Annotated in this window: 49 protein-coding genes and 2 pseudogenes (1 of these 51 running past the window's edge); 37 read left to right on the top strand and 14 right to left on the bottom strand. The window is 61.9% G+C overall.

Annotation, left to right across the window (positions count from 1 at the left end; translation table 11 throughout):
* Positions 1 to 84, bottom strand: the 5' end (the start) of a protein-coding gene (locus tag NKH71_RS25745; RefSeq protein ID WP_352494617.1) for a carbamoyltransferase family protein. It extends 1,755 nt beyond the left edge of the window; the window shows 84 of its 1,839 coding nt (coding positions 1-84); its start codon is at positions 82 to 84; its stop codon lies off the left edge, out of view.
* 523 nt (positions 85 to 607) lie between these two features.
* Between NKH71_RS25745 and NKH71_RS25740 the strand changes: the two genes are divergently transcribed.
* The 8 genes from NKH71_RS25740 to NKH71_RS25705 all read left to right on the top strand — a co-directional run bounded on the left by NKH71_RS25740 (position 608) and on the right by NKH71_RS25705 (position 10,884).
* On the top strand, positions 608 to 2,413 hold the full coding sequence (locus NKH71_RS25740) for an ABC transporter ATP-binding protein (RefSeq protein WP_051409617.1): 1,806 nt from the start codon (positions 608 to 610) through the stop codon (positions 2,411 to 2,413).
* A 209-nt stretch (positions 2,414 to 2,622) separates the two neighbouring features.
* Positions 2,623 to 3,591, top strand: coding sequence for a glycosyltransferase family 9 protein (locus NKH71_RS25735; protein WP_352790188.1), 969 nt, complete (start codon positions 2,623 to 2,625; stop codon positions 3,589 to 3,591).
* A gap of 161 nt (positions 3,592 to 3,752) precedes the next feature.
* Positions 3,753 to 4,787: a glycosyltransferase family 9 protein gene (locus NKH71_RS25730; RefSeq protein ID WP_352790191.1), complete on the top strand. Its 1,035-nt coding sequence runs from the start codon at positions 3,753 to 3,755 to the stop codon at positions 4,785 to 4,787.
* Positions 4,777 to 5,949: a glycosyltransferase family 9 protein gene (locus tag NKH71_RS25725; RefSeq protein ID WP_352494620.1), complete on the top strand. Its 1,173-nt coding sequence runs from the start codon at positions 4,777 to 4,779 to the stop codon at positions 5,947 to 5,949. The genes NKH71_RS25730 and NKH71_RS25725 overlap by 11 nt, the downstream gene beginning before the upstream one ends.
* 201 nt (positions 5,950 to 6,150) lie before the next feature.
* Positions 6,151 to 7,167 carry a glycosyltransferase family 28 protein gene (locus NKH71_RS25720; RefSeq protein ID WP_156948027.1) on the top strand — a complete coding sequence of 339 codons (1,017 nt, stop codon included), beginning with the start codon at positions 6,151 to 6,153 and terminating at the stop codon, positions 7,165 to 7,167.
* 2 nt (positions 7,168 to 7,169) lie between these two features.
* Positions 7,170 to 8,024 (top strand): sulfotransferase domain-containing protein, encoded by an 855-nt coding sequence (locus tag NKH71_RS25715; RefSeq protein WP_353040565.1) that lies wholly within the window; start codon positions 7,170 to 7,172, stop codon positions 8,022 to 8,024.
* A 349-nt stretch (positions 8,025 to 8,373) separates the two neighbouring features.
* Positions 8,374 to 10,116: an asparagine synthase (glutamine-hydrolyzing) gene (asnB, locus tag NKH71_RS25710; protein WP_352895406.1), complete on the top strand. Its 1,743-nt coding sequence runs from the start codon at positions 8,374 to 8,376 to the stop codon at positions 10,114 to 10,116.
* Between the two features lie 72 nt (positions 10,117 to 10,188).
* The gene (locus tag NKH71_RS25705) at positions 10,189 to 10,884 is read left to right on the top strand and encodes a sulfotransferase family protein (protein ID WP_023717684.1); all 696 of its coding nucleotides are present in this window, start codon (positions 10,189 to 10,191) and stop codon (positions 10,882 to 10,884) included.
* 18 nt (positions 10,885 to 10,902) lie between these two features.
* Here the strand turns inward: NKH71_RS25705 and NKH71_RS25700 are convergent, their stop codons facing one another.
* Positions 10,903 to 11,817 (bottom strand): sulfotransferase family protein, encoded by a 915-nt coding sequence (locus NKH71_RS25700; protein ID WP_023717683.1) that lies wholly within the window; start codon positions 11,815 to 11,817, stop codon positions 10,903 to 10,905.
* A 509-nt stretch (positions 11,818 to 12,326) separates the two neighbouring features.
* On the opposite strand from NKH71_RS25700, the gene NKH71_RS25695 reads away from it, so the two are divergent.
* The 5 genes from NKH71_RS25695 to NKH71_RS25675 all read left to right on the top strand — a co-directional run bounded on the left by NKH71_RS25695 (position 12,327) and on the right by NKH71_RS25675 (position 17,255).
* Positions 12,327 to 12,968 (top strand): sulfotransferase family protein, encoded by a 642-nt coding sequence (locus tag NKH71_RS25695; RefSeq protein ID WP_023717682.1) that lies wholly within the window; start codon positions 12,327 to 12,329, stop codon positions 12,966 to 12,968.
* Between the two features lie 98 nt (positions 12,969 to 13,066).
* Positions 13,067 to 14,236, top strand: a complete 1,170-nt coding sequence (locus tag NKH71_RS25690; RefSeq protein WP_352790196.1) for a glycosyltransferase family 4 protein — start codon at positions 13,067 to 13,069, stop codon at positions 14,234 to 14,236.
* Between the two features lie 113 nt (positions 14,237 to 14,349).
* On the top strand, positions 14,350 to 15,141 hold the full coding sequence (locus tag NKH71_RS25685; protein ID WP_352790199.1) for a glycosyltransferase family 2 protein: 792 nt from the start codon (positions 14,350 to 14,352) through the stop codon (positions 15,139 to 15,141).
* Positions 15,142 to 15,230: 89 nt separating this feature from the next.
* On the top strand, positions 15,231 to 15,953 hold the full coding sequence (locus NKH71_RS25680; RefSeq protein ID WP_352494621.1) for a glycosyltransferase: 723 nt from the start codon (positions 15,231 to 15,233) through the stop codon (positions 15,951 to 15,953).
* A gap of 264 nt (positions 15,954 to 16,217) precedes the next feature.
* A complete protein-coding gene (locus NKH71_RS25675) occupies positions 16,218 to 17,255 on the top strand; it encodes a phosphatidylglycerol lysyltransferase domain-containing protein (protein WP_352790202.1) in 1,038 nt (345 codons plus the stop codon).
* A 597-nt stretch (positions 17,256 to 17,852) separates the two neighbouring features.
* Here NKH71_RS25675 and NKH71_RS25670 read toward each other — a convergent pair.
* Genes NKH71_RS25670 through NKH71_RS25655 form a run of 4 tightly spaced genes read right to left on the bottom strand, consistent with a single transcriptional unit; the run spans position 17,853 to position 22,060 of the window.
* The gene (locus tag NKH71_RS25670) at positions 17,853 to 19,118 is read right to left on the bottom strand and encodes an ABC transporter substrate-binding protein (RefSeq protein ID WP_023717677.1); all 1,266 of its coding nucleotides are present in this window, start codon (positions 19,116 to 19,118) and stop codon (positions 17,853 to 17,855) included.
* Positions 19,119 to 19,137: 19 nt separating this feature from the next.
* A complete protein-coding gene (locus tag NKH71_RS25665) occupies positions 19,138 to 20,241 on the bottom strand; it encodes an ABC transporter ATP-binding protein (protein ID WP_352482627.1) in 1,104 nt (367 codons plus the stop codon).
* Between the two features lie 2 nt (positions 20,242 to 20,243).
* Positions 20,244 to 21,167 carry a carbohydrate ABC transporter permease gene (locus NKH71_RS25660; protein WP_352790205.1) on the bottom strand — a complete coding sequence of 308 codons (924 nt, stop codon included), beginning with the start codon at positions 21,165 to 21,167 and terminating at the stop codon, positions 20,244 to 20,246.
* Positions 21,164 to 22,060 (bottom strand): carbohydrate ABC transporter permease, encoded by an 897-nt coding sequence (locus tag NKH71_RS25655; RefSeq protein WP_352790208.1) that lies wholly within the window; start codon positions 22,058 to 22,060, stop codon positions 21,164 to 21,166. Before NKH71_RS25655 ends, NKH71_RS25660 begins: the two co-directional genes overlap by 4 nt.
* A gap of 266 nt (positions 22,061 to 22,326) precedes the next feature.
* Between NKH71_RS25655 and NKH71_RS25650 the strand changes: the two genes are divergently transcribed.
* From NKH71_RS25650 to NKH71_RS25600, 11 genes and pseudogenes are all read left to right on the top strand, one after another.
* Positions 22,327 to 22,776: a VOC family protein gene (locus NKH71_RS25650; RefSeq protein WP_023717674.1), complete on the top strand. Its 450-nt coding sequence runs from the start codon at positions 22,327 to 22,329 to the stop codon at positions 22,774 to 22,776.
* 35 nt (positions 22,777 to 22,811) lie between these two features.
* Positions 22,812 to 23,813, top strand: a complete 1,002-nt coding sequence (locus NKH71_RS25645) for a LacI family DNA-binding transcriptional regulator (RefSeq protein ID WP_352482624.1) — start codon at positions 22,812 to 22,814, stop codon at positions 23,811 to 23,813.
* Between the two features lie 756 nt (positions 23,814 to 24,569).
* A complete protein-coding gene (locus tag NKH71_RS25640; protein ID WP_352790211.1) occupies positions 24,570 to 26,009 on the top strand; it encodes an NAD(P)-binding domain-containing protein in 1,440 nt (479 codons plus the stop codon).
* A 24-nt stretch (positions 26,010 to 26,033) separates the two neighbouring features.
* Positions 26,034 to 27,209 (top strand): acyl-CoA dehydrogenase family protein, encoded by a 1,176-nt coding sequence (locus NKH71_RS25635; protein WP_352482620.1) that lies wholly within the window; start codon positions 26,034 to 26,036, stop codon positions 27,207 to 27,209.
* Positions 27,210 to 27,222: 13 nt separating this feature from the next.
* Positions 27,223 to 28,577 (top strand): annotated as a pseudogene (locus NKH71_RS25630) (LLM class flavin-dependent oxidoreductase).
* 7 nt (positions 28,578 to 28,584) lie between these two features.
* On the top strand, positions 28,585 to 28,926 hold the full coding sequence (locus NKH71_RS25625; RefSeq protein ID WP_023717671.1) for a DUF3088 domain-containing protein: 342 nt from the start codon (positions 28,585 to 28,587) through the stop codon (positions 28,924 to 28,926).
* Between the two features lie 4 nt (positions 28,927 to 28,930).
* A complete protein-coding gene (locus tag NKH71_RS25620; protein WP_352790214.1) occupies positions 28,931 to 30,112 on the top strand; it encodes an acyl-CoA dehydrogenase family protein in 1,182 nt (393 codons plus the stop codon).
* Positions 30,109 to 31,464 (top strand): LLM class flavin-dependent oxidoreductase, encoded by a 1,356-nt coding sequence (locus NKH71_RS25615; protein WP_352790216.1) that lies wholly within the window; start codon positions 30,109 to 30,111, stop codon positions 31,462 to 31,464. Before NKH71_RS25620 ends, NKH71_RS25615 begins: the two co-directional genes overlap by 4 nt.
* A gap of 74 nt (positions 31,465 to 31,538) precedes the next feature.
* The gene (locus tag NKH71_RS25610) at positions 31,539 to 32,651 is read left to right on the top strand and encodes an LLM class flavin-dependent oxidoreductase (RefSeq protein ID WP_023717668.1); all 1,113 of its coding nucleotides are present in this window, start codon (positions 31,539 to 31,541) and stop codon (positions 32,649 to 32,651) included.
* Between the two features lie 23 nt (positions 32,652 to 32,674).
* Positions 32,675 to 33,718, top strand: coding sequence for an aldo/keto reductase (locus NKH71_RS25605; protein WP_023717667.1), 1,044 nt, complete (start codon positions 32,675 to 32,677; stop codon positions 33,716 to 33,718).
* 80 nt (positions 33,719 to 33,798) lie between these two features.
* Positions 33,799 to 34,659 carry an NADPH-dependent oxidoreductase gene (locus NKH71_RS25600; RefSeq protein WP_352895405.1) on the top strand — a complete coding sequence of 287 codons (861 nt, stop codon included), beginning with the start codon at positions 33,799 to 33,801 and terminating at the stop codon, positions 34,657 to 34,659.
* 33 nt (positions 34,660 to 34,692) lie between these two features.
* On the opposite strand, the gene gcvA is transcribed toward NKH71_RS25600, so the two are convergent.
* Positions 34,693 to 35,703 (bottom strand): transcriptional regulator GcvA, encoded by a 1,011-nt coding sequence (gene gcvA, locus NKH71_RS25595; protein WP_352482616.1) that lies wholly within the window; start codon positions 35,701 to 35,703, stop codon positions 34,693 to 34,695.
* 348 nt (positions 35,704 to 36,051) lie between these two features.
* Between gcvA and NKH71_RS25590 the strand changes: the two genes are divergently transcribed.
* On the top strand, positions 36,052 to 37,647 hold the full coding sequence (locus NKH71_RS25590; RefSeq protein WP_023717665.1) for an ABC transporter substrate-binding protein: 1,596 nt from the start codon (positions 36,052 to 36,054) through the stop codon (positions 37,645 to 37,647).
* A gap of 95 nt (positions 37,648 to 37,742) precedes the next feature.
* Complete coding sequence (locus NKH71_RS25585) at positions 37,743 to 39,338, top strand: ABC transporter substrate-binding protein (protein WP_352790222.1); 1,596 nt, start codon at positions 37,743 to 37,745, stop codon at positions 39,336 to 39,338.
* Between the two features lie 79 nt (positions 39,339 to 39,417).
* Here NKH71_RS25585 and NKH71_RS25580 read toward each other — a convergent pair whose 3' ends face one another.
* Positions 39,418 to 40,854: an FAD/NAD(P)-binding protein gene (locus NKH71_RS25580; protein ID WP_352790225.1), complete on the bottom strand. Its 1,437-nt coding sequence runs from the start codon at positions 40,852 to 40,854 to the stop codon at positions 39,418 to 39,420.
* Positions 40,855 to 41,052: 198 nt separating this feature from the next.
* Here NKH71_RS25580 and NKH71_RS25575 point away from each other — a divergent pair, with 198 nt between their 5' ends.
* The 3 genes from NKH71_RS25575 to NKH71_RS25565 are packed head-to-tail and all read left to right on the top strand — an operon-like array spanning position 41,053 to position 43,497.
* Positions 41,053 to 42,609 carry an LLM class flavin-dependent oxidoreductase gene (locus tag NKH71_RS25575; protein ID WP_352895404.1) on the top strand — a complete coding sequence of 519 codons (1,557 nt, stop codon included), beginning with the start codon at positions 41,053 to 41,055 and terminating at the stop codon, positions 42,607 to 42,609.
* Positions 42,587 to 43,015, top strand: coding sequence for a rhodanese-like domain-containing protein (locus NKH71_RS25570; protein WP_352895411.1), 429 nt, complete (start codon positions 42,587 to 42,589; stop codon positions 43,013 to 43,015). Before NKH71_RS25575 ends, NKH71_RS25570 begins: the two co-directional genes overlap by 23 nt.
* A gap of 11 nt (positions 43,016 to 43,026) precedes the next feature.
* Positions 43,027 to 43,497: a rhodanese-like domain-containing protein gene (locus tag NKH71_RS25565; RefSeq protein ID WP_352895403.1), complete on the top strand. Its 471-nt coding sequence runs from the start codon at positions 43,027 to 43,029 to the stop codon at positions 43,495 to 43,497.
* Between the two features lie 32 nt (positions 43,498 to 43,529).
* On the opposite strand, the gene NKH71_RS25560 is transcribed toward NKH71_RS25565, so the two are convergent.
* From NKH71_RS25560 to NKH71_RS25535, 6 genes and pseudogenes are all read right to left on the bottom strand, one after another.
* Positions 43,530 to 44,345, bottom strand: coding sequence for an FAD-dependent oxidoreductase (locus NKH71_RS25560; RefSeq protein ID WP_352790233.1), 816 nt, complete (start codon positions 44,343 to 44,345; stop codon positions 43,530 to 43,532).
* A 364-nt stretch (positions 44,346 to 44,709) separates the two neighbouring features.
* Positions 44,710 to 44,790, bottom strand: a pseudogene (locus NKH71_RS25555) (hypothetical protein); the annotation flags it as partial.
* Between the two features lie 8 nt (positions 44,791 to 44,798).
* Entirely contained in the window at positions 44,799 to 46,019 is a 1,221-nt protein-coding gene (locus tag NKH71_RS25550; protein ID WP_352790236.1) for an acyl-CoA dehydrogenase family protein, read from the bottom strand.
* A gap of 14 nt (positions 46,020 to 46,033) precedes the next feature.
* A complete protein-coding gene (locus tag NKH71_RS25545) occupies positions 46,034 to 47,071 on the bottom strand; it encodes an ABC transporter substrate-binding protein (RefSeq protein WP_352482609.1) in 1,038 nt (345 codons plus the stop codon).
* Positions 47,072 to 47,080: 9 nt separating this feature from the next.
* The gene (locus tag NKH71_RS25540) at positions 47,081 to 48,265 is read right to left on the bottom strand and encodes an LLM class flavin-dependent oxidoreductase (protein ID WP_023717658.1); all 1,185 of its coding nucleotides are present in this window, start codon (positions 48,263 to 48,265) and stop codon (positions 47,081 to 47,083) included.
* Between the two features lie 65 nt (positions 48,266 to 48,330).
* Positions 48,331 to 49,941, bottom strand: coding sequence for an ABC transporter substrate-binding protein (locus NKH71_RS25535; protein ID WP_023717657.1), 1,611 nt, complete (start codon positions 49,939 to 49,941; stop codon positions 48,331 to 48,333).
* 313 nt (positions 49,942 to 50,254) lie between these two features.
* Here NKH71_RS25535 and NKH71_RS25530 point away from each other — a divergent pair, with 313 nt between their 5' ends.
* From NKH71_RS25530 to NKH71_RS33505, 8 genes are all read left to right on the top strand, one after another.
* Complete coding sequence (locus tag NKH71_RS25530) at positions 50,255 to 51,241, top strand: ABC transporter permease (protein ID WP_352895402.1); 987 nt, start codon at positions 50,255 to 50,257, stop codon at positions 51,239 to 51,241.
* Entirely contained in the window at positions 51,241 to 52,239 is a 999-nt protein-coding gene (locus tag NKH71_RS25525) for an ABC transporter permease (protein WP_352790239.1), read from the top strand. Before NKH71_RS25530 ends, NKH71_RS25525 begins: the two co-directional genes overlap by 1 nt.
* Positions 52,240 to 52,241: 2 nt before the next feature.
* Complete coding sequence (locus tag NKH71_RS25520; RefSeq protein ID WP_352482607.1) at positions 52,242 to 53,240, top strand: ABC transporter ATP-binding protein; 999 nt, start codon at positions 52,242 to 52,244, stop codon at positions 53,238 to 53,240.
* Entirely contained in the window at positions 53,218 to 54,165 is a 948-nt protein-coding gene (locus tag NKH71_RS25515; protein WP_352482606.1) for an ABC transporter ATP-binding protein, read from the top strand. The genes NKH71_RS25520 and NKH71_RS25515 overlap by 23 nt, the downstream gene beginning before the upstream one ends.
* Before the next feature lie 20 nt (positions 54,166 to 54,185).
* Entirely contained in the window at positions 54,186 to 55,241 is a 1,056-nt protein-coding gene (locus NKH71_RS25510; protein ID WP_352895401.1) for an aldo/keto reductase, read from the top strand.
* A 72-nt stretch (positions 55,242 to 55,313) separates the two neighbouring features.
* Entirely contained in the window at positions 55,314 to 55,904 is a 591-nt protein-coding gene (msuE, locus tag NKH71_RS25505) for an FMN reductase (RefSeq protein WP_031193577.1), read from the top strand.
* Positions 55,905 to 56,973: 1,069 nt separating this feature from the next.
* Entirely contained in the window at positions 56,974 to 57,270 is a 297-nt protein-coding gene (locus NKH71_RS25500; RefSeq protein WP_352895400.1) for a hypothetical protein, read from the top strand.
* 100 nt (positions 57,271 to 57,370) lie between these two features.
* A complete protein-coding gene (locus NKH71_RS33505) occupies positions 57,371 to 57,601 on the top strand; it encodes a YMGG-like glycine zipper-containing protein (protein WP_502900416.1) in 231 nt (76 codons plus the stop codon).
* Positions 57,602 to 57,671 lie beyond the last annotated feature (70 nt).

Below are 57,671 nucleotides of genomic sequence, written 5' to 3'. Positions count from 1 at the left end.
GGCCGCCGAAATGATGGCGCCGTCGACGACGAGGGAGGCCGCGCTGTCGTGGTAGAAAGCCGATATGCCCAATATATTGGTCATAATTGTCTTCAAAACTGATTGGTCATCGAGTTCAAATCGTTCTTGGTTCTTCGTTCAATCCAAAATGTATCATTGGAATGCGTTCTTTGGAGCCGTCGGCAGATCACTCTGACCAACCGGCGTGCAAATCCGACGGGAAATACCACCCCAAAGAACGTCGATGCACACACCAAGTCGGAAAACCAACCATTGGTCGCAGCCCTCTTGGAGGGCACGTTGTGAATGTCAGACACTATTTTCGCCCACCACGAGAATGCACCCAAGCTATTGGCAAACGATTGAGCCGAAGGAACAAAGCTTGTCAAGGACGCGGCGTATCACCGAGCCGATTGAGCCCGTGCGGCAGCCTTGACGGTCGCCATTCAATGAGTCGGGTTCGGCATTGACTGCGGCTCCGAACGAAGCCACAGACATGGAATAGGATATGAACTATCGCGGATGCTCAAGCGGCGTCCCGAAATCGTGCGGGTCGGCAGAGAGCAGAGGCCCTCCGGTACCAACGCACATCGCATCGGGAAATGGAATGAGCGCAAAGAGACGAATTTCGGCGGTGCTGGCATACCCGCTGGTTAAGCGTCTGATCATCGAGAACCTGCCGCCGCACAAAACGCTGTATCTCGCCGGTTTGCTGTGTTCGATCGCCGTTGCGGCGACGACCGCCGCGTCGGCTTGGATCATGAGCACCATGGTCAATAGCATCTATGTGGAACGCAACGCTGCCGCCGCATGGGGTATCAGCGCCGTAATCATCGGCATTTTCCTGGTTAAGGGCATAGCCGCCTATTGCCAGACCATCACGACGGGAAAGATTCGCCGGGCTATCGTCTCGGACCTGCAAAACCGCCAGTTTTCTCGAATGGTGCGTTTCGACATCGGTCGTTTCGCCAATCAGCATCCGGCGAAATTCGTCTCCAAGATCATGTTCAACGCGCGCGCCGGGTCATCCGTTATTCTGACGCTCACGAGCAGCACCGTCTCCGATGTGCTGACGCTGATTGGCCTGGCAAGCGTCATGGTCAAGCAGGATCCGATGATGTCGCTGATATCCGTGGCGGTTCTGCCGCTGCTGTTCCTGTCGGTGGGCGCCATAACCAGGAAGCTCAAGGCGCTGGCAAGGGGCGAGACGGAGTTGGCTGCACTGGTCCAGTCGATCGGCACGGAAGCCGTCGAAGGTATCCGGACCATCAAGTCCTTTCAGCTCGAAGACAAGGCGGTCGCCAGCTTCGCAAAGGCCGTCGGCAAGATGGAAAGGCGCGGCATCCAGATAAACCGGACGTCAGCGTTGATGAGTCCGTTGATGGAGACCGGCGGCGGCGTGATCATCGGGCTGTTCGTCATTTATGCCAGTTGGCAGACCCTCGGCAACGGCAAGACCCCGGGCGAGTTCATGGCCTTCATAACCGCCTTTCTGCTTGCCTATGAGCCCGCCAAGCGGCTGGCCCGCGTCAATGTCGATATCCAGAAGCAGATGGTGGCGGTTGAGCAGATGTATGATTTGATCGATACGCCCGAGCAGCGACAACTCGCAACCGCCGGCGAGCGCCTCACCGATGTCGAGGGCGGTATCCGTTTTGAAGATGTGGCCTTCTCCTACGAAGGCAACAGCCCGGCGCTGCACGGCGTTTCCTTCGAGGTACGGCCCCGTGAGAAGCTGGCGATCGTCGGCCGCTCCGGCGCCGGCAAGACCACCATCGTCAATCTGATCCTGCGCCTCATTGAGCCGGACAAGGGCCGGATCCTCATCGACGGAAAGGACATTTCCAAGATCGGCCTCGCCGACGTTCGCGACAATATCGCACTGGTGTCACAGGATGTCTTCCTGTTCGAAGGCTCGATCCGCGACAACATCCGCGACGGACGCCCGGGCGCCACCGATCAGGAAATCGAGTCCGCGGCGGACCTCGCCCGGGTCACCAGCTTTTCCTCCAGCCTTGAAAACGGGCTCGACACTCTTGTCGGGCCGAGTGGCACCAACCTGTCGGGCGGGCAGAAACAACGCGTCGCCATCGCGCGCGCGCTGCTCAAGAATGCTCCGGTAATCGTCTATGATGAAGCAACGTCCGCGCTTGACGGCGAAAACGAACGGGCGGTCATGGAGGCTGCTTTCGACGATGCATTCGAGCGCACGGTGATCTGCATTGCGCACAGGCTTTCAACCATCAAGGCAGCCGATCGCATCCTGGTGTTTGACGCTGGCATTCTGGCGGACGCCGGGACTCATGACGAGCTTGCCAGGCGCAGCGAAATTTATCGCTCGATCTTTCACCTGGAGGCGTCCGGCCCGATCGTCGAGGGCAGCAAGCAGCTGCGGCAAAGCGTTTTGCGCTGACGGCGATGACCAGTTTTTATCACGGTTCCTATGTCAGGTATGTGATTGCTGGGATAGGCCTGCGATTGCGCCGATACACAAAGGCCGCGCGGACATTGTTTGCCGGCTCCAAGCCTCATTCCGTTCTTGAGCTGCAGGCCAAGGCCGACGCGCTGATCGCGTGCAGGGACTGGACAGGCCTTGAAGCAAGTATCAATGAAATGGCCATCATGGCTGACCGTTCCCGCAACGCCGAGCTGATGCAGAAGGCAGGACAGGCCTTCGAACGGCTGGGCAACTTCGCCCGGGCGGCCGAGCTACGGCTTACCGCTCGCCGGCTGCGGAAGGGGAAAAATGCCAACGAGTGGACCGGGGAGAACCTCGGTTCGGATACACTGCTGATCGATCTTGTGGAGGATGACCCGCGCAGCCTTGGCCGGGTTATCCGCCACGCGCGACTGGCCGGCGCCGCCGCTGCCTATGCGCAAAGTGCAACAATTCGGGCAGAGCCGCGGCTCATATCAATTCTGCAGCGAACGTTCCCGAAGGCGACCGTGGTCCCGGCGCAGCAGGATGTGATCGGCGACAAACATGCGACCTTCGAAGATCTCGCCTGGGTGTTCGGACGCGATGCCGAGAAACTTGCCGCCGACTTCGTGCCGCTGCGAGCAGATCCTGGGCTCGTCGAGACATTCCGCAAGCATTATCGCTCGATCACGGATCTGCCGCTGGTCGGCCTCTCCTGGGGTAGCAAATCCCACACCAAGGACGTGCCTGACTTCCCCGAATGGGCACGGTTCATCGCCCAGACACAAGCGACATTCGTTTCGCTTCAGTACGGACAGATCAAGCCGGCGCTGCGGCGCCTGCGCAATGGCAATGACGCGCGTCTTATCTATGACGACAGCGTTGACCAGATGGTCGATATGGACCGGTTCGCTGCACAGGTCGCAGCGCTCGATGCCGTCGTGACGATCAGCAACACGGCGGCTCATCTATCCGGAGCACTTGGTATTCCGACTATTTTCCTGATCGACGACAATTTTCAGACGGCGTGGCCAGTCATCGGCGATCGAACGCCTTGGTATCCGAAGGGCGTCGTCATTCGTAAGGAAGGGCGCGCGTGGTCGGTGGTGCTCGACGAGGTTGGTCAAAGACTCTCGTCGATCTTGACGACGCATTCCGACGCTGCCTGTTGAGGATCGCCGTGCCGAACAGACGATCCGTCCTTCAAAAAGCAAAAGCTGCGGACCTGCGCCCGCAAGCAGGCGCGGGCAAGCGGCTACAGACGCTTTTTGATCGAGCAAAGGAACTTCTTAAACGGCCCTCGCGTCATGCCGACGAAAGCGTCGAACGGCATATGAGGCTGATGGCGGAGAGCGTCGAGCGAAGCGACTGGAAGGCGGCCCGGGACCATGCGCTGGCACTCGGCCTGCTCGGTGAGCAGCTTGGCGATCGCGGGCTTGTCAAGAAAGCCGGGCGTGGGCTCAGACGTCTCGGCGGCGGAAACCGTGCCTGGCAGTTGATTGCGTCGAGCAAGCAAATGCCAGGCAGGCCCGAATGGGATGGCAGTGATCTTGCGGGTCGCAGGCTTGCCGTCGAGCGCCGCGAAGGCGACCTTGCGATTTTCCTTCAGTTCGCGTCGTTGCTTGGCCCGGTGGTCGCGGCTGCCGAGCGATGCATCGTCTCGGTCGAGCCGCGACTGGTGCCACTCTATCGCCGAACATATCCTGCGCTCGATCTCAGGCTGGAGGAACAGGGGGAGGTGGCGGCGGTGGACGCCGATGTCTTCGCCTGCTTCGAGACACTGGCGAAGCACTTCTGGCCGGATGAACCGGCAGCACGCGCGCCCTTCGTCCCGTTGGACCCGGACCGCCGATTGGTCGCCGAGTTGCGCAGCACCTACCTCGATCGCGGCCCCGGTCCTCTGATCGGCTTTGCCTGGGGAAGCCTGAACAAGGCCAAGGACCTGCCGGCCCTGGACGATTGGCGGGCGTTGCTCGGCAGCCTGCCGGGACGTTTCGTCAGCCTGCAATATGGCGATGTCGGGCCGGCGCTCTCCGAGTTCGAGCACTGGGTGCCGGGACGCATCATCCATGACGCTTCCGTCGACCAGTTGTCGGATATGGACCGCTTTGCCGCGCAAATCGCTGCGCTCGATGCCGTGGTGACGATCAGCAATACCGGCGCCAATCTGGCGGGGGCGCTTGGCGTCCCAACGGTCGTCATGCTCGACGACGGGTTTCGGCTGTCGTGGCCCGCCTTCGGCGAGACCGTGGCCACATATCCAAGCGTTCGACTGGTCAGAAAAGGCGGCCAGGCATGGGCGTCCGCAATGCAGGAAGCAGGTGGACGGATCAGGCAAATCATCAGTGGAGTTGCTGATGGCCGATAGCCGATTTCTTCTCCGGTTCCGCCGCGCTATCGCGCTTGCCGGCTACAAATACAAGGTTTGGTTCCGCAGTCATCGGCGGCAGCTTTTCCTTCGCTGGCGTGACGGCGATATTGCCGATCAGATGGCGGATTATCGGCGAAGCATCGAGGCGCGCGATTGGTCGGCCGCGCTGCCGAAAGCCCTGGCGCTAGCATCGATCGCGAAGTCGAGGGGCGAGGTACATCTGCTCGACGAGCTCGGCAAGGCGCTGATGCGGATGGGCGCTTACGGCCCGGCGGCCGAACTCAAGATCGCCCGGCGCCATATCGTTGAAGGCCGTGTCGAGCGTGAGTGGCTCGGCCAGGATGTCTCGGGCCAGGTACTGCTCGTCGACCTGATGGAGACCGAGAAGCAGGGGCTGGCCACCGCGATCCATCATGCGAGTTCCGTCGGCCGCGCGCTCGCCCGCGCCGCACGATTGATCGTGCTCGTCGAGCATCGGTTGGTGCCGTTGTTTCAGCGGACATTTCCCATTGCCGATGTGCGGGCTGTCGGTCCCGGGAACAAGGCCGCCTACGCCGAGGCGCAGGCCTTTGCCGGCGTCCAGCATCTGACTGCTGTGTTCGAAACCAATGAGGCGACGATCCGGGAGCATTTCGTCCCGCTTAAACCGGATCCGGCGCGGGTCGCTGAACTTCGCGCCCGCTACAGCGAGGACGGCCGGCCGCTGGTCGGCGTCGCATGGGGCAGCTCCAATCCCGGCAAGGACCTGCCGCCGCTGGCGGCGTGGCGTCCCCTGCTTGGCCGACAGGACCTTCGGTTCGTTTCGCTGCAATATGGCCGGACCGAGTCAGACCTGAAAATCTTGACCGATGGCGACCCGACACGTGTGTTGCACGACCCTACCGTGGATCAGCTTGTCGACATGGACATGTTCGCGGCGCAGGTTGCAGCGATGGACGCCGTCGTAACCATCAGCAACACCGGGGCCCACCTGGCGGGCGCCCTCGGCGTCCCGTCGGTCTTCATCCTTGGTGACGGCTTCAAACGTTCGTGGCCAGTGGAGGGCGACCGCACGCCCTACTATCCTTCGGCCGTGCTGGTCTCAAAGCGCGAACGGCCCTGGGCCGACGTGATGGACGAGGCGCGACACCACATGTGCTCACTCATCGCCTCTAGTTGACTCCGCCACGCCTGGCATCGCGAACGCACTAGGAAGGCCACAGCAGCCAAGTGGTCAAGGGCCTTTTTTTACGGCGAGAACGCTGTAAACTGCCGGCTGGCGGCTGGTTCAAGACTTGGAGGGCGATGCATATCTTTGGGTAGGTCGGGGAACAAGTCGGCTTCTCTTATCAGCGAAGACTTTGTGCAGCGGCTCCTCGCGGTGTACAGGCTTGTGCATCCAGGAAACCTGTTCAGGCGGGGGCGTATCTACGCTCGCGGCAGGGCAGAGACGAGGACGGTCTACTTCGTCCCACACAATCGCAACAATGTTCGTCTGCTGGCTGATGCGGCTCAACTTCTGGTCGACGGCGGCATTCAATGCGTATTCGCGCATATTGACGGATTGAAACGCGGCGGCGTCGCACGCCCTGAACTAAACGCCCGGGGAATGTCGCATATCAGCTTTGCTGAGCTCAAGCGGACGATCAGACCCTGCGACATGCTGGTGACTGGAAATGACTATGCACCGCAATTTTTTAGGCGGTTCATAGATTCTATCAACTTCGGAATGGTCCGTGTGGTCGGCCTCATCGGAGGTGCGAGACTGCTGCAGCCGCATCGATTTGTGAGAGCTGACTACATCCTGTCGATGGGACCGGCAGCGCTGCAGCAACGACGACAACCGACCTACATTGTCGGCTCCCCGGTAATTGAGCGTGCTGTCGAAAACGCGGGCGCCAGGCACGATGAAGGGCTTTTCGTGCTGGTGAACTTCAAGGGGGATATCGAAGACCTCGCAGACCGCCAATCGATTGAAGCGGTGGCAGCCGCATGTGCGAAACTCGGCCTTGCCCATGTCGTTAGTGTCCATCCTACGATGTTCGCAAAAGTCGACATGCCGAACAAATCGCCCGTAGACTTCGCACAACTGCTCCCGGACGCCCTGGCGCTAGTAACTCGCCCAAGCACCACGGTTTACGAAGCGATCGCCTGCGGCATTCCGGTGGTGCTCTTTCCGCTGGTTTCGCCGATGGTCGAGTTCGACAGTCCTATGGGCGCTTTCAAACCAACATGGTCGGAGCATCAACTCGTCGACGATATCCTTGCTGCGGTCAGGTCAAGACCGACCTATTTTGAGCAAAGCCGGGACTTCCTCAATGCCAATCTGTCGATTGATCCGAAGATGCCAGCTTCGCAACGGATCGCCAATGCTTTGATCGATATTTACAACCGCTGATTTTGCGCAATCAAAGTGCTCGCAATCGGAGGCCTAAGTTGAGATTGTTGTCCAACTTCTTTGCAAAAAGGCCGCCACTCCTTGTCGTCTCGTTTCCCAAGTCCGGGCGGACGTGGCTGCGCGTAATGCTTGACGATCTGGGCGTCAATGCGGCTTACACGCATGATGGTTCCGACCACAAGGAGCTGCGTGACATTGCACAGATCAGCACCGACAAATCACGCTACAAACGGCAGCGGATCCTATTTCTGACGCGAGACCCCCGCGACACTGTGGTGTCTGGATATTTTCAGGTTTGCAAACGCCATCAGCTGGGAGCAGGTCCGATAGGCGAATGTGTAAGGAGCCCCAAACACGGCGTCGAGAAGATTGCCCTTTTCAATCTGCAGTGGTTCGCAGCCGCAAGTTACATGCGAAAAATTGCGCTTCTGCGCTATGAAGATATGCAGCGGGATACAAACGACGCTTTGCGCAGTGTCGGAAACTTTGTGGGAAAGTCCTTCGACGAGTCCAACCTTGCTGATGTGGTCGTCAGTAGGTCGTTCAAACGAATGCAGCAATCTGAAATCTCAGGAGAACTGGGTGCGCGCTATGGCGGAAAATTGCGACCACGCAATCCTGACGACCCGGAAAGTTTCAAGGTTCGAAAAGGTAAGGTCGGTGGTTATTTGGACTACCTCAGCGTAGATGATGTAGCCTTCTGCGACAATGTACTTGCGCGGCTCGATTACTGGAAGCGGCTCGATGAGGCCTTCCTGCGGCATGGCATATCTTATATCGGCGACAGGGGCAGGTGTGAATTGATCCGATGCATCGGTTTGTCTGCGGATGCGGACATAGCGGCACGACGCCGATAGCTACGATTTTGCCTCATATGCCGATGGCTTTTTTGCCATCTAGGTTCTGCTCTCCGGTTCGAGAAGGCCGAGAAGCAGGTCTGGCTGGCCATAGCGATCCATCATGCGAGTTCTATCGGCCCGCGCGCTCGGCCCGGGCCGATCCCCAGATCACGGCCGCCTACGGCCCTGGGCCGAGGTGATGGACGAGGCGGAGAAGAACATGAGGCGCCTGCTCGAGGCCGCTCGAGCCTGACCGTACAAATCAGCAGGGCGGTTGAGCATCCAGGCAGTTTCCTATACTGGTCTGGCCCGGCTGGCGGAGCCGGCAAAAAGCTTTCGAACCGAAGATCTTCCTGCGGAGCCAATGATGTGCGGATTGTTCGGCGTCTATCGTGCCGAGGGCTTTTCGCCCGACGATATCCATCGTGCCGACCAGGCCCGCGACACGCTTGTGCACCGCGGCCCGAATTATGGCGGCGCACGTGTCACCAGCGATCTCTATCACGGGTTTCGGCGCCTCAGCATTATCGACCTCTCGGCGGCAGGCAATCAGCCCATGGTCAGCGCCGACGGGAAGTTCGCGATCACGGTCAATGGTGAGATCTACAACTATCGCGAGCTCCGCGCCGATCTGATTGCCAAAGGCTGCGTATTCACCTCGCAGTCCGATTCCGAAGTTGTGCTGCATGGCTATCGGGTGTGGGGGCTCGAAGGGCTCTGCGAGAAGCTGGACGGCATGTATGCGGCCGTGATCCATGACGGGGAACGCCGCAAGCTGCATGCGATCCGCGACCGGCCGGGCATGAAGCCGTTCTTCTACTTCCATTCGGGACGCCGATTTGCCTGGGCGTCGGAACTGAAAGCGCTGCAGACCTGGCTCGGCGACGATCTGCCGCCGATCGACGAGACGGCTGTCCTGGACTATCTCGCATGCCGCTATATTCCAGCGCCCAAAAGCCTTTACCGCAATATCTTCAAACTTCCGGCCGCAAGTCGGCTGACATTCGATCTGGAAACCGGCCGCGTCCATGTCGGGCGTTACTGGACCATGCCTACCGAACTCCGCTCGGACAATGACGACCGCCTGGCCGACGGGCTGCGGGACCGCATGCAGGCGAGCGTTGCCGCTCACATGGTGAGCGATGTGCCGGTCGGCTATTTTCTCAGTGGCGGCATAGACTCGGCGGTTGTCCTGTCGCATGCCGTTGCGGTGAACCCCACGGCAAAGGCGTTTTCGATCGGCTTCGAAGATCCGAGATTTGACGAGAGCGCGCAGGCGGCCAAGGTCGCGGCGCTGTTCGGCGCCGAACACGCGATCCGGATCCTGCAGCCGACAGAGCTCGATGACGTCTTCGACCGCACGCGGGAATGGTATGACGAGCCGCTTTCCGACAAGGCCGCCATCCCGGCGTTTCGTGTCTGCGAATTTGCCAGCCGCGACAGGACCGTCGTGCTGACGGGCGATGGCGGGGACGAGCTTTTCGGCGGCTATCGCTCATACAAGCGGTTTAGCGGCATTCGCAGGAAGCAACGTTTCGTCCCGTTCGGTTCACAGAGCGGGTGGCGCCTGAAGGACCGCAATTTGCGCCTGATCACCACGCGTGACCCGGTCGAGCTCTCCATCGCCATTGGCTCCGGCAGAACGAGATGGCAGCGCGACGTCTATCGCGAACGCCTTGCCATCGCTGCTGACTATGATGAACTCGCCCATCTCAGGGCGTGGTGGAAGCCGGAACTCGGACCGTTGCGCAGCCTGCAATATCTCGATTTTCATACCAGTCTGCCCAACAATATCCTGACCAAGGTCGATCGGTTGAGCATGTCGGTTTCGCTCGAAGCGCGTATCCCGTTCCTGTCGCGAACGATGATCGAATATGCGTTCAGCCTGCCGGAGTCGTTTCTTTACAAGGATGGCCAGCTTAAGGGCGGGCTTAAATACGCATATCGCAATGTTTTGCCGGCAAGCACGCTCAAACGTAAGAAGCAGGGATTTGGTCTTCCACAAAGCTGGAAGCGAACGGCCGTGGCTTCGCAATCCGAGGAAAGCTATCAGGAGGCGGTATTGTCCGGTTTCCTGAAAGGCGCCAAGTTTTCGAATGCCTCCGCATAGCCACCCTCAAGGCTGCCAGCATTTCTTTTTTGCCGTGACGGAGCGGGGTCGGGCCATGGGAGCACTGCCGACATGGTGATGCGGACCGGATTCATATGCGGCTGCGGTCATAGCGGCACGACGTTGATCGCGACGATCCTCGCAGCCCATCCCGACGTCTACCTGCCGTTCCAGGAAACCAATGTCTTCTTCAAATGGACGCCGCTGGCGATGTTTCGCTATTGGAAGCTGAAGCGCGCGGCGCGCGGTGCCGGAAAGACCTTGCTGCTTGAAAAAACGCCGCGGCATATCCGTCGCGTCGGCCGTATTCGCCGCCTCGTGCCCGGGGCGCGTTTCGTGATGCCGGTGCGGGACGGGCGCGACGTCGTGGCGTCATTGGCCAAGCGTCTTGGCGATCCAAGGGAGGCGCTCGACCGCTGGATCGGCGACAATGCGCTCGTTCTCGCCGAACAAGGACAGCCGGATGTACTGATCTATCGCTACGAGGATTTGGTCGAGGATCCGGCCAAGATCGTCGAGCGCATCTGCGGCTTTCTCAACCTGCCCTTCAGCCCGGACCTGCTCGACTATCACAGGAAGCCGCAGCAATGGTTCAAGCCGGCCGAAGTCGAACTTGAGAAGCAACATACTGCACTCCGCAACCAGCAGGTCAATCAGCCGATCTATGACGGGCGCGGACGATGGAAGACCGACCTTGGTCAGCAGGAATTGGCGGAGCTTACCGAGGGCCGTGGGAAGCCCCTGATGCAGGCTTTCGGGTACCTTTGAGCGATACGCCCGATATTTTCACTCTGGAAGCGCGCGCGGATAGCCAAACTGATCGAAGTCGCGCTCATATGCGCGATAGATGGAATCCGCCAGTTCTGGCGTGAAGTAGTCGGCAAGCCTGCGACGCGAGGAGGTGTGCAGGGGCGGCATCGCCGCGCGCCGCATATCGTCGCCTGCACCGACATGATCGAGAACCCGTTCGAAATCCTTTGCGAAAGTCTCGGTCTTGCCGATGAGGTCGAACGCAACTCCTGGAACTTCGACAATGTCGCTTTGCCTCTGCCAATGTTTGTCGATGCGCCATGTGGACGTCTTGCAGGCAAAGGCGACGAAATCTGCAAAGGACAGGCTCTTGTCAGCGCCGACAGGCAGCGCCGGATCGGCCCGTTCGCGGTGGGCCAGATAGACCTCGACCCTGCCATAGCCAGGCACAAGGGGACGGTCGCGATATTGGTCGGCCCAGCACGACAACAGCCTGGTGTAGGGATTGCGAACGAAGGTAAATCGCAAGGCTTCAGCACTTGTCGCCATGTGGTGGAACTGCACGATGCCATGGCGAGGCGCCTGCAACCGTGACGCCTTTCGGTTGTGGACCTTCCAGTTCTGGTCGCTGCGCCACCCCGACACGGTGTCGTTGCCGATCATGGCTGCAAGGTTGCTTCGAATGCGGCTGCTGGCCGCCTTCGGCGTTGCCAGGTACAGGATCTTGAGTTGCGGGACCACGTCGATCAAGTCGTCCGGCAGGTATGCGGTTGCCACGGCCCTGCGGTAGAAGGCGAGGGCTTCCGGATGCGCCCAGGCAAGAAACGGCTCCCTGACTACGTCGCGAAGGCTTTGCAGCCGTGGCCGCAACGAGCGCTCGAGGCGACGGAATGCGCCGAGCTGGGGTTTGCCCGGCACGACATTATCGGGCGAAACATGGCTGGTCGTCATCGGCAAAAACCCTCGCCTTGAAATCAGTCTACCTGTCGTGGCATAGGCCTGTAAGCAGGCAGACTGTCTTTACCGCATTGCCCTATCCAAGGCTGGCTTACGGCGCTTAATAGACTGCGAAGAAACTCCCGCCAAGTTCGAAAGCTCAATTGAGGTGGATAGAGGCATCGCGCGTCGCACGGGCTTGTCACAGCACGACCAACGCTTCCGGCCCTGGTGCAGGACAATGATCGCCTTTTGTGCTGCGATGTTTTTCCGGGGGTGGGAAGGCGTTAGACAACGCAAATGTTCCGCCAAATTTTTTACATTCAATCTCTAACTTGGCAGCGTCGACAGACTTACGCTATACGCCGCGGTGGGCACGGTAAACGGGGGACGAAACCACTCACGGATCGAGCTCGAATGTGCTGAAACGATTTCGGAAAATCAAAACAAAGGTTGGCCGAACGGTCGCCAAAAGGACCATACCGGCTTCTCCGTTTTACAAGCGATACCCGTATGGCGGCAAATTGACGATACTGACCGCCGATCGGCAAGGATTGTTTGATCCCGATCACGGATTTTTCTACAATCGCATTGCGAAGTCGGCCAACTCTACGGTCACAATAAACTTGGCCCAGCTTAAATTTCGCGAAAAGTTCCAGCTCGCCGGCGCGAAGAAACAATTGCTGCAGAGCGACACCCTGTTGCGTCCGTCGCAATTGACCGTCGATCAGGTTGATTCGATTTCGAACGTGTTCGCGTTCACGTTTGTGCGGAATCCCTACAGCCGCGTGCTGTCGGCCTATTTGGATAAGGTCGCGACGGGAAAGAAAAACATCGGTAAGCGCGGCAATATCCCGACTTTCTGTGAATTTTGTGATCTCCTGGAAGATGGCTGGCTGTACGCGGACCTCCATTGGGCTCCGCAGACATCGTCGCTTGTCATGCCCACGTCCGAGTTTGATTTTATCGGTCGTGTCGAAAATTTCGCCGAGGACTTCCAAAAGGTGTGGGATCGGATCAGTGGCGGCAGGCAAATCAGCAACACCATCCACCGCAGCCAAAGCCGAACGGATGCGACGAGCAAGGCCGACGATTACTATGATAAGAGATCGCGCGGGATCGTCTCTAGCCTCTATGCCGAGGATTTTGAGGCTTTCGGCTACTGACGGCAATGCGCGGCTTCTGCTCGGCGGCGCACAGTCTACCTCAGGAAAACGACACTCCAGTCGATCATGTGCAAATCTTCACGGCGTAGCGAGGTCAAATGGCTCTGTCTCAGCATGATCGGCAGGTCCAAGCCGAACCGACAGTGCCGATCCTGTTCGTGCGCCAGCGTTATGCGCCTTTCGGTGGAGGCGAGATCATGCTGGAAAACATCATGGCCGCGTTCGCGGCGCGTCAGCGGCCGGTGGCCGTGCTCTCCGGCGACTGGCCGCGTAATGAAGGGATAGAGTTCATCCATTGCGCCGGCCGCCGCTTTCCGCGTTCGCTGCGGGCGACGTCCTTTGCTCAAGCCGCCTGCCGCAAGATCGCCGAGATGCCACGGGCGCTGGTGCAGAGCAACGATCGCCTCCCGTGCTGCGATGTCTTCCGGGCCGGGGAGGGCGTTCATGCCGCCTATCTTGCCGAGCGGCGGCGTTTCCAGACGCGGCTTGGCAGGGCGGCAATGGCGCTGAGCCCTTTTCACCGCCAGACGCTGCGCCTCGAGCGCGCAACCTATGCCAGCCCACGGCTCAAAGCTGTCATTGCGATTTCGAAAATGGTCGCAGACGACATTGTCCGTCACTACGATTATCCGGCGGAAAATGTGCACCATATCCCCAACGGCGTGGACCTCGACCGCTTCAATCCGCAACTGCGCCAACAGCATCGGACCGCGGTCCGCGCGCGGCTCGACGTCGACGATAACAGGTCGGTCGTCCTGTTTGTCGGCTCGGGCTTTGCGCGAAAGGGGCTTCTTGCACTGATGAGGGCTGTCGCCAGGCTCGATGGCGAGCCGGAATTGTGGGTCGTCGGCCACGATTCGCGCGCCAACGCCTTCAGGCAGACTGGTGACAGGCTGGGTCTCGGCGCAAGGCTCAAGATGCTGGGGCCGCAAAAGGACATGTTGCCGTGGTACGGCGCGGCCGATATTGCCGTGCTGCCTTCCATCTATGATCCTTTCGGCACGGTGGTGATCGAGGCCATGGCCAGCGGCTTGCCCGCTGTGGTAAGCACCGGCTGCGGAGCGCGCGAGCTTGTCGAGCGGTTCGAGCCGACGCTTGTTTGCGACGCGGCCAGCGAAAGCGACCTCGCTGCAGGGCTCGCGCACGCGCTGCAGTTGTCGTTACGATTTGAGACCGCGACCCGGGTGAGAGCGGCGGCCGAGGATTATGATTTCAACCTCATGATAACGCGAATGATGGCGCTGTATGAAAGCCTTGATCTGAAATGATTTTCGACTTTGTTGGATTAGGTTAGTACCCTCAGTGCGCTAACAGGCCGGGAGCCGATGCTGCAGATACATTCGAATGACAGCGGCAGCTTTGATGCCGGAACCTTCTGACCGTGCCGGTGCTCTCGGTCGTTATCATCACCCGCAATGAGGAGGCGTCCATCGCGCGCTGCCTTCGTTCGGTGGATTTTGCCGACGAAATCGTCGTTCTAGACAATGACAGCAGCGACAGAACCAGGGACATTGTCGGTGATCTCGGAGCCAAGGTTTTGATGACCCTTGATTGGCCCGGTTTCGGCGCGCAAAAAAACCGTGCGCTTGCCGCGGCAACGGGGGATTGGATCCTTTCGCTGGATGCCGATGAGTGGGTGGAGGCGCCGCTCGGTGCGGAAATCAGAGCCGCAATCGCCGACCCAAAAGGCTATGACGGCTTCGAAATACCGAGAAGATCGCGCTTTTGCGGGCATATTGTCCGCCATGGCGGCTGGTCACCCGATCTGGTGCTCAGGCTATTTCGTCACCGCTCCGGGCGCTTCAGCGACGATACCGTGCACGAGAAAGTAGTGGTGAACGGGAAGGTCGGGCGATTGTCCCAGCCGATCGAGCACGACTCCATCGCCGACCTGGCGGATGCCCACGACAAGATTGGCCGGTACGCCGAAGCGTCCGCCGCGCGGCTGCTTGCCGAGGGCAAAAAAAGCTCGATAGGCAAGGCGGTTTTGCGCTCTGTCTGGGCTTATATGCGCAGCTATGTTTTCCGGCTGGGATTTCTGGACGGTTCCACTGGGGCGATGGTTGCCGCTTATTCCGCCAGCTACACCTATCAGAAATGGGCGCGTGTGGCATTGGGGAGCGAGGCCAATTCCACCCGAACCAGCAAGACCGAGGCCAGGACAAATCTGTGAGAAACCGGCTTGGGCGACCGCCATTGTTGCCGAGCCATCGCCAACTAGTTAGTGTACGACCGTTAAAATCGAAAGCCAGGGTAGTGAATATGACTGATGCGTTTAGGGTATTTATCGGATGGGACAGCCGTGAGCCGATCGCGTACGACGTCGCGCGCCACTCGCTGCTCAAACATGCGTCGGCGCCTGTCTCCGTCATTCCGATCAAGCAGGACGAGATGCGTAGCCGCGGGCTGTACTGGCGGGAAAAAGACCCGCTCGCCTCAACGGAGTTCACCTACACGCGCTTTCTGACGCCCTTTCTCGCCGGCTACACGGGTTGGGCCCTGTTTTGCGATTGCGATTTCCTGTGGCTCGGTGACGTCGCAGGCCTGCTGAAATATACGGACTCGGACAAGGCGGTCTATTGCGTCCAGCATGACTATACGCCGAAGGCCACGACCAAGATGGATGGCGTGGTCCAGACATCCTATCCTCGGAAAAACTGGTCGTCGTTGATGCTGTTCAATTGCGCGCATCCCTCGGTCAAATCGCTCACGCCAGAGGTCGTGAACCAGGAAAGTGGCGCCTATCTTCACCGAATGCAGTGGGTTGCCGACGAAGATCTGGGCTCATTGCCGGTAGAGTGGAATTGGCTCGAAGGCTGGAACGAAAAGCCTGCTGTCGGCACACCTAAGGCGGTCCACTATACGAGCGGCGGCCCGTGGTTTGCCGAGTGGCAGAATGTCGACTATGCCGATTTGTGGATAGCAGAACGCGACGAATTCCTGGCTTCAGATCAAGCACAATCTTCTCAGAGCGCAGTTCGATAAGCGCCATCGTGTTTGGCAGGTGAGCGCTTCCGAAGTGGAATCGATTTCGTGTCGCGAAGAGCGCAGCAACCAGCCGTCAGACGCTGGGCGTCGACAACAATGCGTGGTGCCGCCTTGGGGCGGGACCGGGGGCGGATTGTGCCTAAATCTGGCGGTTCCGGCCGGATAAGATGCCGCACCAGGTAAGGATCAGCTCGCGGCAATATGATCGGTCTGGGGTCCGTCAGCTCTTTCATCGGCCTAGCCGGCACGCGAAAGTCGACCATGCCGTCATTGCGAAGACGCCTCGATCGTTTTTTGGAAAACCGCGGGCCTAAAATACCGCGGCTGCAGCTGAACCATGTCGAGCGCCTGGCGCTGGTCCGTCGCCATGGTGATTTTTCCCTTGCCTATTCGGCCGCCGTGCAGAAGGGGCTTCATTACTTCGGCGATGCCCAGGGCTACATCGCTTACGGCAGCAAAACGCGACATCATTTCGCGCTCGGTGATCCAATGGCTGCCCCGGCCGATCGGCGCGACTATATCAAACGTTTCGTCGAGGTTGCAGGCAGCCCGTGGTTCGTGCAGATCGGCGAACAGACGGCGCGCGTGCTTGCCGGGCTTGGCTATCAGGTCAACCGCCTTGGCGTCGACACCAGGCTTGTCCTGCCCGGCCACGACTTTTCCGGAAGGCGCAATGAGACAGTGCGCTATTCCGAACGTTGGCTCTTGAGGAAGGGGTTTTCCTTTGCGGAGGACAACGGGACCGTTTTCCTCGACGAGATTGCCAGGCTCTCCCAGAACTGGCGGGCAGACCGCATCGTCAAGCGCTGGGAGATGAGGTTTCTCAACAGGCCCTTTGCCGATCACCTTGGCATCGACATGCGCCGCTTCGTCCTGCACGGTCCGGATGGAGAGCTCGTTGCCTTGCTGGATTTCGATCCGCTGTTCAGTGACGGCAAGGTCATGGGCTACACCACCTCGTTCAAGCGCAAGCACATCGATGCCTCAGCGCATGCCGAGATCGGCCTGACCAAATTTGCGGTCGACCGCTTTCGCAACGAAGGTGTTTCCGTCGTTACCCTCGGCCTGTCGCCGCTGGTCGAAATCGGACCCAGCGGGTTTGTCGAAAGCGATTTCTGGCGGTGCGCTTTCCAGCGCGCCTATGAATCGCCGTGGGTCAATCGCACCCGCTTCAACCTGCAGGGGCAGGCGGCCTTCAAGCGCCGGTTCCACGGTGTCGAAGAGCCGACCTATCTCGCCTTTCGCAAGGGGACCTTTTTCGAGGCGCTTTCTCTGCTCCGGCTGATCAGGGCCGTCTAGTGCCTGGTGGATGGGGCTCGTCGTCTCCCAGTATGTCGACCTCACACCGGCCAGGCTTGGTTGTTTAGGTGGGAAAGGAAGGCCGCGGCGGGATGCAAAAGACCGGCCGCGAAGCGCCGGACGGTTCTTGCTGTCGTCCCCAGTCCCGCCGGGGCACTTTTGGTAGCCCGAGAACGGCTCCGCATCAGCGCCAAGGGGTCGGATTCACGGTTGCTGCAGCGTACCGCCAGGAATAACGAGGGTACCTTGGCCTGGCCTTGAGTATCTGAAGCCTATGAAGAACAAAGCGACGATGATCAAACAAATGACGATGACCGCGACGACGCTGCCAGGACGGTGTCCGGTATCTGGCGGTTGGACCATTGCCTTCCCGCATGGCTATCGCCGTTGACCTTCTTCATTCTCCAGCCGAGCATGACGACTGTCAATGGATGCAGGAGTTGCCCCCGCCGTCTGTTGCGCAAAATGTTTTCCCGTGGGTTAGTGGCGGCGCGTTGAGTTGGCCAAATGATCGATCAACCTCTCCCCGTTCACGGGAGAGGGTATCGTCCTTCGACGAACTCGCGAGGCAGGTGGGCGGCGCGGACTCAACCAATATTACGGGAAGACCGCCGCGTATTCGCTGCGGAAATCCCCGATGACGTCGTCGACCGTCATGTCGGGGTCGCCCTGGAATGTGTACATCGTATTCCACACCGAGTTCAGCCAGTCGGTGTCGGATATGTTGAAAGGATTCTGGACGCTGAAGCCGGGCTTTTTCAGCGAGTCGAGGACGAGCTGGTTGCAGGCGTCGAGCTTGTCGGTCGGAACGTCCAGGCGCACCGGGCTCGATCCCTTGATGGAAGCGAACTCGGCGTTGATCTTGGGGTCGACGACGGTACCGGCGAAGTCGAGCTCTGCCTTGAGCACGTCATCGGGCTGGCCGCCGAGGATGCCGAACGCATCCACCGTCACCGATAGCGCCTTGGTGCCGGGAATGTTGATGCAGCCGAAATCCTCGCCGAGCACCTTCTTGTTGGCCTTCCACTGACCCTTCATCCAGTCGCCATGGATCTGCATGAGCGTCTTGCCCGAAATGACCGTGCTGGTCGTCTCGTTCCATTGCCGGTTCACCCAGCCCGCGTCGGCCTGGCTGGTGATCTTGCGGAACATGTCGATCGCGTCGCGCAGGCCTTTCTCGTCGAACACAGTCTTGTCAGGCGTTTCACCATAGAAGCGGTTGTATATGTCCGGGCCGGCGACGGCAGCGACCAGGGCATGAAAGAGATAGCCGGCCTGAAACGTGTTGCCGCCCACTCCGATGAAGGTGAAGCCGGCCTGCTGGACCTTTTTCATGTCGGCGAACATATCGTCGAGCGAGGCCCATTTGGTCGGGTCGACGCCGGCCTCGGCGGCGACCTTCTTGTTGTAGTAGATCATCCCGTCGATATGGACGCCGGTCGGGATTTTGCGGATCTCGCCGTCGACCTTGATTGACTTCAAAACCGTTTCGGGAAAATTCGGCGTCGCCCCGATCTTGTCGAAATAGGCGTCGAGCGGCTCGCCCAGTCCGCGTTTGGTCAGATCGCGATAAAGGCCAGGCTCGGAGTTGATGAACAAATTGGGTGGTGTGCCGGCGACGATCAGGCTGACCAGCGGGCTGGAGCCGGCCTGCTCGTGCGGCACGGCCATCTCGGTAATCTTATTACCTTTCGCTTCGAACGCCTTGACGATCGCGTTGAGCGCGCCGATCTCGCTCTCATTCGACCATGTATGGAACAGTTTGAGCTCGGTGGCGGCGGCGCTGGCGAACGGCGCGGCGCCGATCGCCAGCGCCAGTCCAAATGCGCCCAGCAGTCTCTTGGACGTCAGTCTTCTGGACATCGTTTCCTCCCTATTGATGTTAAATCCGACTCCGAGTTTCGGCGTCGAAAAGATTGAACCGGTCGGCCGGAAAGATCGCTCTGACGCTGGCGCCGTCCCGCAGCGCGCCGATCTGCGAATGGTCTACATGCACAGCCAGCAGCTCGTCGGCGGCCGCCAAGAAGGCGGTACCGTCGCTACCGGTCTTTTCGCTGTAGCGCAGCGGCAGGTCGAAGATGGCGGCCGGTTTGCCGCCATTCGGCCTGCCGATCGAGAAATGCTCCGGCCGCAAGCCGACCAGCACCTTCATGCCCGTGGCCGGCTGCCTGATGAAGGAATAGTCGGACAGGTCCATCTCGACGCCGGTCGACCGGTGGGTCGCGACGACGCGGTTGCCGGTGAGATCGATCGTCGTCTCGAAGACGTTCATCGGCTGCGAGCCGACAAAACGAGCGACGAAGAGGTTGGCCGGCCGCTCGTAGATCTCGTCCGGCGTGCCGATCTGCTGGATGACGCCGCCGTCCATTACAGCGATCCGCGTCGCCATAGTCATCGCTTCGACCTGGTCATGGGTAACGTAGACGACCGTCTTCTTGAGGTCGTGGTGGAGCTTCTTGATCTCCAGACGCATCTCGGTGCGCAGCTTGGCGTCGAGGTTGGACAACGGCTCGTCGAACAGGAACACGTCGACATTCTTCACCAGCGCGCGGCCGATGGCGACGCGCTGGCGCTGGCCGCCGGACAGTTGCGCCGGACGGCGGTCGAGCAGCGGTTCGATACGCAACAGCTGTGCGGCCCAGGCGACACGCCGCTCTATCTCGCCGCGGTCGAGCCGTTGCGCCGAGAGGCCGAACTTCAGGTTGCCGCGCACCGTTTTTGTCGGATAGAGCGCATAGGACTGGAACACCATGGCCAGGCCGCGGTCCTTGGGATCGAGATCGGTGACATCGCGGCCGCCGATGGTGATCGAGCCTGCGGTCACCTCCTGCAGGCCGGCAAGCAGGTTAAGCAATGTGGTCTTGCCGCAGCCGGACGGGCCGAGCAGCACCAGGAACTCGCCGTCATTGACGGTGAGGTCGAGATCCTCGAGCACGGTGACGCGCCCGAACTGCTTGACGATATTTTTGAATTCGACCTTCGGCACGGCTATCCCTTGATGGCTCCGGCGGTGATGCCCTGGACGAAGAATTTGCCGAGCCCGAAATAGACCACCAGCGGCGGGATGGCCGTCAGCAAAGCTGCGGCCATGTCGACATTGTAGTGGACCTCGCCGCGCTCCGTGATGACGGTGTTGGCCAGGATGACGGTCATCGGTTGGGCGCCCATGCCGCCAAAGGTGAGCCCGATCAGGAAGTCGTTCCAGACGCTGGTGATCATCAGGATCAGCACGACGATCATGATGTTGCCGGACATCGGCAGGATGATCTCGGCGAAGATGCGCCAGAAGCTACCGGAATCCATGATCGCCGCGTTGATGATCTCGGGCGGCACGTCCTTGTAGAAATTGCGGAAGATCAACGTCAGCAGCGGCATCGCCAGCACGGCGTGGATGACGGCGATCGCCCAAATGGTGCCGTAGATGCCGAGCGAGGCGGTCAGGGCGACCAACGGGATCATGATGATCTGGAACGGCACAAAGACGCACATGAACAATACGAACAGAAAGGGGCCAGCCCAGCGGACGTTCCACAGAGCCAGCGCGTAGCCGGTGACCGACGCCAGGGCGATCGACAGGAACAGGCTCGGGAACAGAATGGCGAGCGAGATGAAAAATCCGTGCCTGACACCCTCGCACGTCATGCCCGAGCAGACTTCTGCCCAGGCCTTCCACCAGCCTTCGAATGTCCAGGTGGTCGGCAGCGAAAAGACCTCGCCGAGCGCGATCTGGTCCATTGTCTTGAAAGAGGTGACGATCACCACGTAGAGCGGGATCGAAATGAAGGCCGCGCACATGGCGAGGAACACGAGGACGGCGATCGACGCTCCCTTGATGCGGCGGCGCCTACGGGGGTAGACGCGCCCGCCGATGCGCGCGGCCGCTGATGTCTCGTAAGCGGACACGGCATTCATACGGCGGCGGCCTGGCGACGGCGGACTTGCCAGGCGGTGACCAGCATCAGCGGCAGGAAGACGGCAGCCGTGATCAACAGCATGATGACTGCTGCGGCGGACGCGTAACCGATGTTGGAACGGGTCGAATAGGCGTTGATGACGAAATAGGCCGGCGTCCAGGTTGACGTACCGGGTCCGCCATTGGTCATGGCGAGCACGATGTCGTAGGTCTTGACCACGCCGAGCGACAGCAGGATCGCGCAGGTCAGGAACGTGAACTTCAGCATCGGAATGATGATCTCGACGTAGAGCCGCCAGAAGCTCACGCCGTCGAGCTTGGCGGCGCTCCAGATTTCCGTGTTGATCGACTTCAGGCCGGCCAGCATCAGCGCCATGTAGAAGCCGAGCCCGTGCCAGATCGAGGCGAGAATGATGCCGTAGATTGCCGTGGCCGGATCGGCCAGCCAGTTGAAATTAGCGCTTTCCCAGCCCAGCTGGTGCAGGAAGTTCTGGACACCGAGGGCCGGGTTGAACATCCAGCGCCAGACGATGCCGGTGACGATCAGCGACACCGCGAGCGGATAGAGAAAAATCGTCCGGAAGAAGCCTTCGCCGCGCTTTTCCTTCTCGATCATCGCGGCCAGGATGAAACCCAGCACGATGGCGAGCGCGCTGCCGATCGCCAGGACGACGACGTTCCGGAGCGAGGTCATCCAGACGCCGTCGCTGAAAAGCCGGTCATACTGGCGCGCCCAAACTGCGGGGTCGATCGCGTAGTCAGGGAAACGACGCGAACGCGTGAACGACATCCAGATCGTCCATCCGATGGCGCCGGCGAAGGCCACCAGGGTGACCGTGAGCGCAGGAATCAGCGCAAGCTGCGGCGAGACCTTGCTCCACCTGAGCGCCATTCGGGTTCCTCCCTCGAAGGCCTGCCTTAGCCGATCGCGGCCCTGGCAATTTTCATATTAGCGTTAAACCAATCATGACGATATCGCTCTGTCAACAGTAACAAGCAAATCGGGATCAAATGGCACCGGGCATTCGAGAAAACGACGCTGCAGCGCAGCAAACCCGCGCTTTGGCGGGTGAGAATTCATATTGACAAAGCGCGCGGCGGGGAGCAAAGGCGATATTAACGCTCATACGAAATTCGACCTATCGGAAGGAAAACGTCATGAAAGGGATCACCGGCTTCGGCCACGCCGCCATCAAGGTGAAGGACCTGGACGCCAGCCTCGCCTTCTATAGGGACAAGCTCGGCTTTCCCGAGATGCTGCGCCTTCACAATAAGGACGGCAGCACTTGGCTGGTGTATCTCAGGATCACGGAAGAGGTGTTCTTGGAGATATTTCCCGGTGCGGAAAACGATCGCGCTCCCGGCTGGAACGCCAACGGCGTCAATCACATGTGCCTGACGATCGACAATCTTGACAGCTTCTGCCCGGCGATCGAGGCCAACGGCATCAAGCTGACCGCACAGATCAAGGACGGGCTCGACGGCAACCGCCAGGCCTGGATCGAGGATCCTGACGGCAATCGCATCGAGCTGATGGAGATGCACGCCGATTGCCTTCAGTACAAGGGTCTGAAACGGTTGCGCGAAGAGGGATTGCTGCCGGCTTAAGTCCTCTCAGGCAACATGGCCAATGTGACGAGATCTTGCAGAGAACCCGTACCCGACTGAAGGACATCGCGGTGGCCACCGGCTACTCGGCGAACACCGTTTCGCTGGCGCTGCGCGGCAGTCTGCGAATTCCGGAGGAAACGCGCGACCGTATCCAGTCGGCCGCGCAGAGCCTGAACTATTTTCCGAACACCATCGCGCAGGCGCTGGTCAGCCGCGAGACGCGGACGATCGGGCTGGTGCTCACCGACATCATGAACCCGACGCTGACGCTGGTGTCGCGTTTCCTCGAGAGGGAGCTCGCCCAGCGTGGTTATTCCCTGATGCTGGCCGCCAGCGACCACGATTCCGCCAAGGAGTGGAGTGCGCTGAACGTGTTCCGCTCGCGGCAGGTCGACGGCATCCTCATCTATCCGACCAACCACGACCGGCTCGACCACATCCGCGCGGTGCGTCAGGTCGGATATCCCGCACTGGTGCTTGCCGATATTCCGGTTGCCGGCCTCGACGTGGTGGCGATCGACGACCGCAGCGGCGGCTACAAGGCGGTCCGGCACCTGATCGAGCGCGGCCATCGTCGCATCGCCATGCTCGACGCGGCGCAGCTGCTCGGCAACAGCGAAAAGCATGACGGCGCGTTTCGCGCCGTGACCGAGGCAGGGCTTCCCACCGATGCGCTCGTCGTGGTCAAGCCCGGCGGCCATTCGGCGACCGACGGTTTTCAGGCGATCGGCGAGGCAATGAAGCCGAAGCAGCGGCCGACGGCGCTGTTTGCCACGACCGATTCGCTCGCCATCGGAGCGTTGCGCTGGTGTCGCGAGCAGGGCGTCTCCGTGCCCGGCGAACTGGCGATCGTCGGCTATGACAACACCGAAGCGGCGGACTTCAGCTCGGTGCCGATCACATCGATCAACTATGCCGCCGCCGAGGTCAGCAGCCATGCGGTTGAGCGGATCCTGTCGATGATCGGCAAGCCGTTACCGACGCCGATCGTGACGCTGATCGATCCGGAACTGGTGATCCGCCAATCCACCTGAGGCACGGCGCGTTCGATCGTCAGACAAGACCAGCGTGGCAGCGCGATGCGCAGTGGCGGAGCGGACGTTGCTCACCCGTTTCATGCGCCCTACGTGTGCAGCGAAAAGTTTGATGTAGCTGAGAGGCTTTCAGTTGCTGCGGCAAAATCGTAAATTCGGTTACGTTTGGGTGGGCATCCTCGCCAAATTGGTCTGACAGAGACATTAAGAAGATAATGAAATGAATATGTTACGCCACAGACTTGCGGTGGCGCCGATGATGGATGGGGAAGATAGATAAATAAAATCAAATGTTTATGAGGGTTTGTGTGCAACAACTGCACACGAAAGTTCTCCTTCTCGTCCATATCCGTTCTTGCGACGGAGTATCCGACCGCACTCTTAGGACGCCTTTTGAATAGCTGCGCTGACTTATCTCGCGAGGGCCGTCGCCAGTGTATCCGCGATCTGCCGTCTGCCAGATGGCGGACGTCACACAAAGCTGATGCCACGCGGCGCTGCTGATGTCCTCGACACCAATGCCCGGCTACGCATGCGTATTGTGCGGGAGCCGTAACAGTGCCTGCGCTCGCTGCAATATCAAAAGATGCTCCGGCTTCAGGGAGGCCACACCCACCGCCCATTCGGTCGGCGGTGAAAGCGCGTCGTTGCAATGCAAGTGAAAAAAACTACCGGGCAATCAAAGCAGACATTTCTGGACTGTTTGTCGAGCGAGGCGGAGTTTGGCGCAACGCTTGAACTTCAGCCGGGACCGAAATGGCCTTACCGTCCGATCCAGATCACGACGCCCGCGAAACACTTCGACTGATCGGTCCCGATCCGCAGAACTGGGTGCCGGATCGGGAGGGCATCGACCACAATGTCTTCATCGTCGGTGGCGGGCAGACGGGCGCGACCTTCGCCTTCGCGCTGAGGCGCGCCGGCATCGGCAAGGTCACGGTCATCGACGCCGCATCGGACGAAGGCAAGGCCGGCATCTGGCTTACCCATGCGCGGATGAACCGGCTGCGGACGCCGAAAGGCCTGCCGGGACCAGAACTCGGTCTGCCAGGCTTGAGCTTTCAGTCATGGTATGAAGCCCGCCACGGTGCGGAAGCGTATGCCGGTTTCGACCGCATCGCGCGGACGGATTGGGCGAGTTACCTGAAATGGTATCGAGAGTTCCTCGGTATCGGCATCCGCTACGGCACGCGTCTCCTGCGCATCGAGCCGGCTGCCGGGCATTTCCGCCTCGATCTCGAAGCGGAAGGCAAACGATCGGTCGAAACAGCGCGCAAGATCATCCTGGCCAATGGCTTTGGCGGCAGCGGCGGTGCGGTGATACCGGATGTGTTCGCAGCTCTTCCCCCGGGTATCGTCGCGCACAGTTCGGCGGCAATCGATTTTGCCTCGCTCAAGGGCAAGGCGATCGCTGTCGTCGGTTCCGCGGCTTCGGCATTCGATGCAGCCGGGACGGCCCTTGAGGCCGGGGCAAAATCGGTGCGTCTCTTTGCCCGCCGCAACAGCATTGCCAGCGTGCCGATCAATCGCGTCCGCGGCTATCCCGGTGCCTATGACAACTATCCGCTGCTGCCGGATGCGGTGCGCTGGCGCCAGGCGCTGCGGTTTCGCGATGCCGGTTCGACGCCGCCACCCGATGCGGTGGAGCGGGTGGTGCGGCACCAGAATTTCCACCTGCACCTCGGCGCCCCATGGACGAAGGCCGGTGTCGACAGCGGTAAGGTCGTCACCGAGATCGCCGGTGAGACGTTTGCCTTCGACTTCGTCATCGCCGGTACCGGCTATTTCGCCGACCCGACACGCAAGCCCGAATTCGCCGATTTCGCCGCCTCTATCCGCCTGTGGCGCGACCAGTACGCGCCGCCCAAAGCAGAACGCGATAAATTCTTCGGCGCCCATCCCTATCTCGGTCTCGGTCATGAATTCCTTGAGAAGGCGCCGGGCGAGGCGCCGTTCCTGAAGGATGTCCATGTCTTCAATCCCGGCGGCTTCGTCAGCTTCGGCCTGCCGATCGGCGATATCCCGTCGATCAGGCGCGATGTGCCCGCCGTGGTTGCCCGCATCAGCCGCGATCTCTTCCTCGCCGATCTCGACAGCCATGAGGGCCGCATAACCGGCAGCCATCCGGCCGAATTCGGCGAAGAGGCCTATGCCTCTGCCGTTTGGCGGCCGGCGCAGACCATCGCGGCGGAATAGACGCATTTCAATGGACAAGTGCCGATGACCTTCAGCCCTGACCTTTCCGACCCGTTCGTCGCCACGGCGGTTGAGTTGCGCGAGATCTTCGATCGGGATGCGGTGGCGCGTGACAAGGCCGGCGGACGGCCGGTCGAACAGATCCGGCTGCTGAAGGAGAGCGGCTTGCCGTCGGCGCAGATTCCCAAGCGCTATGGCGGCAAGGGCGCATCCTGGCTGTCGGTGCTTCGCGTGGTGCGCGAATTCGCCCGCACCGATGGTTCGCTCGCCCATCTCTACGGCTACCATCATCTGCCGCTTAACGGCGTGTTGTTTCGCGGCACGCAGGCGCAAAAGGATCAGCTGCTAACGCGCTCAGCCCGGGAAAACTGGGTCTGGGGCAATTCCGGCAACGCCATGTCAAAGACCTCGACGGCCAAGCGCAACGGCAAGGGCTGGATCCTCAGCGGCTTTCGGCCTTTTTCTTCCGGTTCGCATATCGCCGACTATATCCAGGTCGCCTGGGAGGACGGTCAGGACCGGCTGGCAGCGGCGATCCCGGCCGATCGCGAAGGCATCGTCATCGAGGACGACTGGGATGGTGTCGGCCAGCGCCAGACGGGTTCCGGCAAGGTGACCTTCAAGGATGTGCATGTCTGCGACGACGAACTGATCGGCTCACCCGCGGCGCCGCTAACGCCGTTCCAGACGCTGACGTCACTTTTCCAGCAGGCGGTCCTGCTCAACCTGTTCGTCGGCAGTGCGCAGGGAGCACTGAGCGAAGGGCGCGACTATACGGTCTCGCAATCGCGCCCCTGGATCTATTCCGGCTACGAGAAGCACACGGACGACCCGTTCGTGCAGCGCAAATATGGCGATCTCTATATCCGAACGCTCGCCGCGGCCGAACTCGCCGATGTGGCGGCGAAAAGCGTCGATGCCGCCTATAGCCAAGGCGAGGCCTTGACCCTGGAGCAGCGCGGGCAGACGGCGATCGATCTCGCCACCGCCAATGTCTATGCCGGGCAAATCGGCCTCGATGCCTCGAGCGAGGTTTTCGAGGTGATGGGCGCCCGCTCGGCCACCAAGGCCAACGGCTTCGACAGGTTCTGGCGCAACGTGCGAACGCACACGCTGCACAATCCGGCCGAGTACAAGAAGCGCACCATTGGCACCTGGTTGCTGACCGGGGAATTCCCGGTCGGCGGATTGTATCGCTGAGGAGGCGGGAGACATGGCCAGGCGCAAGGACAAGCTCAAGCTTGGAGCGTTTCTGCTCTTCACCGGCCACCATGTCGCCGCTTGGCGTCATCCGGCGGCGGGCGAGGGAACCAGCCTCAGCGACTACATTGAACTTGCCAGGTTGGCGGAAGCGGCCAAGTTCGACACGATCTTCTTCGCCGACGGCGTCGCGGCGCGGCTGAAGGATCTGGAGGTCGCCAGCCGCAAGGCGCATAGCGGCGTCTATCCGTTCGAGCCGATCACGCTGCTGTCGGCGCTTTCGGCGGCGACCAGGAACATCGGCCTGATCGCCACGGCTTCGACCAGCTATTCCGATCCCTACAATCTGGCCCGCCAGTTCGCTTCGCTCGATCATTTGAGCGGCGGCCGTGCCGGCTGGAACCTGGTCACCTCTTCCGATCCGGAAGCGGCGTTCAATTTCGGCCACGAGGCGCATATCCAGCACGGCGACCGCTACGACCGGGCTGAAGAATTCGTCGATGTGGTGCTCGGCCTCTGGGACAGCTGGGAAGACGATGCCTTCTCGCGCGACAAAGCGAGTGGGCGCTATTTCGACAAGGACAAGCTGCACGTGCTGAACCACAAGGGCCAGCACTTCAAGGTGCGCGGTCCGCTGAACACGCCGCGAACGCCGCAAGGTCATCCGGTTGTGGTCCAGGCCGGGGCGTCCGGTCCGGGCAAGGAGCTGGCGGCTCGTACCGCGGAAGCGATTTTCGCCGCGCAGATCACGCTCGACGAAGCCACCGCATTCTATGCCGACGTCAAGGGCAGGCTCGGCAACTATGGCCGCTCGGAAGATGACCTGAAGGTGCTGCCTGGCATCTTCCCGGTCGTCGGCCGGACCGAAGCCGAGGCGCAGGAGAAGTTCGAACAGCTGCAGGACCTGATCCAGCCGGAAGTCGGCCTCGGCCTGGTGTCGGCGCTGGCTGGCGGCTTCGATCTCAGCAATACCCGCTCGACGGGCCCGTGCCGGATTTGCCCGAGACCAACGCCGGCAAGAGCCGGCAGGCTCTGGTGATCGACCTGGCACGGCGCGAGAATCTGACCATTCGGCAGCTCTATCTGCGCATCGCCGGCGCCCGTGGCCACTGGCAGGTGGTCGGCACGCCGCAACAGATCGCCGACACCATGGAAGAGCGGTTCGAGAATTACGGCGCCGACGGCTTCAACATCATGGCGCCGATCATGCCTGGCGGCTTGAAGGATTTCATCGAACTGGTGGTGCCGGAACTGCGCCGCCGCGGCCTGTTCCGTCAGGAGTATGAGGGCAGGACCTTGCGCGACAATCTCGGCCTGAAGCGGCCGGCAAATCGGTTTTCGCGGTCCGCCGCGGCAGCCGCGGAATAGGCAGACCATGGCGCGCGACAAGCTCTTTCTCATTCAGCCGGGTTTCTCCGACCCGAAACATCCAGGCCGGACATTCGTCTGTCCCTATTGCAACCAGGTCGAAGGGATGCTCGCCGCCTTTCCCGATCTCGCCGCCAGACTGGACGTCGAGCGCGTGCCGTTCGCGAGGCCGAGGGACAAGGTGATCGACGCGCTCGGCGAGCGGCATCAGTCCCTGCCGGTGCTCGTCATCGGCGGCGATCCGCCCACCGACCTGCCGACGGCCAAGGGCCAGGCCTTCGCCGACGACACCAAATGCATTCTTGCGCTTCTGGCCGAGCGCCACGGCTTCCCGCATCTGCATGAGTGACAGCATGACCTTCGATCCCGATACCTCCAATCCATGGATCGCCAAGGCGGTCGAGCTGCGCGACATCTTTGCCCGCGACGCGGTCGAGCGCGACCAGCTTGGTGGCAGGCCGAGCGAACAGATACGCCTGCTCAAGGAAAGCGGCCTGCTCACAATCGTCATCCCCAAGGAATTCGGCGGCGCCGGCGAACCCTATTCGACGGCGCTGAAGATCGGCCGCGAGTTCGCCAAGGTCGACGGCTCGATCGGCCACATCTACGGCTACCATTTCAGCGCATTGATCGCCGCCAGGCTCAATTCGGACGAGCCGCGTTCGGCCGATCTGCTGCGGCGTTCGGCTGCCGGCGACTGGTTCTGGGGCAACACCGGCAACAGCTTTTCCAAAACGCTGTTCGGTCGCAAGGATGGCGAGTGGACGATCGTCAATGGTTTCAAACCCTTCGCCTCCGGCTCGCATGTGGCCGATTATCTTTCGACCTCGTGGGAAGACGAGATCAGCGGCGAGAGGAAATTCGCGGCAATCCCCGCGGATCGCGACGGCATCAGCATTCTCGACGACTGGGACGGCATCGGCCAGACGCAGACCGGCAGCGGCAAGGTCGCCTACAAGGATGTCAGGATCCACGACAGCGAACTGGTGCGCGGCTGGGTCGACGCCTCGCTGCCGATCCGCACCATCGGCCCGCTGCAGCAGCAAAGCGTGTTGCTCAATGTCTTCATCGGCACGGCCCAGGGCGCGCTGCTGGCGGCGCGGGACTACACGCTCAACAGTTCGCGGCCGTGGATGTATTCCGGCGTCGAGCGCCATATCGACGATCCGTGGATCAAGCGGCAATATGGCGAGCTCTGGGTCAAGACGCGAGCGGCAACGGTGCTGGCCGATCGCGCGGCGGCGGCGATCGATCATGCGATCGCCCGCGGCAAGGCGCTGACCGAGCAAGAACGCGGCGAGGCGGCGGTTGCCGTCGCCGCGGCCAATGTGCTGGCAGGCGATGTCGCGCTCGAAGTCACGACCGAGATATTCGAGGTGATGGGTGCCCGCTCCGCAGTGCGCAAATACGGCTTCGACCGCTTCTGGCGCAACGCACGCATTCACACCTTGCACAACCCTGCCGAATACAAGACCCGCACCGTCGGCACCTGGTATCTGACCGGCGCTTATCCCGAGCCCGGCGTCTTTCGATGAGCGGCCGGCAGCTCCATCTCAACGTCAACATCCTGCATGCCGGCTTCTCGCCGGCGGCCTGGCGGATGGACGGCGTCGCCCCCTATGCCGCCTTCACCGTCGACCACTATGTGCAGGTGGCGAAGATCGCAGAGCGCGCCAAGCTCGACGCCGTATTCCTTGCCGACCAGGCGGCGATATCGGACCGCATCGACTATCGTCCGATCACGTCGCTGGAGCCGACCATCGTGCTGGCGACGGTAGCCGCCGCAACCGAGCGCATCGGGCTGATCGCCACCGCTTCAACCAGCTTCAACGAGCCGTATAACATCGCCAGACGCTTCGCGACCCTCGACCATGTCAGCGGCGGGCGCATCGGCTGGAACATCGTCACCACGGCCGATCCCGCCTCGGCCCGCAATTTCGGCCTCAGCGGTGCCATCGATCATGGCCGGCGCTACGAGCGGGCGGCGGAATTCGCTGACATCGTCAAGGCATTGTGGGACAGTTGGGAGGACGATGCCTTCATCGGCGACGTCGCCAGCGGGCGCTTCGTCGATGCCGCCAAGGTTCACGCCATCGACCACAAGGGCGCGCATTTTTCGGTGCATGGGCCGCACAATGTGCCGCGTTCGCCGCAAGGACATCCGGTGGTCGTCCAGGCCGGCGGTTCCGATGACGGCAAGGACCTCGCCGCACGCCACGCCGAAGCCGTCTTCTCGGCCTCTCAATCCCTCGAAGAAGCGCTTTCCTATGCACAAGAGCTGAAGACACGCGCCCAGATTTACGGCCGCACCGGCGGCGTGCCGCTCAACCTTGCCGGCCTGGCCACCATCATCGGCAGCACCGAGGGGGAAGCGGAGCGGCGGCAAGAAGAGCTGTGGGATCGCATCCCGCTCGACTACAGCCTTGGGCGGCTGTCCGGCGTGCTCGGCATCGATCGCGAGCGGCTGAAGCTCGACGAGAAGCTGCCAGAAGGGATTCAACTGCCCCCCAATGGCGGCCACACCTTCTTCAAGGCCACACTCGCGCTCGCGCGCAGCAACGATTTCACGGTTCGCCAGCTGATCCGGGCGCTGAACGGCAGCACCGGCCACCGCACCATCGTCGGCACGCCGGAGCAGATCGCCGACGATATCGAAAGATGGTTTGTCGCCGGCGCCGTCGACGGCTTCAACCTGATGCCGGACGTGCTGCCGACCGGACTGGAGGTCTTTGTCGATACGGTGGTGCCGATCCTGCGCCGGCGAGGCCTGTTCCGCACGGACTATGAAGGGCGCACGCTGCGAGACCATCTCGGCCTTGTCCGGCCCGAAAGTCGTTTTGCGCCGCAGCCGCACAAGGCGCCAGGGTTGCTCGGGGCCACCCATTGAACGATCATCAAACGACAACGGAGCTGAAAGTCCTGTCATCGACCTCCATGCCCGACAAAAATACAGGCCTGACAATGAGCGCTGATCCCGAATTTCTCTGGTACATACCGAACCAGGTCGATCCCGGTCACCGTGGCGAGCCGGCCGCCGTGGACCACAACAGCCTGGACACACTGACCAGCCACGCGAAGGCGCTTGAGGACCACGGCTGGAAGGGCGCGCTGATCGGTACCGGCTGGGGTCGGCCCGACACGTTTACCGTCGCGGCCGCACTCGCCGCCCGAACCACCTCCTTCGAGCCGCTCATCGCGATCCGCCCGGGTTACTGGCGGCCGGCGCACTTCGCATCAGCCGTAGCCACGCTCGATCAGCTGACTGCCGGTCGCGTGCGTATCAACATAGTGTCGGGCAAGGACAACCTCGCTGCGTATGGCGACAGCGAAGGCGACCAGATACATCGCTATGCCCGCACCAGAGAGTTCATGCGGCTGGTTCGCAAACTTTGGTCCGGAGAGAACGTGACCTTTGCCGGCGAGCACTTCCAGGTCACAGGGTCTACCGTCATGCCCCGCATCCCTGTCCGTTGCGATCGTCGCCATCCCAAGCTCTACTTCGGCGGTGCGTCGGAGGCGGCCGAGCGGGTGTCGGCCAGGGAGGCGGATGTGCAGCTCTTCTGGGGAGAGCCGCTCGACGGCGTCCGGGAGCGGATCGAGCGGCTCAAAGCCTTGAGCAGGGAACTCGACCGAGACCTCCCGCCTCTGGAATTCGGGTTGCGGGTTACCACGCTGGTCCGCGACACCACTGAGCAGGCCTGGGCGGACGCCGAGGCGAAGGTTGACGAGATGGCCAAGGGCAAGGGCGCCGGCTGGAACGATCACGGTCGGGCGGTAGCGGTGGGCCAGCGGCGTCTGCTCGATCTGCACGCGCGCGGCGAGGTCCTGGACGACAACCTCTACACTGCGCCGGGCAAATACGGCGGCGGCGGCGCCGGCACCACCTGGCTGGTCGGCTCGGCCGCCGACGTCGCCCGCGCGCTCGGCAGGTACCGGGATCTGGGCATCACGCACTTCGTGCTCTCGGACACACCGTATCTTTCCGAGATCAAGCGGCAGGGCGATCAGTTGCTTCCGCTTTTGCGCAATGGGGCCCAAGCCGCGCTTCTTGAACCGGCAAGTGCCGGCGAGTGAAGCGTGTGCAGGGAACGGTTTGGATGAAGAGAACGATTTTGGGTCCGGAAGGCCCGCATGTGAGTTCGATCTGCCTGGGATCAATGACCTGGGGTCGTCAGAACACCGAGGCCGAGGCGCACGCACAGCTTGATCGTGCGGTCGAGCGTGGCGTGAATTTCATCGACACAGCAGAGGTCTATCCTGTCAATCCGGTTCGAGAAGACTCCGTCGGTCGAACCGAAAGCTACATTGGAAGCTGGCTCGCGCCGAAAAGCCGCCGTGACGATTTGGTAATTGCCACCAAAGTGTCGGGTCTCGGCCAGGACGTCGTGCGCGGCGGCGCGAAGATCAACGCCGAGACGCTGCGGACCGCGGTTGAAAATTCACTGCGCCGGTTGAGGACGGACTACATCGATCTGTACCAACTCCACGTACCCAACCGAAGTCACTACCATTTTCGCCGGGTCTGGAGCTTCGATCCGTCCGGACAGGTGAAGGCTGAGACTGTGGCCGGCATGGCCGAATGCCTGGAAACGCTCGCCGCGCTTCGCAATGAAGGCAAGATCAGGCATTTCGGGCTGTCGAACGAAACGACATGGGGCATCGCGCAGTGGCTGCGCTTGGCCGATGACGATGTCGGTCCTCGCCCGCTGACGATCCAGAACGAATATTCGCTGCTCTGCCGCTACTACGATACGGACCTCGCGGAGCTTGCCGTGAACGAGGGGGTAACGCTGCTTGCCTATTCGCCTGCGGGAGCGGGTCTGCTCAGCGGCAAATACCGGCCCGACTACTCGCCCGAAGGATCGCGTCGCGCGCTCAATGGCGATCTCGGCGGCCGTTGCACGCCGAGGGTGTGGCCGGCGGTCGACGCCTATATTTCGATCGCCCGGGAGGCCGGCATCCACCCTGTGACGATGGCAGTCGCTTTCGTCCGGTCTCGCCCATTTCCCGTTGTCCCCATCGTCGGGGCGACCAGCGTGGAACAACTGGACCATGCGCTCGATGCAGCCTCGGTCGCACTGTCGCCGGACATACTGGCACGGATCGGCGAGGCGTACAGGGCGCATCCAATGCCATTCTGATGTGACCGGTGCCGCTTCAATCAATCGGCATGCCACGTGCCGGGTAGCCGAATAAGCCAGATTGGCAAATAGGGAAGACGATGTCACAGCCGGCCGCCTTCAGCATCCGCCCTTCCGACGCTGACCTACGCGGTGAAGCGGCGCTACGGCGGCGTTATCGAGCGCCGCAAAGCGCGCATACCGGAAACTGGAACGAAGCCCTCGAGGCGATCCTTTCGCATCGCTCGGTCCGCAACTATCTGGCCAGGCCGCTGCCTGAAGGCACGCTGGAACTGATCGTCGCTGCCGCCCAGTCCGCGCCAACTTCTTCCAATCTCCAGGCGTGGAGTGTCGTCGCCGTCGAGGATCCGGCGCGCAAGGCGCGGCTTGCCGGACTGGCGGCGATCAATCGCCATATCGAGCAGGCGCCGCTGCTGCTGATCTGGCTGGCCGATCTGTCGCGGCTGCGTACCATTGCCAAGGCAAATGGCCGGGCGGGCGAGGGGCTCGACTATCAGGAGAGTTTTCTGCTGGCCGTGATAGACGCCGCACTTGCAGCACAAAATGCCGTGGTGGCGATCGATGCGCTCGGGCTCGGCTCCTGCTACATCGGCGCCATGCGCAATCATCCGCAGGAGGTGGCGCGCGAACTCGGCCTGCCGCCGGAAACCGTCGCGATGTTCGGCTTGACCGTCGGCTGTCCCGATCTCCTGGCCGCGACTGACATCAAGCCCAGACTGCCACAGACAGTGGTTCTGCACCGTGAGCGCTACCAGTCAGCTCCGCATCCGGACGATCTCGCAGCCTACAACCAGACGCTTCGCACCTTCCAGCAGGAGCAGTCGATGCCTGAGGTCGACTGGACCGAGCTGATGTCGAACCGCATCGGCAGCACGGCGGCGCTGAAAGGCCGTGATCGCCTGGGCGAAGTGCTCAAAGCGCTGGGCTTCAAGCTAAAATAGGCGCGCGCGCCTGCTCGCGAGACCGAGGTGAGACTATTCCGCAGCGACGATGGCGATGCGGGCCGGCAGCGGCACTGGCGGCGTGAAGTCGAGAGCCCCAAGCCGCCGCGCCTCGGCCTTCAGCCAACCATGGAAGCGCTCGACCGTCGCCAGCTTCGCCTTGTGCGGCGTGGTCGCGAAATAATAGGAAAACTCGACCGGCTGCGGCGAGCCGAACGGACTGACCAGCCGCCCTGCGGCAAGGTCAGGCTCGGCCAGTCGGAATTTGCCGAGACCGATGCCCTTGCCGGCCACAGCGGCATCGAGCACCAGCGACGACTGGCTAAGCCGTATGCCACCTTCGACAAGCCGGCCAGACAGGCCATTGGATCGCAGCCAGCCCTTCCAGTCCGGGCAGCTAGGATCGCGTTCTGGTCCTTCCTCATGCAGGATCGGCGCGTTACGCAGCCCCTCCGGCCCGCGGTAGAGGCCGTGCGTACGGGCAAATTCCGGGCTGCAGACAGGCAGCACCGCTTCCGAAAACAGCCGTTCGGTGACGAGGCCGCTATAGGCGCCCGAGCCGTAGCGGATGACACAGTCGACGTCTTCGCTGGCAAAATCGGCAAGCCTGGTCGATGCATCGACCAGCACTTCGAGGCCGGGCACCGCATCGCGCAGCGCGTCGAGGCGCGGGATCAGCCATTTGCTGGCAAAAGAGGGCGCGACCGACACCTTGATCGGTGCATCTTCCTCGTCGCCGGAAATGCGTGCGACCGATTCGACAACGACGTCGAAAGCCTCGGTGAGACCAGGCATCAGCGCCTGGCCGGCCGAAGTCAGCAGAAGCTCGCCGCGGTTGCGCTGGAACAGTGGTTGCCCGAGGTGATCCTCGAGCAGGCGGATCTGCTGGCCGATAGCGGCGGGCGTGACGTGGAGCTCTTCCGCCGCCCGCGTAAAGCTCAAATGGCGGGCGGTTGCGACAAAAGCGCGAAGCGAGGTCAGCGGCGGAAGTCTCGCCAGCGTCGGTCGCAGCTTCCTTGTTTTCGCACGAATGAAATCAACCATGAGGCGCATTCAACACGTTCAGGCCCGGCGCGACGAGGGCGGGCTTTGCGCCAAAGCACGCAGGGGAAAATTTCGTTTGCCGCAGCGTCGCGCCAGCAGGAACGGAAATCTAAGAAATCGCAATGTCTACTATTCTTGTAGAATAAGGTCGGGATGCTGATTTGGGCGGCGACGAGCCTCGCCGGATCCAAAGCCGGGTCCTGGAATGAAACCGTCGTGCGAAGCGGCGCTTTCGGCAGACGATAGAAAATCATTCTTCCGGTTTTGCGGCGCCACGGGGATCATTGCGTCGAGGCGCCGAAATGCGTTCGGCCGCCGGATGCAATCCGTTTTCCGGAGCCCAAGACCATGTCTGTCAATCGTCGTCATTTCAACCAGCTGTTGCTGCTTGGCGGTGCGAGCTTCGCATTGCCCGGTCTTTCCTTTGCCGCCGAAGGCACGCCGGTCCAGGGCGGCACGCTCAACTGGGCCTACTATCCCGACCCCACGTCGCTGATTGCCATCAACACCTCTTCAGGCACCGGCCAGGCCATCGGTCCCAAGGTCAATGAAGGCCTGCTTGATTTCGCCTATGACCTCAGCCCGAAACCGCTGCTGGCGACCGAGTGGTCGATCAGCGATGACGGCCTGCGCTACACCTTCAAGCTGCGCCAGGGCGTCAGATGGCATGACGGCAAGGACTTCACCTCACAAGATGTTGCCTTCACCATCTTGCGGCTGAAGGAGGCGCATCCGCGCGGCCGCATCACCTACCAGAATGTCACGGCGGTTGAGACGCCCGATCCGCACACCGCCATCATCGTGCTGTCGAAACCGGCGCCCTATCTGATCACGGCGCTGAGCAGTTCGGAATCGCCGATCGTGCCGAAGCATGTCTACGAAACGTTCAAGCCGGCGGAACAGCCCAAGCTGGAGCAGACGATCGGCACCGGTCCCTTCGTGCTCAAGGAATGGGTGCCCGGCAGCCATCTGATCTTCGATCGCAACCCAGACTATTGGGACGCGCCGAGGCCCTATCTCGACCGTGTCGTCCTGCATGTCATCCTCGATCCGGCTGCGCGCTCGGCGGCTCTTGAAACCGGTGAGATCGACATCGGCGCCAATCCCGTGCCGCTGGCCGATATCGAGCGGCTGAAGGCAAACCCCGCTCTGGTCGTCGACACCAACACCTACGCCTATTCTGGCCCGCAGCAGCAATTGTTCTTCAACTATGAAAATGAAATCCTGACCAAGCGCGAGGTGCGCCTGGCCATTGCCCATGCGATCGACCTGCAGAAGCTGGTCGACATCGCGCTCTACGGCTACGCCCAGGTATCGCCAAGCCCAATCAGCACCGCACTGCCCAAATGGTACGACCCGAGCATCAAGGCGCGTGAGCCCGACCCCAAACTAGCGGAGAAACTGCTCGACGATGCCGGCTATAAGCGCGGCGCAGACGGCAAGCGCTTCAAGCTCCGGCTCGCCTACAACGCGTTCCTGCCGGCGTCCTATGCCGACTTCATCAAGCAGTCGCTGGCAGCGGTCGGTATCGATGCCGAGATACTGAAGCTCGATCTGTCGACGTTCCTGAAGACGGTTTACACCGACCGCGCCTGGGATTTGGTCATCGAATCGCTGTCGAACACCTTCGATCCGACGCTCGGCGTGCAGCGCGCCTACTGGTCGAAGAACTTCAAGATCGGCCTCGTTTTCTCCAACGCCAGCCACTATGCAAACCCCGAGGTCGACCAGATCCTTGAAGCCGCCGCGATCGAGCCTGACGAGACCAAGCGGCGCGAGCTCTGGTACAAATTCCAGCACATCATCCATGACGACGTGGTGTCGGTCGATCTCGTCGCCGCCGGCGCCCAGATCGTCGCCAACAAGAAGGTCCGGGATTTCGCGCCCGGCGCCCAGGGCATCAACAACAGCTTCGCGCAGATCTGGCTCGCGCCAAACGCATAAGCATTTGGATCTCCTTTTTCTGGGATTGGCGCGTGAAGCCGCCGATCCGACTTTTCTCCATGAAAGACAAATCGCGCAAACGCGGAGTACCGACCATGACCATCAACCGACGCCTATTCAATCAGTTCCTGCTGCTGGCCGGCGCGAGTACCGCGCTTCCCGCCGGGGCCTTCGCGCAAGACGCAAAGCCGGTGGCCGGCGGCACGCTCAACTTCGTCTACTATCCCGAGCCCAACCAGATCGTTTCCATCAACACCAGCGCCGGCGGGCCGGCCACCATCGGCCCGAAGATTTTCGACGGCCTACTCGCTTACGACTACGACCTCAATCCAAGGCCGCAACTGGCCACCGAATGGTCGATCAGCGACGACGGGCTCGAATATGTCTTCAAGCTGCGCGAGGGGGTGAAATTCAGCGATGGCCACGACCTGACATCGCAGGACGTGGCCTTTTCGATCTCGCGGCTGCGCGAAGCCCATCCGCGCGGGCGCATCACCTTCCAGAATGTCACCGACATCGACACGTCGGACCCGCATGTCGTGAAGATCAAATTGTCGAAACCGTCCGCCGCGCTGATCTCTGGCCTGGCCGCGACGGAATCGCCTGTCGTGCCCAAGCACATCTACGAGAAGCTGAAGCCGGCCGACGATCCGTCTTTCGAGCAGATCATCGGCAGCGGACCGTTCGTGCTGAAGGAATGGGTGAAGGGCAGCCACATCATCGTCGAAAAGAATCCGACCTATTGGGATGCGCCCAAACCCTATCTCGACCGGATCATCTTCCGCTTCATCACCGATCCCGGCGCGCGTGCCGCAGCGCTGGAGACGGGCGAGGTCGACATCGGGCCGAACCCGGTGGCGTTCGCCGATCTGGAGCGTTTCAAGGCGCTGCCGCAATTCGTCGTCGACAGCACGGTCTTCGCCTATAGCGGCCCGCTGCACCAGCTGATCATCAACCTCGAAAACCCGATCCTGAAGGAGAAGAAAGTCCGTCAGGCAATCGCGCACGCGATCGACCTCGACGCGGTGAATGCCATCGTGTTCTACGGCTATGGGCAGGTGTCGCCGACGCCGATCAGTGTCGTCAACAAGAAGTATTTCGATCCCGATGTGAAGGCCGCGACCGTCGATACGGCGCTGTCGGAAAAACTGCTCGACGAGGCGGGCTTCAAGCGGGGAGCGGACGGCATCCGCTTCAAGCTCAGGCTCACCAACAACCCGTATAACCCGTGGGGCTATGCCGACTTCCTCAAACAGGCGTTGGCGAAGATCGGCATCGACGCCGAGATCCAGAAATTCGACTTCGGCACCTATGTCAAAACCATCTACACCGACCGGACCTGGGACCTGTCGACGGAATCCTGCGGCAACATCTTTGACCCGAGCGCCGGCGCACAGCGGCTCTACTGGTCGAAGAACATCAAGATCGGGCTGCCGTTCTCGAACGGCGCGCACTACGAGAACCCTGAGGTCGACCGACTGCTGGAAGCCGCTTCCGTCGAGCTCGACGAAGCCAAACGCAAGCAGCTGTTCTTCAGGTTCCAGGAGATCATCGCCGACGAGTTGCCGATCATCAATTTGATCGCATCGCCGACCATCATCATCGCCCGCAAAACCGTCAAGAACTACGCGCCGGGTGCGGAAGGCCTGTCGGCCAGTTTCGCCGACGCCTATATCGATCCGAACGCCTGAACCAGCGGATGACCGAAAAGAAAAGGGCCGCATGTCGATGCGGCCCTTTTTCGTTTCTGTCATTTGTGGGGCTGCAATCTCAGGCCAGAGCACGCAGCCTTGGGCTGGCGCCGACCAGAAGGCCAGCCAGGGCGATGGCCTGCGCCAGCTGTTCACTGATGGAACTCGATTCCCAGGCAACGCCGCGCAGCGGATGGCCGACGGCAAACAGATTGCCGTGGGTCTTGCCGTTACCGGCAATCACTTGGCCGCCATGCGTCGCGTCGATGCCGAAGCCGGTCGCATGCGGCCTGACGATGCCGTTATCGAGCAGGCTTTGGACGAATGGATCGGCGACCCGCCGCCAGTCATGCTCCTGATGGCCGCGGCAGTTGACGACACCATCGAAACGCAGCCGTTCGACCGCGCCGCTATCGCGCCAGCGGATCTCAGCGGCAATGCCGTCGGCCTGCGGATGGAGTGCCAGCACCCGTCCAGCTCCACCCACCCATCGGCCTTGGCTTCGCGCCAGCGCAACGCGCTCAAAGCTCGGCGGCGCCGCCCGGTGCGCGGTGACGTCCCAGAAGGCGCGCAGATGGCGTGTGAACTTTAGACGCTCCCTGTCGGTAGCGCCTTGCCACAGAGCCAGGATCCATGGCCGGATCGTCAGCGGCAGTCCTTGCCAGTCCAGGCCGGTGGCTTCGATTGCCCGGCGTTCGGCCTTGACCAGTACGAGAAGCGCCCTGGTGGTTTTCGGCAACGGACGCTCGGCGAGAAAGTCGCGCCATGCCTCGGTGTTGCGCCGTGGCTCGACAATCTGTCCCCGCCGCGACACGACACGGTAGCTGCCCTCGAAGCCGCGCGCTTCCATGCTGGCGACGACGTCGACCATGCTCAGGCTGGACCCGATCAGCAGCAGTTCCTTGCTGCCGGCTAGCCGGTCGAGTGCCGCCGGATCCCAGGGATTGGCGACATGGCGGGGATCGCTGACGATGGCTGCTTCCGTGGCGGATGGCTCGCTCTGGAACACTCCGGTTGCCAGCACCGCCTCGTCGGCCGGCAATTGCTGGCCATCGCTGGTGCCGACGCAGACACCCGATGGACCGGTCAGCATGTCGATGGCGGACGCCTTGACGTGGCGCAGCGAGGAACGCCCGTCCGCTTCTCTGACGGCTCTCGTCAGTTCGGACTGGACATAGCTGCCGAATAGCCAACGCGGCGGGCTGGAGTCCGGGACATCTTCGGGCGGCGTCCAGCCATGCTCAGGCCCATTCGCCACGAGCCAGCGAACGAGGTGATCGGAATCGTCCGGATGCAGCGAGAAGATGCGCGCCGCGCCGTTGACCAGATGTTGTGGATCGACGGTGCTGTAGGCAACGCCGCGACCGAGCTCCGCCCGGCGCTCGATGATGGTGATCGCCAGTGGTTCGGTCGAACGGTCAAGCAGCTTGATCGCGGTAACCGCGCCGGCAAAGCCGCCGCCTACAATGATGATTGAACGAGGGATCGAACGCGGGGAGGAAGAAGTATGAAGCATCAAGGACCCTTACGACGCCGGCGGTCCGTGGCTCTAGCCCATCACCCCGGCAGCGACCATCGTGCTGTCCCATAACCCGATGTCAAAAAACAATAATTGCCAGCTGGCGAAAGGCATTCTTTCGCTCAGCGGGTCTGGCAGGCGTTAGAGATGAAAGGCCTTTGCGACCAGCCCGAGAAACGCCCCCGAAGAGCCCCAATGACTGAAGATCGAAAGATAAAGCTTGGAGCCTTCATCCGCGGCCCTGGACATCATGTCGCTGCCTGGCGCCATCCTGATGTCCCCGCCAATCCGGGCCTGAGCTTTCAGCACTACGCAGAGGCCGCGCGCACCGCCGAGCGCGGTCTCTTCGACATGGTCTTCCTTGCCGACAGCCTCAGTGCGCGCAATGGCGAGCAGCCGATCGAGACTTTCGAGCGCACCGGCCATGTCGTGCATTTCGAGCCGCTGACGCTGCTGTCGGCGCTCTCGACCATCACGCAACGGATCGGGCTGGTGGCCACCGCTTCGACCACCTATTGGGAACCTTTCCACCTGGCGCGGCTGTTTGCCTCGATCGACCACCTGAGCGGCGGCAGGACAGGCTGGAATGTCGTCACCTCGGCCGATGCGCCGGCGGCGGCGAATTTCAGCCGCGACCAGCATCCCGTTCATGCCGACCGCTATGACCGCGCCGAGGAGTTCGTCGCCGTGGCGCAGAAGCTGTGGGACAGCTGGGACGACGATGCTTTCGTCGCCGACAAGGCTTCGGGCATCGCCATCGACCGGCATGGCATCCATGCCCCTGACCATGCCGGCCGGCATTTCCGGGTCAAAGGGCCGCTCAACGTCGCCCGCCCGCCGCAAGGCCATCCCGTCATCGTCCAGGCGGGTTCTTCCGATGCCGGCCAGCATCTGGCGGCGCGGACGGCGGAAGTGGTCTTCACCGCCCATCCGACCATCCAATCGGCGCGCGGTTTTTATGCCGAGCTGAAAGGCCGGCTGGCGTCGTTTGGCCGCTCTGCCGATTCCCTGAAAATCATGCCCGGTGTCTTCCCGGTCGTCGCGCCGACGCGCGCGCAAGCCGAGGACAGGTTCGACGCCATCCAACGCCTGGTCGATCCCGTGGTCGGCGTCGCCCTGGTTTCCGGATTGCTCGGCGGCGTCGATCTTTCCGGCCATCCGCTCGACGGACCGTTGCCGGAACTGGGCAGTTCCGATGCGGTGAAGAGCCGCCTGAAAGTCGTCTCCGAATTGGCCTCGAGCCGGAACCTGACCATCCGGCAATTGTATCTCGCCGTTGCCGGCGCGCGCGGCCATTTCCAGATCGTCGGCACGCCAAAAGACGTGGCCGACATGATGGAGGAATGGTTCGTCGGCGGCGCGGCGGACGGATTCAACGTCATGCCGCCGATCCTGCCGACGGGCCTCACCGATTTCGTCGATCTCGTCATTCCGGAACTGCAGCGGCGCGGCCTGTTCCGGACCGCTTACGAGGGCGGGACGTTGCGCGAGAATCTCGGCCTTGCGCGTCCGGTCCGCGCGCCACCGAACACCAGGAAAGGAAAGCATCATGAGCGCGAGCACGATCGATTCGGAGACGTTTCGCCAATGGCTGGCCGATGGCGAGGAACTTGCGGTGCTGGATATCCGAGACAGCGCGATTGTCGGATATGCCTCGCCGCTGTTCGCCACCAATCTGCCCGCAGCACAGGTCGAGGCGGAGATCGACCGCTTCATCCCGCGCAAGGCGGTGCGCACCGTGCTGGCGGATGACGGCAGCGGCGTCGCCGAGCGGCTTGCTGAGCGATTTGCCGAGCGCGGCCGCAGCCAGGTGTTCGCACTGGCCGGCGGAATTCCGGAATGGACGAAGGACGATGTGGAAGGCTTGCCGACCTTCGACACGCCGGGCGTCGATTTTTCGCTGGCGATCCGCGACGAGAAGGGGACGCCGGTCATTACCGTTGCAAAGCTTGCGGCGCTCAAGGCCAAGAAAGCCGACGTGGTCGTGCTCGACAGCCGGACGGTGGCGGAATTCGACAAGGACCATGTACCGGGCGCCATCAGCGTTCCGGGTGCTGAGCTGGTGCTGCGCTTCGCCGACCTGGTGCCGTCGCCGGACACGCAGGTGATCGTCTCCTGCGCCGGCCTGCCGCGCGCCACATCGGCGCGCAGACGCTGATCGATGCCGGCGTGCCCAACAAAGTTGCTTATCTGCACGATGGCACCAAGGCGTGGCGCGAGGCCGGCCTTGCGCTCGAAACCGGCAGGACTGCTGCCTATGGTTCGGCGAGCGAGGACGCGAAGCGATTCGCCGAGGAGCGCATCGCAAAACTTGCCGAAGGCGACAGCTTCCCGCGCATCGATGCGGCGACGGCCGCAGCCTGGGCGAAGGACGAGAGGCGCACGACCTACCAGCTTGACGTGCGCACGCCGGGGGGATTCGCCGAAGCGCACATTCCGGGATCGATCGCGTCGGAGGGCGGTCAGTTGCTGGGCGTCGCCTATCGCACCATCGCCGTGCGTGGCGCCCGCGTCGTGCTGATTGACGATCTGCTCGGCGTCCGCGCGGCGACAACGGCGCACTGGCTGCAGCGCCGCGGCTTCGAGATCGCCATCCTCTTGCATGACTTCCAGTCGGCCAGCCTGGTGAAAGCGGCGTAGGGCAGGAGCTGTCGGGCGATTTTTGGAGGCCGCTATTCGGCGGCTTCCTTTTGACGGCGGCCTGAAAGGACATTCTTCTGCATCGCCGTCAGCGAAGACCGCACCGCATTGGCGCCGTGCTTCAGCATTTTCGCCTCATAGTCTGACAGGGCTTCAAGCAGCGGCTTGTCGCCGCGTCTGGCGGCCACCAGTTCAGGCACCAGCAGCCCGGCGCCGTAGATCGCGGTGTTGCCGCCGAGTGCGCGGAAATAGGTCATGGCATGGATGGCATCGCCGAGCAGTGTCACCTGTTTCGTCGGCCACGGATCGACAGGCTCTGAGGTGTGGACATGCAGCAGCGCCACCGTAGACGGGTCGGTGTAGCGAATGAGGTCGAGGATTTCCTTGTGCCAATGGCTGATCTTCGAAATCAGCAACTCGATCAGTTCGGCGCCGGAGAGCTTTGCCAGCGCGTCATCCGTGGCAAGCTCGTCCTTCTCGTATGCGGTGTTCCACCAGACATAGCTGGTGGTGTTGTTGAAATGGAAACCGGCAATGTCCTTGTGGGTGTCGTCGTCCAGCCCGATCAGCCCATATTTGCGATAGGCCTCGACATTGACCCGATGACTGGTGACCATCAGCCCGTGACCTTCCGTCGGTCTGACGCCGGCATTGTAGTCAAGCAGCAGCGGCGAGATCTGGTGTAGGGCTGCGGCATGCAGCGTCATCTTGCCGGCCAGGCGCCTGACGCCGGTGTCGAAGCTTCGCGCATGCGGCACCAGTTGCTGGCGCACGCGCGAGCGGGCGCCGTCGGCACCGACCAACACATCGGCATGGATTGTCGAGCCGTCCTCGAAATGCGCGATCACCGAACCCGTCCGGCTGCTCTTCGTAGCGGGAATAGACCTTGCCGTAGCGCACGACGCCGTCGAGGCCGGAAAGCAGCACCTGGCGCAACGTGATGCGGCTCACCGACTTTTCGATATGCGTGTCGTCGGCCTCGCCGAGTGCGTTGCCGCCACCCCAGGCGTCCTCGCCCAAGGTCTCGAAATTTTCGTCGAGCAGGATGTTGCGGTCCGGCGCTCGGCCGAGCGTGGCGACAAAGGCCTCGTAGAGTTCCGGCGGCAAGTTGGCGATCAGCGAATCGATGCCACGCTGGCGGATGCGCAGCCGAAAACCCTGGACGTAGTCATTGCGGGCGCGATCCTTCTCGAAGACCGCGACGCTGATGCCGTTCTTCTTCAGGCCTTGCGCCAATGTCAGGCCACCGGGGCCTCCGCCGATGATAGCGACTTCGACATGTTCGGAGATCATGGCGTCGCTCACCCGACCGCCTTGAGCCTGGGTTTGACAGCGGCAACAGCCGGCGGCTCGGCCACTTGGCTGGCAGCGTGGCGGCTGAGCGCCGCCTTGGCGGCGATCGTGCGGATCATATGGTTCTGCGGTGCGTGCGAGCGGGCAGTCAGCGTATCGCGGTGGTGACGCTCGAGCTGGAAGTCTCTGTTAAGACCGGGATTGCCGGCAAGCTCCAGCGCCAGCGAGGTAACTGCCACGGCATTGTCGATGACGACATGCCTGACGGTCATGCCGTCGGTGCCGACCGGTCGGCCGGCGTCGACGTCATCAGCGAGCGAGCGCAGCAGCCGCGTGCTGGTTGCGAGCCTGACCTCGATCTCGCCCAGCCCTGCCTGGATGTGCGGCACGGTCGACAGCGGCGCGCCGAGGCTCGCCGGCGCATGCGTGGTGACGAAGGAGACCAGCCGGTCACGGGCAGCGCGGGCGGCACCGTGGTAGACAGCGCCGATCAGCGAAAAGAAGAACGCCGTCGCACCTTCCTCCCGCCGCAGCGGCTCGGACGCCGGCTGCGCCTCGGTGATGTCCTCGGCAGGCACGGCGACATTATCCAGAATGACGTCGTCGCTGGCGGTGGCCCGCATGCCGGCGGCGTTCCATGTCTTTTCGACGCGCAATCCCGGCGCATTGGTCGGCACCAGGAACGAGGCGAGGCGCGGTTGCGGCTCGTCGGTCAATGCCAGCAAGTTCACCCATTTCAGGATGGGAATGCCGGTGACGTAGTTCTTGTGGCCGGATATCCGCCAGACATTGCCGTCGCGCCGGGCAATGGTTTCGGGCGGCTTGCCATGGGCGGGCGAGCCGATCCCCGGCTCGGCCTGGGCGGCATTGATCAAGGCAGGGCCAAGACGGCCGGCCTCGACAATCCGCTGCACCAGATGGCGCGGCCATTTTCCGGATTTCCGCAGCGCATACTGGCTGTTGTAATGCATGGCCAGCACAAGCGCCGTCGACGGCTCGCCGCGGCCGATCTCGGCGATCACCGCCTGGGCTTCCGTCAGCCCGCCGCCGAGGCCGCCATGCTCGCGCGCTGTGACCAGGCCAAGCAGACCGGCCTGGTGAAGCCGGCCGAAATTGGCAAACGGAAATTCTCCGGTCGCGTCGTGATGTGCGGCGGTCAGCGCGAAGTCGTCGGCCAGGCTCGCTACCGTGTCGAGGAGTTGTGGGAACTCGGGGATCGTCGAGGTCATATGCTGGCTTCCTCTCAGGCGGCGGCGCGGATGGTCACCTGATCGAGCGGCCGGCGATCGACCCAGGCCTCGACGTCGAAATCGCTGGCAAGGAAACCCCAGTCGCGCAGGAAATCCTTGTAGTGGGAAATCGCCGCGACGAGCTCAGGCTGCAGTCCGAGGCCGAGATGGTTGTGGACATCCGGACCGTTGGCGGCCAGCACCTGTTCTTCGGTGGCGCCGGATTCGCGGGCGACGAAGCGCCGCGTCTCTTCCGGATGCGCCTTAGCCCAGGCGCTGGCGCGCAGGATCGTCTCGATCAGGCGCGTGACCAGATCAGGGCGCTCTTCGGCCAGCAAATCGTCGACGGTCAGCACACGCGGCGAACCGGAGTTGATGCGGATGTTCGGGTCGGGATGAAAGCCGAATTCGGCGACCTGGATGGCGCCGATCAGATTGGCGACATTGATGCCGGCCGTGCCTTTGACATAGATGGCGTCGACCTCGCCACGGATCAGCGCGGCTGCCTCCTCGCCATAGGCCTGTTTGCGCTTGAGGCCGAACAGCGACGGCCCTTCCTGGCTGTCGAGCACGCTGTCGGTCAGCGCGATGTCGACGATCTCGACGTCGGCATGGCTGAGGCCTTCAAGCGAGAGCGCCGAGACCAGCCCTTTCAGCGCCGTCGCCCGCATGAAGTCGACGATGCCTTCCGGACGCCGGGCGATGCCGAAGCGGCGGCCTTTCAGGTCCTGGGTTGTTCTGATGCCGGTGCCGGGCAAGGTGATGATCGCCTGGAATTCGTCGGTCCAGGTGATGCCGACGAGACGCGTCTTGCGCCCTTCGGACCGCGCACGGATCGGCGGCACGTTGCCGCCGTGGCGGAACGACCAGTCGAGTGTGTGGTTGAAATGGCTCTGGCGGATGTCGCGGTTGGGTGAATCGATGATCGACTTCAATTCGATCCCCTCCTTGCGAAAGGTTTCGTCGAGAAGTCCGAGCTGCGCCGCAAGCCCGACAGGCGTCGGCACCGGGCAGCGTGTGTACCAGATTTCGGAGATCGCAGTCGTGGTCATGAGTGCTCCTCAGGCGTTGCGCAGGCCGGCCTGCTTCATCAGCGGCAGGATGTTCTCGCCGAAGAATTCGAGGTCCGGCTTGAAGTCGAAGAAGGACAATTGCAGGCCATCGATGCCGGCGTCCTTGAGCTTGACGAACTGGTCGACGATCTGCTCGGGCGTGCCGATGAGATAAATGTTGCCGCCGACCTTGGCGTAGGGATCGTCGCGGCCTTCGCGGCCCTTCCAGGCCTGGGCGTCGCTGTTGAAGGTCTGGAACCCTTTCGGCGTACGGCTGTCGGCACGGGCGACGATCTGGTCGGCGACGGCCCAGGCTTCCTTCTCAGTGGGACGGCTGATGACCAGCGGATTGAGCAGCGTGCGCACGGTGCGGCCGACACCGAGGGCGGCGTCCTTCACCTTCTTCGTATGCGCCGGCAGCGCCTCCAGCGCGCTGGCGATGTCGGAGCCGGCCGGGCTGGTGACGAAGACGATGTCGGAATAACGGCCGGCAAAGGAAATGCCGGCATCGGAGCCGGTGGCATTGACCAGGATCGGCCGACCGTAATTCGGCTTCGGCGTGACGAAGCCGCCATTAAGCTTCCAGCTCGATTCTCCAGAGAAGGAGAAATTCTCGTCGTCCTGCCACAGCCGCTGCAGCACTTCGACGAACTCGGCCGCGAGTTCGTAGCGACGGTCGTGCTCGATGCGGTTCCAGCCGAACATCTCGTGTTCGACGGCGCGATGACCGGTGACCACGTTGATGCCCCAGCGGCCGCCAGAAATGTGATCGAGCGTGGCGCCGAATTTGGCCAGATGCAGCGGATGCCACGGGCCGTAGAGAACATGCATGGTCGAGATCAGCATGATCTTCTTGGTGATCGCGGCCATGGCTGCAATGGAGACGAAACTGTCCAGCGCCTGGCCGTTGAAGACCCCGCCATAGCCGCCCTTGGGCAGCCACTGGCTGAGCGCAAAGACGAGGTCGAAGCCAAGCTCCTCGGCCTTGAGCGTCAGGTCGCGATTGTAATCGAAGCGCCAGTCGGTCGAGCGCGGCAGGGTCGAGTTGGTCCAGCCGCCGGCCTGGATCGGCAGGAACAGTCCGAGCAGCACCGGCTGCTGAAGCGCTTTCGATAGCGGGCTGTCCGGATAGTCGGTCGGCGCCTTGAAGAAGGGCGTGCCGACGATGGAACCAGGCTTGTGGGCGAGCGTCATGGGGGAATCTCTCGGGGAAGGAGAAAGAGATGCCATGCGCGAAAGACCGCGCATGGGGCGGCGGATCAGGCGACGATATGGGTTGATGCGAGGCTGCCGGCATTGCCCTCGGCGCCCACTGTGTGATCGGCGATGCGCTTGTTGTAGAGGGTGATTTCCGGCTGGCTGACGATGCCGATGTCGGGCAGGTCCTCGACAAGGATCTGCTGGATCGCGGCCCATTGCTCGAAGCGCTTTTCGTGATCGACCTCGACGGCGGCAGCTTCAAGAAGTTCATCGACCTTGGGATTGCTGTATTTCGACCCGTTGGAGAACGGCACGCCCGGTTTGAAATTCTTCGACCAGTAGAGCCGCTGCACGCCGACCGTCGGATCGAACAGATTGCTCATGCCGTTGAAGGTGAAGTCGAAATCGCGGTCGGTGTAGATGCGCTTGGTGTAGGTGGCGAAATCCTGGCTGCGCACGGTGACCTCGATCCCGACCGCGGCCAGTGCCTGCTTGATGTAGTCGGCGCCGCGCTTGTAGGTCTCGCCGCTCGGCACATAGTCGTGGACAAGCTTGAGGCGGGTGCCGTCGGCACCGCGTTGCAAGCCTGCTTCGTCGAGCAGTTTCTCGGCGGCGGCAGTGTCGACCGGATAGGTCTTCAGGTCGGCGACGAACCATTTTTTCAGATTGGGGTTGATCGGACCGGGCATGGTCTCGCCATAGCCATAGTTGATCGTCTCGCGGATGACGTTGCGGTCGATGACATGGGCGAAGGCGCGGCGGACCCGAACATCCTGGAAATAGGGTTTCTCCAGGTTGAACTCGACCCGGCTGACACCGTTGGAATACTGATAGCCCTGTTTCTCGAAGCCGATATGCGGCAGCGTCTCGAAGCGCTGCAAGTCGCTGTACGGGATCGGCGTTGCCGGCGCCAGGTCGATCTCGCCGGTTTCCAGCGCCAAGGCACGCGCCGAAGCGTCCGGGATGAAACGCACGATCAGCCGGTCGAGATAGGGGCGCGGCGCGTCCCAATAATCAGGGTTGCGTTCATAGACGATGTGGCTGCCGCGGACCCATTCCTTGAAGACGAACGGGCCGGTGCCGACCGGCGCGACGTTGACCGGATTTTCGGCTGCCTTGCCGCCGTCATAGAGATGCTTGGGCACGATCGGCGTTTCGGCCGCGGCCAGCGCCGTGATCAGGTAAGGCGCCGGCTTTGACAGCACCAGCGTGACGGTCAGCGGATCCGGTGTCTGGATGTCGATAAGATTGAGGAAGGTGTTGCGGCCACGAGGGTGAACATCCTTGATCGTGGCGATCGAATAGGCGACGTCGGCGGCGGTGAATGGCTGGCCATCATGCCACTTCACGCCTTCGCGCAGCTTGAAAGTGTATTGCAGGCCATCGTCGCTGAGCGACCATTGCCTGGCCAGTGACGGGCGCGGCGTGAGATCGAAATCGTAGGTCAGCAGGCCCTCGGTGGTCTTTGCCGAGACGTAGACGGAATTGAACGCCGTGTGGGCGATCGTCGTCAGCACCGGCGGCTCGGCCGAGAGCAGCAGCGTCGCCGTTCCACCTTGTTTCGGCTCGGCTGCGTAGGCGCCGCGCGATGCGGGCAATAGGGTGGCTCCGAGCGCTGTTGCCGAAAGGCCGAGAAACCTACGGCGGTTCGGGGTGAGGAAATGAGACATGGCGCCTTGGTCCTTTTTTGCTGCCGGCATCAATCGGCCGGTCGTCGGCAGCCGGGTGAAAAATCCATCGTTCCAAGAGCCGGCCCGTTTGTGAAAAGATTTGGCCGCTTCGATCCCGCACTTAAGATTTCATACTTCAAACGGCTATTTTGTAGCATGAAATAAAATTCTATTCTGAAACATTGCCATTTTCAGAACAAAATTTCTTAAATCAGGTTTGACAATGTCTATAAATCTTGTCAACTAAAAAGCACGGAACTTTCCGGGAAACAGCAAACCCGCATCGTCAGCCACAGCCGGGATAGCGAAAACGATGTCGACCCTGACGCGCATTGGCAGAACCTTTCGGCGCACGGCCATCCAGGCGGTGCCAACGGTTCTGGGCATCGTGATCCTGAACTTCTTCCTGCTCCAGCTTGCGCCGGGCGATGCCGCCGACGTCATGGCCGGCGAGGCCGGTTCGGCCACGGTGGAAACCATGGCGGCGTTGCGCCAGCGCTTCGGACTCGACAATCCACTGCTCGTCCAGCTGTTCAACTATCTCTACAATCTGGCGCATTTCAGTCTTGGCTTTTCGCCGCGCTACGGCATGCCGGTCGCCGACCTGATCGGCCAGCGGCTGCCGGGAACGCTGTTGCTGATGGCGGTGGCGCTGACCATCGCCATCGCACTCGGTCTCGTCCTCGGATCGTTGATGGCGGTGTTTTCGGGACGCCTGCCGGATCGTCTGCTTTCGGTCGGTTCGCTGCTGTTCTATTCGATCCCGGGCTTCTGGATCGGGTTGATGCTGATCGTCCTGTTCTCGGTCAAGCTCGGCTGGCTGCCGAGCGGCGGTTCGGGAACCATCGGCAGCAACCTGACCGGCCTTGCCGGCCTCTGGGACAAGGTGCGCTACATGATCTTGCCGGCGCTGTCGCTGGCACTGTTCTACGTGGCGATCTATGCGCGGCTGACCCGGGCGGCGATGCTGGAAGTCCAGTCGCAGGACTATGTGCGCACCGCCGCCGCCAAGGGCCTGTCGCCGACCGTCATCACCATCCGGCATGTCCTGCGCAACGCACTGATCCCCATCACCACCATGGCCGGCATGCATGTTGGCGGCATGCTCGGCGGCGCCGTGGTCGTCGAGACCGTCTATTCCTGGCCTGGCCTCGGGCGTCTCGCCTTCGAGGCGGTCATGGGCCGTGATTTCACGGTGCTGCTCGGCATCTTGCTGCTGTCGTCGCTGCTGGTCATTGTCGCCAATGCGACCGTCGATCTGCTGCACGCCTGGCTCGATCCCCGCATCGGAGTACGCTGATGGCTTCCACCGAATTCGCCGCCGGCGATGCCCGCTCCCGCCGCCTCTATGCCGATACCCGCGAGCCTGCGGTGCCGCCTGAACCCGAGGCGAAGAGCTGGAGCAATCTTCACGCGCCCGACGCGCGCTCCGCCTCTGCGGCGTCGGTACCGATTGCGGCCGGTGGCCGGGCGCTGAAGGTTTTCCTGCGCAATCCCAACGCCATGTTCGGCGTGGTGTTCCTGTCGCTTGTCGTGCTGGCAGCCTTGCTGGCGCCCGTCCTCTATCCGGCCGATCCTCTGTCGATGGTAGCACGGCCCTTCCTGTGGCCGGGGCAGAATCCGGCCTTCCCGCTGGGCACGGATTCGATGGGCCGCGACGTGCTTTCCGGCATTCTGCATGGCGCGCGGATTTCGCTGTTCGTCGGGCTGATGGCGACCGCGCTCGGTCTCAGCTTCGGCATCCTCGTCGGCGCTACCGCCGGCTATTTCGGCGGCTGGATCGACGACCTGCTGGTACGCCTGGTCGAAATCTTTCAGACCATACCGAGCTTCGTGCTTCTGGTGGTCATGGTGGCGATCGCGCAGCCGACGGCGCCTGTGGTGACGGTGGCGATCGCCGTCATCACCTGGCCAACGGTGGCGCGGTTGACGCGTGCCGAATTCCGGGCCATCCGCGAGAAGGATTTCGTCATGGCTGCCCGCAGCCTCGGCTACGGCCATGCCCGCATCATCTTCCGCGAGATATTGCCCAACGCGCTGCCACCTTTGATCGTGACCTCGTCGGTGATGGTGGCAACCGCGATCCTGATGGAATCGGCGCTGTCCTTCATGGGCCTCGGCGATCCCAATGTCGTCAGCTGGGGCTCGATGATCGGAGCCGGTCGAGAGCTGATCCGAACCGCCTGGTATCTGACGGCACTGCCGGGATTAGCGATCGTCTTTACCGTGCTGGCGCTGAACCTGATCGGCGACGGCCTCAACGACGCGCTCAATCCGCGCTTCTCGCAGGAGCGCTAGAGATGGCCACTCCCTTGCTCAGGGTCGACAATCTGACGGTTCGCTTCCCGACCACCGAGCCGGTCAGCCGGCTGAGTTTCGAGGTTGGCGAAGGCGAGACGCTGGCGATCGTCGGCGAATCGGGCTCCGGCAAATCGCTGACAGCACTTGCCCTGATGCAGCTTCTGCCGCGCTCGGCGAAGATCCCCAATGGCAGGATCGAGTTCGCCGGCAGGGATCTGCTCGGTCTCGACCAGAAGGCGATGCGGAACTTGCGCGGGCGCGAGATCGCGATGATCTTCCAGGAGCCGATGACCTCGCTCAACCCGGTGCTGACCATCGGCCGGCAGATCACCGAGGTGCTGACGCTGCACGAGGGCATACGCGGCAAGGCAGCGCGGGCGCGGGCGATCGAATTGCTCTCGCTTGTGCGCATTCCTGATCCGCAGCGGCGCATCGACGACTATCCGCACCAGCTTTCCGGCGGCATGCGCCAGCGCGTCATGATTGCCATCGCCGTTGCCTGCCGGCCGCGCCTGCTGATTGCCGACGAGCCGACGACGGCGCTGGATGTCACCATCCAGGCGCAGGTGCTCGACCTGCTCGATACGCTGCGCCGCGAACTGTCGATGGCGGTCGTGCTGATCACCCACGATCTCGGTGTCGTCGCGCAATGGGCCGACAAGGTCGTCGTCATGTATGCCGGCCGCAAGGTCGAGCAGGCGTTGCCGGGCGCGCTGTTCAGAACACCGCTTCATCCCTACACGCGCGGCCTGCTGGCTGCGTCGCCGCGGCTGAAGACCAATCTCCACTACCGCGACGCCAGACTGACGGAGATTCCCGGCAGCATCGTCTCGGCTGCCGGCGAGAGAGGGTGTCCGTTCCGGCCGCGTTGCGCGGTGGCGCGCGACAGCTGTGCCCATTTCGTACCCGACCTCGTCGAGGTGAGCGAGGATCGCCTCGTTGCCTGTCCCTACAGCTTCATTCCGGAGGTTGCGCATGGCGTTGCTCTCGGTCTCTGACCTCTCGACGCATTTCCACGCCCAGGGCGGTGCGCTGCGCGCTGTCGACGGCGTTTCCCTCGAGGTCGGGCGCGGCGAAACGGTTGGTCTCGTCGGCGAAAGCGGCTGCGGAAAATCGACACTCGGCAAGACGATCATGCGGCTGGTCGATCCGACCGGCGGCAAGATCGAGTTCAACGGCACCGACATCACCGTTCTCGACGCCAGCCGGCTGAAGGCGGCGCGCCGCAATATCCAGATGATTTTTCAGGATCCGTTCGCATCGCTCAACCCACGCCACACGATCGGCGACATCCTGACCGCGCCGCTGAAAGTCCATGGCATCGGCAACAAGGCCGAGCGGCGCGGCATCGTCGAGGACATTATCGAGCGTGTCGGTCTGCCGAAGGATTCGCTCGGTCGCTACCCGCATGAATTTTCCGGCGGTCAGCGTCAGCGCATAGGCATAGCACGGGCGCTGATCCTCAATCCGGAACTGGTCGTCTGCGACGAGCCGGTGTCGGCACTCGACCTCTCGATCCAGGCGCAGATCCTCAACCTGCTAGTCGACATGAAGCGGCAGCTCGGCCTGTCCTACCTCTTCATCTCGCACGATCTGTCGGTGGTCCGCTATTTTGCCGACCGGGTGCTGGTCATGTATCTCGGCCGCATCGTCGAAAGCGCCGACAATGCGACGCTGTGGACCTCGCCCAAGCACCCCTACACGCGCGCGCTGATGGACGCCGTGCCGGACCCGTCGCGCCGGCGTCAGGCCGCGCCGATCCATGGCGACCTGCCGAGCCCGCAGAACATCCCGAGCGGCTGCCGCTTTCACACGCGCTGCCCGCTGGCGACCGATCTTTGCCGTTCGCAGGAGCCGGCATTCCGGGCGATCGCGGCGGGACACCACGTCGCCTGCCACTACGCCGAACCAACCCTCAACTGAAAGTTCAACGGAGCAGAAAATTGTCCGATTACCGCTATCTTGGCCGCAGCGCCTTGAAGGTTTCGCCGCTCAGCCTCGGCACGATGATGTTTGGCGGGCCGACCGAGGAAAATGTCGCACACCGCATCATCGACAAGGCGCGCGAGCAAGGCATCAATTTCATCGATACCGCCGACGTCTACCACAACGGCAAGTCCGAAGAAATCGTTGGCCGCGGCATCAAGGCGACGCGCGATCATTGGGTTGTAGCGACCAAATTCGTCAACTCGCATGACAAGGGTCCCAATCTTGGCGGCCATTCGCGCAAATGGGTAATCCAGACCGTCGAGAACAGCCTGCGCCGCCTCGGGACGGATTACATCGACCTGTTCTACTTCCACCGTGCCGTCTTCGATGCGCCGCTGGAGGAGCCGGTACGGGCGATTGCAGACCTCATCCGCCAAGGCAAGCTGCGCTATTTCGGCGTGTCGAACTTCCGTGGCTGGCGCATTGCCGAAGTCGCGCATCTCGCCGATGAACTCGGCATCGACCGGCCGGTGGCCAGCCAGCCGCTCTACAACATGGTCAACCGCACCGCCGAAGCTGAGCAACTGCCGGCCGCCGCCTATTTTGGTCTTGGCGTCGTCTCCTACAGCCCGCTGGCGCGCGGCGTGCTGACCGGCAAATACGAGCCGAACCAGGCGCCAGCTGCCGACACGCGGGCCGGCCGTGGCGACAAGCGTATCGCCGAGACCGAGTGGCGCCCGGAATCGATTGAGATCGCCAGGCAGATCGCGGCGCACGCAAAATCACGCGGCGTCTCCGCCGCCGATTTTGCGCTGGCCTGGGTTCTGAACAACCGGCTGGTCACGGCGGCGATCGCCGGCCCGCGCACCGAGGAACAGTGGGACAGCTACGCTAAGGCGCTGGACTTCAGGCTGACCGCTGAAGACGAGGCCTTTGTCGACCGCCTCGTCACAGCCGGCCATGCCTCGACGCACCGATTCAACGATCCGAGCCATCCGGTCGAAGGCCGCGTGCCGCGTTCCGAGCCGGCCGCACCGATCCCGCTGACGCGGCCTCTGCGCGCCGCCTGACGGTCAGCTGTGGACTGGCGGGGCCGGCGGCCCGCCAGAGTCTCCAATCGTTTCGGACAGATGAGAGAGCCCATGAATTTCCATGTCGAACGGCTGCGCCAGAGCATCGTCGTTTTGTCAGGCAACACCCATAGGCCATCGAAATCACGGACGCTGGCGCATCATCTGGGTGAGGCACTGCGCGAAAGATTATCCGCCACGGTGAATTTCCTCGATCTTGTCGATGCCGGCCGTGGTCTGGGTGCTGCGTTCACGCGAAAGGAATTGACGCCGGAGGCGCTGAATGTGGTGGAGGCTGTCGAACAGGCCGACGCGCTGATCGTGACGACGCCGGTCTACAACGGCTCCTATGCCGGCCTCTTCAAGCATCTGTTCGACCTCATCGATCCGCTGGCGCTTGTCGACCGGCCGGTGCTGATCGGCGCGACAGGCGGCGGCCAGCGCCACGCTCTGGTGGTCGAGCATCAGCTTCGCCCGTTGTTCGGCTTTTACTCCGCACTGACCGTGCCGAGCGCCGTCTACGGCAGCGACAGCGACTTTGCCGATGGCAAGCTCGTGGATCCGCTAGTCCTGGCGCGGGCCGGACAGGCTGTGGACCAGTTCGCGGCCCTGCTTTCCGCGCGGCAGCCGAACAGCCAACCGGTCAGGCTGGCCTCGGGCTGACGCATAACATTGCTCAGACTAGCGGAGAGCAAATTCAGTTCGCCGATAAGCCGCAGGCAACGCCTTTGAAGTCGATACAGCCCGATGCTGTCACTAAAGTGGTTGAGGCAGTGTGCATGCCAGTTGCGTGTCAAGGCCTTGTTCAGCCAAGCGAAGCTATTGATGGTCATCTGATCGATGGTCGGGCCGGTGGGATGACGGAAGATTTCGTGTGCACCACGTGTGCAGTGAGCGGCGTGATGTGCTAAATGGCCTTCAGTTTGCGCCAGCATAGTCGTAAATTCGGTTACGTTTGGCTACGCGCTTCTTTCCAAATTGCTCAGTCGTTCCAACAGGGTATTGGACGGACTGACGCATAAAAAAGATAATAAAATTAGTATGTTAGGACACAAAGTTGCCGTTGCACCTATGATGGACTGGACAGATATGTCAATTAAATCAAATAGTTAATCTGATCTGTGTGCAAAAACTGCACACGAAAGTTCTGCTTCTCTTCCATTTTCGTTCGTTCGCTAGGATGGTCGCCAAGCCTCCAGAGACGGCTATTTTCCTCTCGGCAGTCGCCCAGTTTTCGAGATACCTACCCGCGGATGGCCAATCCCGCGCGAACACCGCAAGTCGGAGCGCGTCCAAAGCTCGAATGGAGGGGGAGTTCCGGCTAGTCTGAGGCGGTCGCTCGATTGCGCGTCCAATTAACTCGAAGAGGGAATTGTAGGCCGGCGCGTCCGCTGGCCGAAGGTTGAGAATCGCCTGTATGGCAACATCGCCGCGCTTCTAGTGTCGAGCTTTCGCAGTTCACTTAGACTTCACATCGCGCTACCAGCGAACTCCGAGATCAAAGCGACAAGCTGCTCGAAAACCATCGGCGTAGCTGGTGGACACCTGTTTGCCATCCCACAAAGAGACGCAGAGCTCAGCCCCGGGACTTTCAGCTAGTTTCTTCGCGCGTCCGTGCAGAGCTTGCGCACAACAACTCGGCACGTTGTGCGAACAGGCTCTGCGCGCTGCGCTCACTCGCAACGTCTGCAGAAGCATTGACGTAGGATTCCATGGTGGAGCTCGCTTAGCCATGCCTGGGGTCGCAAGCATACTGCTGTTCGTAGAATTTATCTGCGGCGCCGCGATCGGAATGGCGCTGGGTCGCTGGGTGCCAAGTTTTAGTCTTGGCAGGACAGCCGACTGCTTGATTGGCGGCATCGGCGGCTTGCTTTTTGTGTGGCCCTCCGCGCGCATTCCGGGGGTTGGGCGCCTCATCGGCCACCACGCCGACAGCCTGATGTTAATCGGAGCCGGAATAGCAGGGCTGCTGGGAGGTCTTGTCCTGATTGTGCTGGCCGGTTTCGTCGGGTCACTCATAAGAGGCTGAGAGCAGCTCCGAATGAAGAAGATGCTTGGCGCGCACAGATACTTTCCAGCTATCCATCGGGGGCGCTGAAGATTGCTCGGTAACTGACGAGGAGAACATTGTGAGGAAATTGGCTCTTGCGCTTGCAGTCGTTTCAGCTCTGGCGGGCTGCACCAACGCGGAAAAGGGCGCTGTAATTGGGGGTGTTGGCGGTGCCGCGCTCGGAACGGCAGCTGGCGGTAACGACGTGCGAAATGCGGTCGTTGGCGGTGCAATCGAGGCCGTCGCCGGTACGTTGATCGGAGCGGCGGCCGACCGCGGACTGTCGGGAATTCTGTGCGCGAGGCCATGATGATGGAAAGGAGAGAATCATCGCATGGCTATTGAGAAGGAACTTCTGGACCAACTGCTTGCCGGCCGCG

Source organism: Mesorhizobium sp. M0983 (genome assembly GCF_040318975.1).
Lineage (GTDB): Bacteria > Pseudomonadota > Alphaproteobacteria > Rhizobiales > Rhizobiaceae > Mesorhizobium.
Note: the sequence above shows the minus strand (reverse complement) of the source record. Positions and strands in the feature narration are given on the sequence as shown.

Excerpts from the sequence above, each read along its gene's own strand:
- NKH71_RS25680 (WP_352494621.1), top strand. The coding sequence starts at position 15,231 with ATGACTGATGCGTTTAGGGTATTTATCGGATGGGACAGCCGTGAGCCG.
- NKH71_RS25575 (WP_352895404.1), top strand. The coding sequence starts at position 41,053 with ATGACTGAAGATCGAAAGATAAAGCTTGGAGCCTTCATCCGCGGCCCT.
- NKH71_RS25610 (WP_023717668.1), top strand. The coding sequence starts at position 31,539 with ATGAGCGCTGATCCCGAATTTCTCTGGTACATACCGAACCAGGTCGAT.
- NKH71_RS25725 (WP_352494620.1), top strand. The coding sequence starts at position 4,777 with ATGGCCGATAGCCGATTTCTTCTCCGGTTCCGCCGCGCTATCGCGCTT.
- NKH71_RS25545 (WP_352482609.1), bottom strand. The coding sequence starts at position 47,071 with ATGACCACGACTGCGATCTCCGAAATCTGGTACACACGCTGCCCGGTG.
- NKH71_RS25585 (WP_352790222.1), top strand. The coding sequence starts at position 37,743 with ATGACCATCAACCGACGCCTATTCAATCAGTTCCTGCTGCTGGCCGGC.
- NKH71_RS25525 (WP_352790239.1), top strand. The coding sequence starts at position 51,241 with ATGGCTTCCACCGAATTCGCCGCCGGCGATGCCCGCTCCCGCCGCCTC.
- NKH71_RS25740 (WP_051409617.1), top strand. The coding sequence starts at position 608 with ATGAGCGCAAAGAGACGAATTTCGGCGGTGCTGGCATACCCGCTGGTT.
- NKH71_RS25705 (WP_023717684.1), top strand. The coding sequence starts at position 10,189 with ATGGTGATGCGGACCGGATTCATATGCGGCTGCGGTCATAGCGGCACG.
- gcvA (WP_352482616.1), bottom strand. The coding sequence starts at position 35,703 with ATGGTTGATTTCATTCGTGCGAAAACAAGGAAGCTGCGACCGACGCTG.
- NKH71_RS25540 (WP_023717658.1), bottom strand. The coding sequence starts at position 48,265 with ATGACGCTCGCCCACAAGCCTGGTTCCATCGTCGGCACGCCCTTCTTC.
- NKH71_RS25690 (WP_352790196.1), top strand. The coding sequence starts at position 13,067 with ATGGCTCTGTCTCAGCATGATCGGCAGGTCCAAGCCGAACCGACAGTG.
- NKH71_RS25520 (WP_352482607.1), top strand. The coding sequence starts at position 52,242 with ATGGCCACTCCCTTGCTCAGGGTCGACAATCTGACGGTTCGCTTCCCG.
- NKH71_RS25735 (WP_352790188.1), top strand. The coding sequence starts at position 2,623 with ATGGCTGACCGTTCCCGCAACGCCGAGCTGATGCAGAAGGCAGGACAG.
- NKH71_RS25650 (WP_023717674.1), top strand. The coding sequence starts at position 22,327 with ATGAAAGGGATCACCGGCTTCGGCCACGCCGCCATCAAGGTGAAGGAC.
- NKH71_RS25550 (WP_352790236.1), bottom strand. The coding sequence starts at position 46,019 with ATGACCTCGACGATCCCCGAGTTCCCACAACTCCTCGACACGGTAGCG.
- NKH71_RS25660 (WP_352790205.1), bottom strand. The coding sequence starts at position 21,167 with ATGAATGCCGTGTCCGCTTACGAGACATCAGCGGCCGCGCGCATCGGC.
- NKH71_RS25615 (WP_352790216.1), top strand. The coding sequence starts at position 30,109 with ATGAGCGGCCGGCAGCTCCATCTCAACGTCAACATCCTGCATGCCGGC.
- NKH71_RS25640 (WP_352790211.1), top strand. The coding sequence starts at position 24,570 with ATGGCCTTACCGTCCGATCCAGATCACGACGCCCGCGAAACACTTCGA.
- NKH71_RS25700 (WP_023717683.1), bottom strand. The coding sequence starts at position 11,817 with ATGACGACCAGCCATGTTTCGCCCGATAATGTCGTGCCGGGCAAACCC.
- NKH71_RS25605 (WP_023717667.1), top strand. The coding sequence starts at position 32,675 with ATGAAGAGAACGATTTTGGGTCCGGAAGGCCCGCATGTGAGTTCGATC.
- NKH71_RS25515 (WP_352482606.1), top strand. The coding sequence starts at position 53,218 with ATGGCGTTGCTCTCGGTCTCTGACCTCTCGACGCATTTCCACGCCCAG.
- NKH71_RS25590 (WP_023717665.1), top strand. The coding sequence starts at position 36,052 with ATGTCTGTCAATCGTCGTCATTTCAACCAGCTGTTGCTGCTTGGCGGT.
- NKH71_RS25670 (WP_023717677.1), bottom strand. The coding sequence starts at position 19,118 with ATGTCCAGAAGACTGACGTCCAAGAGACTGCTGGGCGCATTTGGACTG.
- NKH71_RS25500 (WP_352895400.1), top strand. The coding sequence starts at position 56,974 with ATGCCTGGGGTCGCAAGCATACTGCTGTTCGTAGAATTTATCTGCGGC.
- NKH71_RS25600 (WP_352895405.1), top strand. The coding sequence starts at position 33,799 with ATGTCACAGCCGGCCGCCTTCAGCATCCGCCCTTCCGACGCTGACCTA.
- NKH71_RS25580 (WP_352790225.1), bottom strand. The coding sequence starts at position 40,854 with ATGCTTCATACTTCTTCCTCCCCGCGTTCGATCCCTCGTTCAATCATC.
- msuE (WP_031193577.1), top strand. The coding sequence starts at position 55,314 with ATGAATTTCCATGTCGAACGGCTGCGCCAGAGCATCGTCGTTTTGTCA.
- NKH71_RS25535 (WP_023717657.1), bottom strand. The coding sequence starts at position 49,941 with ATGTCTCATTTCCTCACCCCGAACCGCCGTAGGTTTCTCGGCCTTTCG.
- NKH71_RS25530 (WP_352895402.1), top strand. The coding sequence starts at position 50,255 with ATGTCGACCCTGACGCGCATTGGCAGAACCTTTCGGCGCACGGCCATC.
- NKH71_RS25625 (WP_023717671.1), top strand. The coding sequence starts at position 28,585 with ATGGCGCGCGACAAGCTCTTTCTCATTCAGCCGGGTTTCTCCGACCCG.
- NKH71_RS25635 (WP_352482620.1), top strand. The coding sequence starts at position 26,034 with ATGACCTTCAGCCCTGACCTTTCCGACCCGTTCGTCGCCACGGCGGTT.
- NKH71_RS25730 (WP_352790191.1), top strand. The coding sequence starts at position 3,753 with ATGAGGCTGATGGCGGAGAGCGTCGAGCGAAGCGACTGGAAGGCGGCC.
- asnB (WP_352895406.1), top strand. The coding sequence starts at position 8,374 with ATGTGCGGATTGTTCGGCGTCTATCGTGCCGAGGGCTTTTCGCCCGAC.
- NKH71_RS25620 (WP_352790214.1), top strand. The coding sequence starts at position 28,931 with ATGACCTTCGATCCCGATACCTCCAATCCATGGATCGCCAAGGCGGTC.
- NKH71_RS25655 (WP_352790208.1), bottom strand. The coding sequence starts at position 22,060 with ATGGCGCTCAGGTGGAGCAAGGTCTCGCCGCAGCTTGCGCTGATTCCT.
- NKH71_RS25675 (WP_352790202.1), top strand. The coding sequence starts at position 16,218 with ATGCCGTCATTGCGAAGACGCCTCGATCGTTTTTTGGAAAACCGCGGG.